This window comes from Streptomyces sp. (assembly GCF_035645055.1).
Lineage (GTDB): Bacteria > Actinomycetota > Actinomycetes > Streptomycetales > Streptomycetaceae > Streptomyces.
In genome coordinates this window covers 1-55,920 of the sequence record NZ_DASQNH010000058.1, presented here as the reverse complement: position 1 = coordinate 55,920, position 55,920 = coordinate 1, and the positions used below count along the sequence as shown (strand labels likewise).

Annotated in this window: 56 protein-coding genes, 2 tRNA genes and 1 other RNA gene (1 of these 59 only partly in view); 30 read left to right on the top strand and 29 right to left on the bottom strand. The window is 72.5% G+C overall.

Annotated features, from left to right (window positions below):
• A protein-coding gene (locus VE614_RS20115) for a DUF5926 family protein (RefSeq protein ID WP_324938671.1) crosses the window boundary here: on the top strand, window positions 1–268 show its 3' portion. 698 nt of this gene lie to the left of the window's left edge; only the last 268 of its 966 coding nucleotides appear in the window; its start codon lies beyond the left edge, outside the window; the stop codon is at window positions 266–268.
• 255 nt (window positions 269–523) lie between these two features.
• On the opposite strand, the gene VE614_RS20110 is transcribed toward VE614_RS20115, so the two are convergent.
• Together VE614_RS20110 and VE614_RS20105 are read right to left on the bottom strand one after the other, a co-directional pair.
• Window positions 524–1,033 carry a hypothetical protein gene (locus tag VE614_RS20110; RefSeq protein WP_414719614.1) on the bottom strand — a complete coding sequence of 170 codons (510 nt, stop codon included), beginning with the start codon at window positions 1,031–1,033 and terminating at the stop codon, window positions 524–526.
• Window positions 1,034–1,361: 328 nt separating this feature from the next.
• Window positions 1,362–2,027, bottom strand: coding sequence for a bifunctional DNA primase/polymerase (locus VE614_RS20105; RefSeq protein WP_324938668.1), 666 nt, complete (start codon window positions 2,025–2,027; stop codon window positions 1,362–1,364).
• A 553-nt stretch (window positions 2,028–2,580) separates the two neighbouring features.
• Between VE614_RS20105 and VE614_RS20100 the strand changes: the two genes are divergently transcribed.
• Window positions 2,581–4,032, top strand: a complete 1,452-nt coding sequence (locus VE614_RS20100; RefSeq protein ID WP_324938665.1) for a PP2C family protein-serine/threonine phosphatase — start codon at window positions 2,581–2,583, stop codon at window positions 4,030–4,032.
• 83 nt (window positions 4,033–4,115) lie between these two features.
• Window positions 4,116–5,579, top strand: coding sequence for an aminopeptidase P family protein (locus tag VE614_RS20095; protein ID WP_324938662.1), 1,464 nt, complete (start codon window positions 4,116–4,118; stop codon window positions 5,577–5,579).
• Window positions 5,580–5,704: 125 nt separating this feature from the next.
• On the opposite strand, the gene VE614_RS20090 is transcribed toward VE614_RS20095, so the two are convergent.
• Window positions 5,705–6,139 carry an ATP-binding protein gene (locus VE614_RS20090; RefSeq protein WP_324938659.1) on the bottom strand — a complete coding sequence of 145 codons (435 nt, stop codon included), beginning with the start codon at window positions 6,137–6,139 and terminating at the stop codon, window positions 5,705–5,707.
• A 219-nt stretch (window positions 6,140–6,358) separates the two neighbouring features.
• Between VE614_RS20090 and VE614_RS20085 the strand changes: the two genes are divergently transcribed.
• The 9 genes from VE614_RS20085 to VE614_RS20045 all read left to right on the top strand — a co-directional run bounded on the left by VE614_RS20085 (window position 6,359) and on the right by VE614_RS20045 (window position 16,330).
• Window positions 6,359–7,168, top strand: coding sequence for a hypothetical protein (locus tag VE614_RS20085; RefSeq protein ID WP_324938656.1), 810 nt, complete (start codon window positions 6,359–6,361; stop codon window positions 7,166–7,168).
• A 163-nt stretch (window positions 7,169–7,331) separates the two neighbouring features.
• Entirely contained in the window at window positions 7,332–8,075 is a 744-nt protein-coding gene (locus VE614_RS20080) for a YcnI family protein (RefSeq protein WP_324938653.1), read from the top strand.
• Between the two features lie 81 nt (window positions 8,076–8,156).
• Window positions 8,157–8,825, top strand: coding sequence for an SCO family protein (locus tag VE614_RS20075; protein ID WP_324938650.1), 669 nt, complete (start codon window positions 8,157–8,159; stop codon window positions 8,823–8,825).
• Window positions 8,826–8,875: 50 nt separating this feature from the next.
• Window positions 8,876–9,313 (top strand): copper chaperone PCu(A)C, encoded by a 438-nt coding sequence (locus VE614_RS20070; RefSeq protein WP_324938716.1) that lies wholly within the window; start codon window positions 8,876–8,878, stop codon window positions 9,311–9,313.
• A 13-nt stretch (window positions 9,314–9,326) separates the two neighbouring features.
• Window positions 9,327–11,327 carry a copper resistance CopC/CopD family protein gene (locus VE614_RS20065; RefSeq protein ID WP_324938643.1) on the top strand — a complete coding sequence of 667 codons (2,001 nt, stop codon included), beginning with the start codon at window positions 9,327–9,329 and terminating at the stop codon, window positions 11,325–11,327.
• A gap of 10 nt (window positions 11,328–11,337) precedes the next feature.
• A complete protein-coding gene (gene efeB / locus VE614_RS20060) occupies window positions 11,338–12,633 on the top strand; it encodes an iron uptake transporter deferrochelatase/peroxidase subunit (protein WP_324938640.1) in 1,296 nt (431 codons plus the stop codon).
• A 103-nt stretch (window positions 12,634–12,736) separates the two neighbouring features.
• Window positions 12,737–13,669 carry a prephenate dehydratase gene (gene pheA / locus VE614_RS20055; RefSeq protein ID WP_324938638.1) on the top strand — a complete coding sequence of 311 codons (933 nt, stop codon included), beginning with the start codon at window positions 12,737–12,739 and terminating at the stop codon, window positions 13,667–13,669.
• Between the two features lie 577 nt (window positions 13,670–14,246).
• A complete protein-coding gene (gene serS, locus VE614_RS20050) occupies window positions 14,247–15,524 on the top strand; it encodes a serine--tRNA ligase (RefSeq protein ID WP_324938636.1) in 1,278 nt (425 codons plus the stop codon).
• Window positions 15,521–16,330: an HAD family hydrolase gene (locus tag VE614_RS20045; protein ID WP_324938634.1), complete on the top strand. Its 810-nt coding sequence runs from the start codon at window positions 15,521–15,523 to the stop codon at window positions 16,328–16,330. Before serS ends, VE614_RS20045 begins: the two co-directional genes overlap by 4 nt.
• A gap of 280 nt (window positions 16,331–16,610) precedes the next feature.
• On the opposite strand, the gene VE614_RS20040 is transcribed toward VE614_RS20045, so the two are convergent.
• From VE614_RS20040 to VE614_RS20025, 4 genes are read right to left on the bottom strand one after another with little or no spacing between them, the layout of a single operon-like run.
• Window positions 16,611–17,330 (bottom strand): ABC transporter permease subunit, encoded by a 720-nt coding sequence (locus VE614_RS20040; protein WP_324938632.1) that lies wholly within the window; start codon window positions 17,328–17,330, stop codon window positions 16,611–16,613.
• A 10-nt stretch (window positions 17,331–17,340) separates the two neighbouring features.
• Entirely contained in the window at window positions 17,341–18,252 is a 912-nt protein-coding gene (locus VE614_RS20035; RefSeq protein WP_324938627.1) for an ABC transporter ATP-binding protein, read from the bottom strand.
• Complete coding sequence (locus tag VE614_RS20030) at window positions 18,249–19,151, bottom strand: ABC transporter permease (protein ID WP_324938624.1); 903 nt, start codon at window positions 19,149–19,151, stop codon at window positions 18,249–18,251. The genes VE614_RS20035 and VE614_RS20030 overlap by 4 nt, the downstream gene beginning before the upstream one ends.
• On the bottom strand, window positions 19,141–20,103 hold the full coding sequence (locus tag VE614_RS20025) for an ABC transporter ATP-binding protein (RefSeq protein WP_324938713.1): 963 nt from the start codon (window positions 20,101–20,103) through the stop codon (window positions 19,141–19,143). The genes VE614_RS20030 and VE614_RS20025 overlap by 11 nt, the downstream gene beginning before the upstream one ends.
• Before the next feature lie 204 nt (window positions 20,104–20,307).
• Here VE614_RS20025 and VE614_RS20020 point away from each other — a divergent pair, with 204 nt between their 5' ends.
• The 6 genes from VE614_RS20020 to VE614_RS19995 all read left to right on the top strand — a co-directional run bounded on the left by VE614_RS20020 (window position 20,308) and on the right by VE614_RS19995 (window position 27,241).
• Complete coding sequence (locus VE614_RS20020; RefSeq protein ID WP_324938620.1) at window positions 20,308–21,150, top strand: M24 family metallopeptidase; 843 nt, start codon at window positions 20,308–20,310, stop codon at window positions 21,148–21,150.
• Window positions 21,147–22,907, top strand: coding sequence for an SDR family oxidoreductase (locus VE614_RS20015; protein WP_324938617.1), 1,761 nt, complete (start codon window positions 21,147–21,149; stop codon window positions 22,905–22,907). Before VE614_RS20020 ends, VE614_RS20015 begins: the two co-directional genes overlap by 4 nt.
• Window positions 22,908–23,035: 128 nt before the next feature.
• Window positions 23,036–23,926, top strand: coding sequence for a DUF2797 domain-containing protein (locus VE614_RS20010; RefSeq protein WP_324938615.1), 891 nt, complete (start codon window positions 23,036–23,038; stop codon window positions 23,924–23,926).
• 103 nt (window positions 23,927–24,029) lie between these two features.
• Window positions 24,030–24,767, top strand: a complete 738-nt coding sequence (locus tag VE614_RS20005) for a response regulator transcription factor (RefSeq protein ID WP_324938612.1) — start codon at window positions 24,030–24,032, stop codon at window positions 24,765–24,767.
• 117 nt (window positions 24,768–24,884) lie between these two features.
• The gene (locus tag VE614_RS20000; protein ID WP_324938609.1) at window positions 24,885–26,357 is read left to right on the top strand and encodes an MFS transporter; all 1,473 of its coding nucleotides are present in this window, start codon (window positions 24,885–24,887) and stop codon (window positions 26,355–26,357) included.
• A 125-nt stretch (window positions 26,358–26,482) separates the two neighbouring features.
• Window positions 26,483–27,241: a TetR/AcrR family transcriptional regulator gene (locus VE614_RS19995; RefSeq protein ID WP_324938607.1), complete on the top strand. Its 759-nt coding sequence runs from the start codon at window positions 26,483–26,485 to the stop codon at window positions 27,239–27,241.
• A 3-nt stretch (window positions 27,242–27,244) separates the two neighbouring features.
• Here the strand turns inward: VE614_RS19995 and VE614_RS19990 are convergent, their stop codons facing one another.
• From VE614_RS19990 to VE614_RS19980, 3 genes are all read right to left on the bottom strand, one after another.
• Complete coding sequence (locus tag VE614_RS19990; RefSeq protein WP_324938604.1) at window positions 27,245–28,069, bottom strand: YceI family protein; 825 nt, start codon at window positions 28,067–28,069, stop codon at window positions 27,245–27,247.
• A gap of 98 nt (window positions 28,070–28,167) precedes the next feature.
• The gene (locus VE614_RS19985) at window positions 28,168–30,693 is read right to left on the bottom strand and encodes an MFS transporter (protein WP_324938601.1); all 2,526 of its coding nucleotides are present in this window, start codon (window positions 30,691–30,693) and stop codon (window positions 28,168–28,170) included.
• 13 nt (window positions 30,694–30,706) lie between these two features.
• Window positions 30,707–31,231: a MarR family transcriptional regulator gene (locus VE614_RS19980; RefSeq protein ID WP_324938599.1), complete on the bottom strand. Its 525-nt coding sequence runs from the start codon at window positions 31,229–31,231 to the stop codon at window positions 30,707–30,709.
• Window positions 31,232–31,455: 224 nt separating this feature from the next.
• On the opposite strand from VE614_RS19980, the gene VE614_RS19975 reads away from it, so the two are divergent.
• Window positions 31,456–31,650, top strand: coding sequence for a hypothetical protein (locus VE614_RS19975; RefSeq protein WP_324938596.1), 195 nt, complete (start codon window positions 31,456–31,458; stop codon window positions 31,648–31,650).
• Between the two features lie 31 nt (window positions 31,651–31,681).
• On the opposite strand, the gene VE614_RS19970 is transcribed toward VE614_RS19975, so the two are convergent.
• From VE614_RS19970 to VE614_RS19930, 9 genes are all read right to left on the bottom strand, one after another.
• Complete coding sequence (locus VE614_RS19970) at window positions 31,682–31,837, bottom strand: hypothetical protein (protein WP_324938592.1); 156 nt, start codon at window positions 31,835–31,837, stop codon at window positions 31,682–31,684.
• A 526-nt stretch (window positions 31,838–32,363) separates the two neighbouring features.
• Entirely contained in the window at window positions 32,364–33,305 is a 942-nt protein-coding gene (locus tag VE614_RS19965) for an RNA polymerase sigma factor SigF (protein WP_324938590.1), read from the bottom strand.
• A gap of 339 nt (window positions 33,306–33,644) precedes the next feature.
• The gene (locus VE614_RS19960) at window positions 33,645–34,505 is read right to left on the bottom strand and encodes an RNA polymerase sigma factor SigF (RefSeq protein ID WP_324938587.1); all 861 of its coding nucleotides are present in this window, start codon (window positions 34,503–34,505) and stop codon (window positions 33,645–33,647) included.
• Window positions 34,506–34,667: 162 nt separating this feature from the next.
• On the bottom strand, window positions 34,668–34,961 hold the full coding sequence (locus VE614_RS19955) for a Dabb family protein (protein WP_324938584.1): 294 nt from the start codon (window positions 34,959–34,961) through the stop codon (window positions 34,668–34,670).
• A complete protein-coding gene (locus tag VE614_RS19950; protein WP_324938581.1) occupies window positions 34,958–35,137 on the bottom strand; it encodes a hypothetical protein in 180 nt (59 codons plus the stop codon). Before VE614_RS19950 ends, VE614_RS19955 begins: the two co-directional genes overlap by 4 nt.
• Before the next feature lie 91 nt (window positions 35,138–35,228).
• Window positions 35,229–35,313: transfer RNA gene (locus tag VE614_RS19945), tRNA-Ser, on the bottom strand.
• A gap of 90 nt (window positions 35,314–35,403) precedes the next feature.
• Window positions 35,404–35,835 (bottom strand): tRNA adenosine(34) deaminase TadA, encoded by a 432-nt coding sequence (gene tadA, locus VE614_RS19940; RefSeq protein WP_086167762.1) that lies wholly within the window; start codon window positions 35,833–35,835, stop codon window positions 35,404–35,406.
• A 68-nt stretch (window positions 35,836–35,903) separates the two neighbouring features.
• Entirely contained in the window at window positions 35,904–36,443 is a 540-nt protein-coding gene (locus tag VE614_RS19935; RefSeq protein ID WP_324938709.1) for a hypothetical protein, read from the bottom strand.
• A 301-nt stretch (window positions 36,444–36,744) separates the two neighbouring features.
• Complete coding sequence (locus VE614_RS19930; protein WP_324938706.1) at window positions 36,745–36,939, bottom strand: hypothetical protein; 195 nt, start codon at window positions 36,937–36,939, stop codon at window positions 36,745–36,747.
• Between the two features lie 111 nt (window positions 36,940–37,050).
• Here VE614_RS19930 and upp point away from each other — a divergent pair, with 111 nt between their 5' ends.
• Complete coding sequence (upp, locus tag VE614_RS19925) at window positions 37,051–37,686, top strand: uracil phosphoribosyltransferase (RefSeq protein ID WP_086167719.1); 636 nt, start codon at window positions 37,051–37,053, stop codon at window positions 37,684–37,686.
• Between the two features lie 208 nt (window positions 37,687–37,894).
• On the opposite strand, the gene VE614_RS19920 is transcribed toward upp, so the two are convergent.
• Together VE614_RS19920 and VE614_RS19915 are read right to left on the bottom strand one after the other, a co-directional pair.
• Complete coding sequence (locus VE614_RS19920) at window positions 37,895–38,533, bottom strand: LytR C-terminal domain-containing protein (RefSeq protein ID WP_324938703.1); 639 nt, start codon at window positions 38,531–38,533, stop codon at window positions 37,895–37,897.
• Window positions 38,534–38,664: 131 nt separating this feature from the next.
• The gene (locus VE614_RS19915) at window positions 38,665–38,961 is read right to left on the bottom strand and encodes a type II toxin-antitoxin system VapB family antitoxin (RefSeq protein WP_004943146.1); all 297 of its coding nucleotides are present in this window, start codon (window positions 38,959–38,961) and stop codon (window positions 38,665–38,667) included.
• Window positions 38,962–39,079: 118 nt separating this feature from the next.
• On the opposite strand from VE614_RS19915, the gene VE614_RS19910 reads away from it, so the two are divergent.
• Entirely contained in the window at window positions 39,080–40,726 is a 1,647-nt protein-coding gene (locus VE614_RS19910; RefSeq protein WP_324938577.1) for a helicase HerA-like domain-containing protein, read from the top strand.
• A gap of 23 nt (window positions 40,727–40,749) precedes the next feature.
• On the opposite strand, the gene VE614_RS19905 is transcribed toward VE614_RS19910, so the two are convergent.
• The 5 genes from VE614_RS19905 to VE614_RS19885 form a co-directional block, all read right to left on the bottom strand.
• A complete protein-coding gene (locus VE614_RS19905) occupies window positions 40,750–40,875 on the bottom strand; it encodes a hypothetical protein (protein ID WP_324938574.1) in 126 nt (41 codons plus the stop codon).
• Window positions 40,876–40,923: 48 nt separating this feature from the next.
• Entirely contained in the window at window positions 40,924–41,256 is a 333-nt protein-coding gene (locus VE614_RS19900) for a hypothetical protein (protein WP_324938572.1), read from the bottom strand.
• Window positions 41,257–41,477: 221 nt separating this feature from the next.
• Window positions 41,478–42,143 (bottom strand): HdeD family acid-resistance protein, encoded by a 666-nt coding sequence (locus VE614_RS19895; RefSeq protein ID WP_324938569.1) that lies wholly within the window; start codon window positions 42,141–42,143, stop codon window positions 41,478–41,480.
• 61 nt (window positions 42,144–42,204) lie between these two features.
• Complete coding sequence (locus VE614_RS19890; RefSeq protein WP_324938566.1) at window positions 42,205–42,798, bottom strand: HhH-GPD-type base excision DNA repair protein; 594 nt, start codon at window positions 42,796–42,798, stop codon at window positions 42,205–42,207.
• Between the two features lie 78 nt (window positions 42,799–42,876).
• Entirely contained in the window at window positions 42,877–43,317 is a 441-nt protein-coding gene (locus VE614_RS19885; protein WP_324938563.1) for an SIP domain-containing protein, read from the bottom strand.
• 81 nt (window positions 43,318–43,398) lie between these two features.
• On the opposite strand from VE614_RS19885, the gene VE614_RS19880 reads away from it, so the two are divergent.
• The 4 genes from VE614_RS19880 to VE614_RS19865 all read left to right on the top strand — a co-directional run bounded on the left by VE614_RS19880 (window position 43,399) and on the right by VE614_RS19865 (window position 48,612).
• Complete coding sequence (locus VE614_RS19880) at window positions 43,399–45,489, top strand: penicillin acylase family protein (protein ID WP_324938560.1); 2,091 nt, start codon at window positions 43,399–43,401, stop codon at window positions 45,487–45,489.
• Window positions 45,482–46,108 (top strand): GNAT family N-acetyltransferase, encoded by a 627-nt coding sequence (locus tag VE614_RS19875; protein ID WP_324938557.1) that lies wholly within the window; start codon window positions 45,482–45,484, stop codon window positions 46,106–46,108. The genes VE614_RS19880 and VE614_RS19875 overlap by 8 nt, the downstream gene beginning before the upstream one ends.
• 58 nt (window positions 46,109–46,166) lie before the next feature.
• Window positions 46,167–46,640, top strand: a complete 474-nt coding sequence (locus tag VE614_RS19870; RefSeq protein WP_324938553.1) for a cupin domain-containing protein — start codon at window positions 46,167–46,169, stop codon at window positions 46,638–46,640.
• Window positions 46,641–46,800: 160 nt separating this feature from the next.
• Window positions 46,801–48,612: a copper resistance CopC/CopD family protein gene (locus tag VE614_RS19865; RefSeq protein WP_324938549.1), complete on the top strand. Its 1,812-nt coding sequence runs from the start codon at window positions 46,801–46,803 to the stop codon at window positions 48,610–48,612.
• Window positions 48,613–48,643: 31 nt separating this feature from the next.
• Here VE614_RS19865 and VE614_RS19860 read toward each other — a convergent pair whose 3' ends face one another.
• Window positions 48,644–49,216, bottom strand: coding sequence for a heme-binding protein (locus VE614_RS19860; RefSeq protein WP_324938700.1), 573 nt, complete (start codon window positions 49,214–49,216; stop codon window positions 48,644–48,646).
• Window positions 49,217–49,472: 256 nt separating this feature from the next.
• Between VE614_RS19860 and VE614_RS19855 the strand changes: the two genes are divergently transcribed.
• Window positions 49,473–50,789, top strand: a complete 1,317-nt coding sequence (locus tag VE614_RS19855) for a sensor histidine kinase (RefSeq protein ID WP_414719613.1) — start codon at window positions 49,473–49,475, stop codon at window positions 50,787–50,789.
• Window positions 50,786–51,430 (top strand): response regulator transcription factor, encoded by a 645-nt coding sequence (locus VE614_RS19850; protein ID WP_324938546.1) that lies wholly within the window; start codon window positions 50,786–50,788, stop codon window positions 51,428–51,430. The genes VE614_RS19855 and VE614_RS19850 overlap by 4 nt, the downstream gene beginning before the upstream one ends.
• 27 nt (window positions 51,431–51,457) lie before the next feature.
• Here the strand turns inward: VE614_RS19850 and VE614_RS19845 are convergent, their stop codons facing one another.
• Window positions 51,458–51,613 (bottom strand): hypothetical protein, encoded by a 156-nt coding sequence (locus VE614_RS19845; protein WP_324938543.1) that lies wholly within the window; start codon window positions 51,611–51,613, stop codon window positions 51,458–51,460.
• A 191-nt stretch (window positions 51,614–51,804) separates the two neighbouring features.
• Here VE614_RS19845 and VE614_RS19840 point away from each other — a divergent pair, with 191 nt between their 5' ends.
• A complete protein-coding gene (locus VE614_RS19840; RefSeq protein ID WP_324938540.1) occupies window positions 51,805–54,132 on the top strand; it encodes an ATP/GTP-binding protein in 2,328 nt (775 codons plus the stop codon).
• Window positions 54,133–54,219: 87 nt separating this feature from the next.
• Here the strand turns inward: VE614_RS19840 and VE614_RS19835 are convergent.
• Window positions 54,220–54,307: transfer RNA gene (locus VE614_RS19835), tRNA-Ser, on the bottom strand.
• Window positions 54,308–54,379: 72 nt separating this feature from the next.
• On the opposite strand from VE614_RS19835, the gene ffs reads away from it, so the two are divergent.
• Window positions 54,380–54,478, top strand: an RNA gene (gene ffs, locus VE614_RS19830) — signal recognition particle sRNA small type.
• A 148-nt stretch (window positions 54,479–54,626) separates the two neighbouring features.
• Window positions 54,627–55,920 (top strand): DNA polymerase III subunit gamma and tau (locus tag VE614_RS19825; RefSeq protein WP_324938536.1); only part of this gene is annotated, 1,294 nt, incomplete at its 3' end.

The following is a 55,920-nucleotide window of genomic DNA, read 5'->3' as shown; positions in this document are numbered from 1 at the left end:
GCAGCTTCTGGACGCCCTCGCGCGGCTGCACGCGGCGGGCCGCTCCAGCCTCGGCGAGGGAACCCGCCTGGTGGGCTCCTTCCGTGCTCACGGGCTCACGGTCCCGGTCTGGGACCTGCCCAGCGGGGTCTCCGCCGAGGACATCGAGAAGCCGGCGGCCGAGTTCGCCGAGCGTCTGTCCGCCGCGCTGGCCACGGACGCACCGCTCACGCCGGACGAGCGCCGCGCGCGCGGCGGACTGACCAACCGGCAGGTCACGCTGAGCTGACGCCCGCCCGGGACCCACGGTTCGGCTGATCGACCGGTCAGCCGAACCGGCCCTCGCGCGCACGGTGACCTGGATCACAACCCAGGTCCGGACAAGGCGAGTCGGGTGTCCGAATAGCCGAGGGAAACGGGAGATCGAATTTGCGAACAGCCGATCTCTTGTTACCGTTCCAGTAGCCCGGTTGCTGGTGCATCCCCCGTCGCCAGCAACCGGGTCTTTCTGTGTCCGGCCCCGCCTGCGGCCCGCCGCCGCGCGTCAACTCCCCGTGACGGTCCCCGAGTTGCTGCCGACCCGCAGAAGCAGCGGCCCCCGGCCGCCCCGCCCCGCGAACTCCGCGACCGCCGTGTACTCCGCCGCCGGGCCCCGTCCCGCCTCCCGTGGCGTCTCGCAGCTCGCCGGCTCGTCCCCGGCGCCGACCGCGCAGCGGATCCGTACGGTACGCCAGCCGGGCCCCATGAGCGTCAGCACGGCGTCCAGGGCGCGGCCGGTCGCGTTGCGGTAGTAGGCGCGGGCCCAGTTCTCCTCGCCCTGCGTCAGCACACAGGTCTGCGCCTCGATGCCGTCCGGCGCGGTGAGTTCCGGACCGCAGCGGGCGGCGGTGGACAGTCCGAGGCCGAGCGGGAAGGGGGAGCGCCGGGCGCCGGGTTCGGCGTCGTCGCCCGGGTCCGACGGTGCCTTGGCGTCCCCGGAACCGGGGAACGTCCCATGGTCCTCGGGCCCGCCCGCTGAGTTGTCGGAGCCCGCCGAGTCCCCGGAACCGGCCAAGCCGCCGGAGCCCCCCGAACGTGCCGAGTCCCCGGAACCGGCCAAGCCGCCGGAACCTCCCGAACGTGCCGAGTCCCCGGAACCCCCCGGCGCCGCCGAGTCCGCCGAACGCACCGCGTCCCGCGGCCCCGCCGACCCCACCGATCCCGCCGAGGCGACGGCCAGCGGCAACGCCACCGCGCACACCACCGCACCCACCAGCATGAGCAGACGGGTTCGGGAGCCGTGGCGCCCATGCGGTCGGGGTCCGTGGCCCCCGGAGTGACGCTGCATGGACGGGACGATAACGATCCCGGCCGCGCGCCCGGTTCCGCGCGCGCCCGACACCCTAGAACTCGGGCGCGCTCACACCCGTACGAGTGAGGGCCTCGACCACGGCGTCCACCACGGCCTCCACGTCCGGCACCCAGGGGGCGGCCGAGCCGGGCAGCGGGGCGCGTTCCCAGCGGATCTGCCCCTGGCCGGTCTCGGAGGGGGGCAGCGCGAGATAGCCGCCCTCGCCGTGGAAGCGCAGCGAACCGGGGACGAAGTCCTTGGCGTACAGCAGTTCGCCCAACTGCTCCATGGAGTACGGCCGGACGAGCACGGCCCAGCGGATGGGCGAGGCGAGGACCGGGCCGAGGCGCATGCCCTGGAGGTCCAGCGCGTGCAGGGCGCGGGCGGCGGCGGGGGCGGGGAGGCTGACCGCGCAGGGCGCCTTGCCTCCGGTGGCCAGGATGATCGGGGCCGTCGGCCGGTTGGCCCACCACCAGCGGATCATGCGTGCGTCGGTGGTGGCCGCGAGGAGGCCGGGGTCGAAGGGATGGGCGCCGGGCACCGTGCATTCGGGGTCCGGGCAGCCGCAGCGGGCGCGGCCCTGCGGATCGGCCGCCACACCCGGGAGTACGGGCCACTGCCATTCGGTCGCGAAGGTCAGGGCCGCGTCGATCAGCTCACGCCTCCCGTCGTTCCGCCTGAACAGGAGCCTGCGTCGCCTTCCGGGGATCTCGCGCATGAGCGCTCGTTCCTTTCCGTTGCACGCCTGGCAACACCGTGGTCCACATCACATCATGTGTCGATCGCTTCACTGTGCGTACCTACTGGCGCATCACACCCCGGCGTCGAAGCACGGGGACCCCTCTGGGCCGAGCGTTGGCTGCCGTCGCCCGCTGCGTCCTGCACAAGCATGGGCGTGGCGTGGGGTGGCGAAGTGTGGCGTTTCGCCGTCTCGCGTATTTCTCTCCACCGCCGCCACGGGAGGATGGGGCACGGTCGTCGGTGGATAGGACGCCCGGGTCCGTCACCAGGTTCCGGGCGGTTCCCAACCACCCCTGGCCTTCACCGAGTACGTACCCATCACGACCGCTGTGACGCTCCGTCGAGCAAGCCCAGTCGACCGCAATATGCGCTTACACGGAGCAGTTTTAAGCCAACTTTGCCTTTCTGTAAGAGAACCTACACCAGATCCCCGAAACCACACGGACACCAGGAATCCCACCAGGACAATGCTGGACATCCCCTCATGACTGCGTGTACATGTGGAGACATTGCCAGCGGCGCAGATTGACATGGGGGTTCGCGATGCTTTTGAGCAATACGCGCCGGTCGGAAAGCCGGACGCCATGAACGCCCCGCACCCTCCGAAAGTGGCTGGAATCGATTCAACGGTCCCAGCCCCCGCACACACTGTCGCGCCCGCGCCGCCGGCCACGGGCGTCCCCGCCGCCGGCACCGGACCGGGGGCCCTCCTCCAGGACCGGCTCGCCGGCTGGGTCTCCGATCTGACGACCCTGCACGAACTCACCGAACGCCTGGCCCGTACGGACTGTCTCCCGGACGCCCTCCAGGAACTGCTGCGCGCCGGGGCCGCCCTGGTGGGCGCCCGGCGCGGTCTCGTCGTCCTGGAACCCGCCGACGGCCTGGACCCCCGCAGCACCGTCGGCCTGGGCCTCGGCCCCGCGGATCTCGGCCATCTGGAGACCGTCCCGCGCGGCGCCCTGCCGTACGGCGACCTCCTCGACCCGCCCGCCGGCCCGCCCGGCGGTGTCACCGAGAGCCTCCATCCCGATCTGTTCGCCGAGGAGGCCCTCGACCCCCGCCACCGTGTGGTGGCCGCCCGCCTCGGCTACGCCGCCAGTTACGCCGTCCCCCTCTCCACCGAGGCCGCCGGCCGCTTCGGGGCCGCCGTATGGCTCTACGACGAGCCCGCCGAGCCCGTCGAACGCCAGCGCCACCTCGTCGGCCTGTACACCCGCTACGCCACCGAGCACCTCGCCCGGCTCCTCGAGGTCGAGCGCACGCGCGCGTGCATGACGACGATCGCCCAGGAACTGCTCCCCTCCCGGCTGCCCCGGGTCTCCGGTGTGCAGCTCGCCGCGCGGCACCGCACCGGTCCGCGCGGGGGCGGCGACTGGTACGACGCGCTGCCGCTGCCGGACGCGGCACTCGGCCTCGCCGTCGGCTCCGTCACCGGGTCGGGGCCGAGTGCGATCGCCGCGATGGGCCGGCTGCGGGCCTCGCTGCGGGCGTACGCCGTGATGGAGGGCGAGGACCCGGTCGCCGTCCTGTCCGACCTGGAACTGCTGCTCCGGCTGACCGAGCCGGCCCGCTCGGCGACCGCGCTGTTCGCGTTCTGCGAGCCCGCGCTGCGCAAGATCACGCTGGCCGGGGCCGGGCACACCCCGCCGCTGCTGATCGGTGAGCGGCGCACCGAGTTCGTGGAGACCTCCGTCTCGGCCCCGCTCGGGATGCTGGCCTGCTGGGAGGCGCCCGGCGTGGAGCTGTACGCCGAGCCCGGAGAGACGGTTCTGCTGTACACCGACGGGTTGCTGCACCGCACCGGTGATCCCGTCGACCGCGCCTTCGCCCGCCTGCACGCGGCCGCCGCGGGGCTGCCCCGCACCAAGCGGCGCGACCCCGAGGCGATCGTCGATCACGTGCTGCGCGCGGTCCTGCCCGACGGGCTGGACGAGGCCGGCAGCGAGGAGGACGTGGTGCTGCTCGCCGCCCGGTTCGAGTGAGCGATCGGTAACAGGTCCTTCGGCCCTGGGCCCCTTGCCGTACGGCCGTACGATGGGGGAGGTCCAGTGCCGTATCTAGGAGGATGACCGTGGCCGAGGAGCTCCCGGAGACCCCGGAGAACGCCGAGGATGAGCCGATCAAGCAGCGGAAGAACGGACTGTACCCGGGCGTGTCCGACGAGCTGGCGGAGAACATGCGGTCCGGCTGGGCCGACACCGAGCTGCACGACCTGGAGCCGGTCGCCCAGGCCGCCGAGACCGCCGCCCGCCGCGCCGCGCTGTCCGCCCGCTTCCCCGGCGAGCGCCTGGTGATCCCGGCCGGCAACCTCAAGACCCGCTCGAACGACACGGAGTACCCCTTCCGCGCGTCGGTCGAGTACGCGTACCTCACCGGCAACCAGACCGAGGACGGCGTCCTGGTGCTGGAGCCGACCGCCGAGGGCCACACGGCGACCATCTACCTGCTGCCCCGCTCCGACCGCGAGAACGGCGAGTTCTGGCTGGACGGCCAGGGCGAGCTGTGGGTCGGCCGCCGGCACTCCCTCACCGAGGCCGAGAAGCTGTACGGGATCCCCGCCTCCGACGTGCGCGAGCTGACCGGCAAGCTGCGCGAGGCCACCGGCCCGGTCCGTGTGGTGCGCGGCTACGACGCCGGTGTCGAGGCGGCCCTGACCGACAAGGTCACCGCCGAGCGCGACGAGGAGCTGCGCGTCTTCCTCTCCGAGATGCGGCTGGTCAAGGACGACTTCGAGGTCGGCGAGCTGCAGAAGGCCGTCGACTCGACCGTGCGCGGCTTCGAGGACGTGGTGAAGGTCCTCGACAAGGCCCAGGCGACCTCCGAGCGGTACATCGAGGGCACGTTCTTCCTCCGCGCGCGCGTGGAGGGCAACGACGTCGGCTACGGCACCATCGCCGCCGCCGGCCCGCACGCCTGCACGCTGCACTGGGTGCGCAACGACGGGCCCGTGCGCTCCGGTGACCTGCTGCTGCTCGACGCCGGTGTGGAGACGCACACGTACTACACCGCCGACGTCACGCGCACGCTGCCGGTCAGCGGCCGCTTCACCGAGATTCAGAAGAAGATCTACGACGCCGTGTACGAGGCCCAGGAGGCCGGTATCGCGGCGGTGCAGCCGGGCGCGAAGTACCGCGACTTCCATGACGCCGCCCAGCGCGTGCTCGCCGAGAAGCTGGTCGAGTGGGGCCTCGTCGAGGGTCCGGTCGAGCGGGTGCTGGAGCTGGGCCTCCAGCGCCGCTGGACGCTGCACGGCACCGGTCACATGCTCGGCATGGACGTCCACGACTGCGCCGCCGCGCGGACCGAGACGTACGTCGACGGCACGCTGGAGCCGGGCATGTGCCTGACCGTCGAGCCGGGGTTGTACTTCCAGGCCGACGACCTGACCGTGCCGGAGGAGTACCGCGGGATCGGTGTGCGGATCGAGGACGACATCCTCGTCACCGAGGACGGCAACCGGAATCTGAGCGCTGCGCTGCCTCGGCGGTCTGACGAGGTCGAGGAGTGGATGGCCTCGCTGAAGGGCTGAGGTCGCTGCGCGGGCCGGGCGCCGAGGGGGTGCCCGGCCGTCGTCGCGGGGTGCGGGGCGTCGGTGGCTTCCGCCGCGGTTCCCCGCGCCCCTGAGGCGAGTTCCCGCACCGGGTGACGGAGAGGCTAGGACGCCGTCATCAGAGGGGCGTTGTCGCGCCACTTGAGGATCTTGTCGAAGCTGACCACCGCGCCGCCCCGGCCGGGCCTGTTGGTGAAGTGGACGTGGTCGGCCAGTTCCTGGATGAGGAAGAGGCCGCGGCCGTGTTCGGCCTCCTCGGGGGGCTGCACATGGGCCGCGCGGGTGAATCCCGGGCCCGAGTCGGTCACCTCGATCCGGCACTTCTCACCGTCGAGGTAGGCGGTGACCCGGTACGCCCCGGAGGAGCGGCCGCCGCCGTGTTCGACGGCGTTCGCGCAGGCCTCGGTGAGGGCGACGGAGAGATCGTAGGAGACCTCGGGGTCGACGCCCGCCGTCTCCATGGTGCCGAGCAGCAGACGCCGGGCGAGGGGCACGCTCGCGGCATCACGCCGCAGTTGGAGTGACCACCAGATGCTCATGCTCCAGCCTCCTGGGCGTTGGCCTCCTGGCCGCGGCTCGACATACCGTTACGTATTACCGCGCGCACTCGTGTGTAAGCCCAGAGTCAGCGTGATCCCGCCCATATGGGGGATGTGCCGGGAGCGCCAATCGGTGTATGTGGGGCCGAATGCGTCAGCCGGTGACTTCGCGGACCTGCCGTACGGCGCCCATCGGGCCAGTGGGATGATGAGCCCGCCATGTCTGCCCCCCACCAGCGCTCGGCGCGCCCCGGAGGCGATCTCCGGTTGCTGCGGGCCGCGGTCTTCGCCGCGGTCTGCGTCGTGCTGGCCGCGGCCGGTCACGCGATCGCGTCCTGCGCCGCGGTGCCGCTGTGGACGCTGGGCGCGGGATTCCTCGGTGCGGTGCTGGTCGCCGCGCCGCTCGCCGGGCGCGAGCGGTCGCTGCCGGGGATCGCGGCCCTTCTGGTGGGCGGGCAAACGGTCCTGCACATGCTCTTCGGGCTGGGGCAGCACGGTACGGCGAGCACGGCGGCGTCGGCTTCGGCCGCGGCCGACGCCTCGCTGGTCGAGCAGGCCGCGCGGCTGCTGTGCGGCACCACCGCGGCGGCTCTGAGCCCCGCCCAGGCGCAGCGGATCCTCGCGGACGCCCGGATCGATCCGGGTACGCATCTTGCGCACCAGCCGGCGGACGCGCTGTCCACGGTGGCCGGTTCCCCGGCCTCGCTGCTGCCGTCCCTGCCGATGCTGCTCGGCCATCTGCTGGCGGGTCTCGCCGCCGGATGGCTGCTGCGGCGCGGGGACCTGGCACTGCTGCGGATCCTCGGGCTGTCGGCGGAAGTCCTCGCCGAGGGGGCGCTCGTACGGTCCCTGCGCGGTGCGCTCGCGCTGGTGCGCGCGCTGTGCGCCGGGCTTCCGGTCGCGCCGCACGCCGGTCCGCGCTGCCCGTGCGCGGATCCGCTCGCGTTCCCCGAGCCCCGCACTCTCGTACTCCAGCACACGGTGATCCGGCGCGGCCCGCCGGCCGGTGGGTTCCTTCTCGCCGCCTGACGCGACGCGACCGCCACTCCCCACTCCTGGTGGAGGGGCCGCCGTCGCGCGGCACGCGCGCGCGTGCGCACCCGTCCCGCACGGTGGCGCGCCGCCTTGCGCGCGTATCTCTCCTCAAGCAACGACCACTGGTCTTCTCACTCGGAGTGGAGTGCTCATCGCCATGAAGGCTTCCCGTATCGCCGCCGCCGGCGCCCTCGCCGCCTCGGCCGTCCTCGCCCTGTCCGTACCGGCCTTCGCGCACGTCACCGTGCAGCCGGAGGGAACGGCCGCCAAGGGCGGCTACGCGGTCGTGGACTTCCGGGTCCCCAACGAGCGTGACAACGCCTCGACCACCAAGCTGGAGGTCAGCTTCCCGGCCGAACACCCGCTGACCTCGGCGCTGCCGGTGCCGGTCGACGGCTGGAAGATCAAGGTGGACAAGGCCACGCTCGACAAGCCGATCGAGTCGCACGGCGAGAAGATCACCGAGGCCGTCTCCAAGATCACCTGGACGGCCGAGGGCAAGGGCATCGAGCCCGGCTACCTCCAGAAGTTCCCGGTCTCCATCGGCCAGCTCCCCGAGGACGCGGACGAGCTGGTCTTCAAGGCGATCCAGACGTACTCCAACAAGGAGGTCGTGCGCTGGATCGAGGTGCCGCAGAAGGGTCAGGAGGAGCCGGAGAGCCCGGCGCCCGTGCTGGCCCTGTCCGCCGCCGAGGACGACCACCACGGCGCCTCGGGCTCGACGGACGCCGCCGAGGATGCCTCCGGCGACGCCGAGGCGGCCGCGCAGAACACCGCCTCCGAGGACTCCGGCGACAGCTCCGACACCACCGCCCGGGTCCTCGGCATCGTCGGGATCGTCATCGGCGCCGCCGGTGTGGCGTACGGCGTGCTGGCCGGCCGCCGGCGCACCACCGCCTGACGCTCATCCGCTCGCGGTGGGCGCCGGGGCCGCGCACGGCCCCGGCGCCCACCGGGCCATTCACCCCTGGGACATCTCTCCATGCTCTCCACGCTCCCCCTCCGCAAGAAGACGCTCGCGGCGGCCGCGCTGCTCGCCGCCGCGTCCCTGACCCTCTCCGCCTGCGGCAGCGAGTCCGGCTCCGGCGCGCCGGTCACCGTGGTCTCCGAGGAGCCCGGTGCGGACCGGGCCGCCACCGTGCTCGACCAGCCGTTCGAGAAGCCGGACCTGGTGCTGACGGACACCCGCGGCAAGACGTACGACCTCCGCAAGGAGACCGCGGGCAGGCCCACGCTGATCTACTTCGGCTACACCAACTGCCCCGACGTGTGCCCGTCGACGATGAGCAACATCGCCGTCGCCAAGAAGCAGCTGCCCGAGGCGCAGCAGGACCAGCTGCGCATCGTGTTCGTCACCACCGACCCCGAGCGGGACACCCCGCGGGCGCTCGGCACCTGGCTCAAGGGCATCGACCCGCAGGCCGTCGGCCTCACCGGCGACTTCGCCACCATCCAGGCCGGCGCCCGCACCCTCGGCATCTCCATCGAGCCGCCGAAGAAGGAGAAGGGCAAGGTCGTCTCCATGCACGGCACCCAGGTCGTCGCCTTCTCGCCGAAGACCGACGCCGGGTACGTCCTCTACGGCGAGGACGCCACCGTGGACGACTACACCAAGGACCTGCCCAAGCTGGTCAAGGGGCAGAACCCGTGAGGCGGCCCGCGCACTCCGCGCGGCGGCGGGCGCCGGCCGTCGCCCTGCTCATGGCCGGGGCGCTCGCCCTCGCGGGCTGCGGCTCCGGCTCGGGCTCCGGTGACAGCGGCCCGGACCTCTCCGTCAGCGGCGCCTACATGCCGCAGCCCGTCTCCGCCTCCATGGCGGCCGGTTTCCTGACCATCACCAACGCGGGCGGTACGGCGGCCGAGCTGACCTCGGTCACCAGCGACCTCGGCGAGGTCACCCTGCACGAGACCGTCGACTCGGCGATGCGCGAGATGACGGACGCCGAGGTGCCCGCGCACGGGAAACTCGTGTTCGAGAGCGGTGCGAACCACCTGATGTTCGAGAAGCTGAAGCGCAAGCCGAAGCAGGGTGAGACGGTCGAGGTCGAACTGCACTTCGCCGGGGCCGACCCGGTCACGGTCGAGATGCCGGTGAAGGCGGCGACGTACCGCCCGGCGACCGGTCACTCGGGACACTGAGGGAGGGAACACCGTGACGCAGACCATCGCCCCGCGGGTCCGGAGCCTGGTGCTGCTGCTTCTGGCCGTCGCCGCCGCGCTCCTCGCCGGTGCCGCGCCGGCCTCCGCGCACGCCGCGCTCACCAGCAGCGACCCCCGGCAGGGTGCGGTGGTCGGCAAGGCGCCCGAGCAGGTCTCGCTCACCTTCTCCGAGACGGTCTCGCTGTCCGACGACGCGCTGCGGGTGCTCGACCCCAAGGGCGGGCGCGCGGACACCGGCGAAGCCCGCGGCACGGGCGCGACGTACACCGTGAAGCTGCGGCCGGGGCTGCCCGACGGCACCTACACGGTGTCCTACCAGGTGGTCTCGGCGGACAGCCATCCCGTCGTCGGGGCGTTCACCTTCTCCATCGGCGCGCCCTCCGCGACCACCGTCACGGTGCCGGAGGGAACGGCGGGCGGTGGAGCCGTCGGATTCCTGTACGGCGTCGGCCGTTACGCGTCGTACGCCGGGTTCATCGTGCTCGTCGGCGGCGCCGCGTTCGCGCTCGCGTGCTGGCCGCGCGGAACGGGCGTGCGGGCTGTGCAGCGGCTGGTCGTCTCCGGCTGGGTGACGCTCACCGCGGCCACGCTCGGCCTGCTGCTCCTGCGCGGCTCCTACACCACCTCCGGGAAGCTCGGGGACGTCTTCGACCTGGAGCTGCTGGGGCAGGTGCTCCAGACCAAGACCGGCGCGGCCCTGGTGTCCCGGCTCCTGCTGCTCGCCGCGGCGGCGCTGTTCATCGCGGTGCTCTTCGGGGCGTACGCCAAGCGGATCGAGGGCGAGGGCGGCGCCGGCGGAGAAGGCGAGGACGCCGACGAGGCCGCGAAGGAGGCCCGGGACCTGGCCTTCGGGCTGGCCGTCGGCGGGGTCGTCGTGGCCGCCGGGCTCGCGGCGAGCTGGGCCATGGCCGAGCACGCCTCCACCGGGATCCAGCCGGGGGTCGCCATGCCCGTCGACGTCCTCCATCTGCTGGCGGTCGCGGCCTGGCTCGGCGGGCTGGCCGCGCTGCTGGCCGCGCTCTACCGGGCCCCCGTCGAGGCACCGCTGGAGGCGACGGCCGTACGGCGGTTCTCGCGGGTCGCCTTCGGCAGTGTGCTGGTCCTGGTCGCGACCGGGCTCTACCAGTCCTGGCGGCAGGTCGGCTCCTGGTCGGCGCTCACCGGCACCCGGTACGGGCAGTTGCTGTGCCTGAAGGCCGGGCTCGTGGTGCTGCTCGTCGGCATCGCCTGGTTCTCCAGGCGGTGGACCGGGCAGCTGGCGGACACGGTGACGGCGGGGGCCGAGCGGGAGAAAGCGCCGGTCGCGGCCGGGGCCGGCGGCACGGTGGACGCCGACGGCGGCACGGTGGACGCCAGTGGGGGCATGGAGGACGGCAGGGGCGGCTCTGTGGATGCCGGGGAGCGCGACGGCGTCGACCCGGAGCGGGCCGCCCAGCTCGCCCGGCAGCGGGCCGCCGTCGACGCCGCGCGGCAGAAGCGGCTGCGGGACGCCGACCCCACCCGGTACGGCCTGCGCCGCTCGGTGCTCGCCGAGGCGGGGGTCGCGGTCGTCCTGCTGGCCGTCACGACCCTGCTGACGTCCACCGAGCCGGGCCGTACCGAGGAGGAGGCCGAGGCGGCCACGGCGGCTTCGGCGCAGACCTCCGCGACCGGGACCGTCACCCTGGACATGCCGTTCGACACCGGCGCCCGGGACGGCAGGGGCGTCGTGCGGATCGACCTCGATCCCGCCCGGACCGGCGCCAACGACCTGCATGTCTATGTGACGCGGCCCAACGGCCGGGCCTTCGACGTCCCCGAGGTGAAGGTCGCCTTCACCCTGGAGTCCCAGGACATCGGGCCGCTGCCCGTCGTCCCCGACCACATCACCACCGGACACTGGTCGGCGAGCGGAGTGCAGATCCCCATGGCGGGCGAATGGAAGATCGCCGTGACCGTGCGGACCTCCGACATCGACCAGGTGACCGTCGACAAGAACACGCAGATCGGCTGAACCGCACATCATGGCTGACCACACGGCTGACCCGTCCGTTCCGCAGGCCCGGACACCCGACGCGCCCTTCCCGAATGCCCCGTCGAGCTCCGGGGCGGGCATCTCGCGCCGCCGGCTGCTCGGCACCGCCGGTGCGACCGGACTGGTGCTCGGCGCGGCGGGCGCGGCCGTGGGCCACGCCGCGGCGCCGTCCGGGGCGACTCCGCTCACCTCGCTCGGCGCCGAGGAGGTGATGTTTCACGGGAAACATCAGCCCGGCATCACCACCCCCATGCAGTCCCGGGGCCATCTCGTCGCGTTCGACCTCGCTCCCGGCGCGGGCCGCAAGGAGGCTGCCGCGCTGCTGCGCCGCTGGTCGGACACGGCCCGGCGGCTGATGGCGGGCGAACCGGCCCGGCAGGACGACACGGACATCGCCCGCGACGCCGGCCCCTCGTCCCTCACGGTCACCTTCGGCTTCGGCCACGGTTTCTTCGGCCGTACGGGCCTGGAGAAGCAGCGCCCGGTCGCCCTGGACCCGCTGCCCGACTTCTCCTCCGACCGGCTGGACAAGGCCCGCAGCGACGGCGACCTGTGGGTGCAGATCGGCGCCGACGACGCGCTGGTCGCCTTCCACGCGCTGCGCGCCCTTCAGAAGGAGGCGGGCGGGGCGGCCCGGGTCCGCTGGCAGATGAACGGCTTCAACCGCTCGCCGGGCGCCACCGCGCACCCCATGACGGCCCGCAATCTGATGGGCCAGGTCGACGGCACCCGTAACCCCAAGCCGAGCGAGCCCGACTTCGAGAAGCGGATCTTTGTGCCGGAGGGCGCGGAGCCCGCCTGGATGGTCAACGGCTCCTACGCCGTCGTACGCCGGATCCGGATGCTCCTCGACGACTGGGAGAAGCTGTCGGTCAAGGCGCAGGAGGACGTGATCGGGCGCCGCAAGTCCGACGGGGCGCCGCTGTCCGGCGGGGACGAGACCACCGAGATGGACCTGGAGAAGACGGACGCCGAGGGCAGCCTGGTCGTGCCGATCAACGCGCACGCCCGGATCACCCGGCCCGACCAGAACGGCGGCGCGGCGATGCTCCGGCGCCCCTTCTCCTTCCACGACGGCATCGATCCCGACGGGGTGCCCGACGCGGGGCTGCTCTTCATCTGCTGGCAGGCGGACCCGCTGCGCGGCTTCGTGCCGGTGCAGCGCAAGCTCGACCGCGGCGACGCGCTGTCGCGGTTCGTCCGGCACGAGGCGAGCGGGCTGTTCGCGGTGCCGGGCGGGGCGGCGGAGGGGGAGTACGTGGGGCAGCGGCTGCTGGAGGGGTGACCAGGGCCGGAATCGGGGCCGGGACGGGGCTCGGGATCACTCCCCGGTGGGGTGTTGGTGAGACGTCCCGGCCGGGGACCGAGGGGCCCATTAGGGTGAGGACATGCCAGCCAGCTATGCGTATCTCGGCCCTGAAGGCACCTTCACCGAAGTCGCCCTGCGCACGCTCCCGGAGGCGGCGACCCGGGAACTGATCCCCTACGTGTCCGTGCAGTCCGCGCTGGACGCGGTGCGCAACGGCGAGGCCGAGGCGGCCTTCGTGCCGATCGAGAACTCGGTCGAGGGCGGCATCACCACGACCCTCGACGAGCTGGTCGCGGGCCGGCCGTTGATGATCTACCGCGAGGTGCTGCTGTCGATCACCTTCGCGCTGCTGGTCCGCCCGGGCACCAAACTGTCCGACATCAAGACGGTCACCGCCCACCCGGCCGCGCAGCCGCAGGTGCGCAACTGGCTCAAGACGCATCTCCCGGACGCCGCCTGGGAGTCGGCCGCCTCCAACGCGGACGGCGCCCGCCTGGTGCAGGAGGGCCGCTACGACGCCGCCTTCGCCGGGGAGTTCGCGGCGGCGCGGTACGGCCTGGAGGCCCTGGAGACCGAGATCCACGACGCGGAGAACGCCCAGACCCGCTTCGTCCTGGTGGGCCGCCCGGCCCGGCCCGCGGCGCCGACCGGTGCGGACAAGACGTCGGTGGTGCTGTGGCAGCGTGACGACCACCCGGGTGCGCTGCGCGATCTGCTGGGCGAGTTCGCCTCCCGGGGCATCAACCTGATGCTGCTCCAGTCCCGGCCGACCGGCGCGGGCATCGGCAACTACTGCTTCTGCATCGACGCCGAGGGCCACATCTCGGACCGCAGGGTCGCCGAGGCGCTGATGGGACTGAAGCGGATCTGCCTCCAGGTGCGCTTCCTCGGGTCGTACCCGCGCGCGGGGGTGGAGCCGGCGGAGGTCCTGCCGCCGCGGCAGGGCACCTCGGACGAGGCGTTCGCGGAGGCGTCGGACTGGGTGGCGCGCTGCCAGGACGGGCGCTTCTAGGCCTGCCGGAGCAGGCGCTTCCAGACCCGCTGGGGCGGGTGGTTTCAGCCAGTCCTACCTGCCGACTTTCCTTATCCACAGGAGTTATCCACAGGTCTGCTTCTCGACCTGGGGACAAGTCGACACGGAAGCGCCATTCGGTCGACAAATCGCCCTAGAGGCGGCAAGGCCGTCCACAGGGGCACAGGTCACCCTTCGTCCATCCGTTTCCTTCGATCAAGCCTTTGGGGTGGCCCATTTCCACTCGAAAGTGGTGCGGGGGTCGGTTTGGATCGGGAATTCACCGCCTCGATCGCCCGATTCGGAATGATCACTTCCGGTGTCCACAGATCTTTCGCACAGCCTGTGGATAACTCTTCGGGGCTGTGGATTCCTGTGGATGAAGGGCATCCAAGTCCCGTGCGCCACAAGGAAATCCGGTCAACGGGAGGCCCTGTGGCGTGCCCCGTTCCGGGGAGTGAGATCCTTTTTATTGACACCGTGGAACACAGCGGGCAATTGCCACGGAAGGGGTCGTAAGCCGCGCCGCGGAATAGCGAGTCGTGAGCCGTCACCCCGCACCGGTAGCCTGGAGCGCGTGATTGACCTTCGCCTGCTCCGTGAGGACCCCGACCGTGTGCGCGCCTCCCAGCGTGCCCGTGGAGAGGACGTCGCGCTCGTCGACGCTCTCCTGTCTGCCGACGAGCGGCGCAGGTCGTCCGGCGTCCGCTTCGACGAGCTGCGGTCCGAGCAGAAGTCGCTCGGCAAGCTGATCCCCAAGGCCTCGGCGGACGAGAAGGCCGAGCTGCTGAAGCGGGCCGAGCAGCTGAAGGCCGACGTCAAGGCCGCCGAAGCCGAGCGTGACGCCGCCGACGCCGAGACCCAGCAGCTGCTGCTGAAGCTGGGCAACCTCGTCCACCCCGGCGTGCCCGTCGGCGGCGAGGAGGACTTCGTCACGCTGGAGACGCACGGCACGATCCGCGACTTCGGCGCCGAGGGCTTCCAGCCCAAGGACCACCTGGAGCTGGGCCAGCTGCTCGGCGCCATCGACGTCGAGCGCGGCGCGAAGGTCTCCGGCTCCCGCTTCTACTTCCTCACCGGTGTCGGCGCGCTGCTGGAGCTGGCCCTGGTCAACGCCGCGATGGCGCAGGCCACGGCGGCCGGCTTCACGCCGATGCTGACGCCCGCGCTGGTGCGCCCGCAGTCGATGGCCGGCACCGGCTTCCTCGGCCAGGCCGCGCAGGACGTGTACCACCTCCAGAACGACGACCTGTACCTGGTCGGCACCTCCGAGGTGGCGCTCGCCGCGTACCACATGGACGAGATCATCGAGGCCGACCGCCTCCCGCTGCGCTACGCGGGCTTCTCGCCCTGCTTCCGCCGTGAGGCCGGTTCGCACGGCAAGGACACCCGCGGCATCTTCCGCGTGCACCAGTTCGACAAGGTCGAGATGTTCTCCTACGTCACCCCGGAGGAGTCGCAGGAGGAGCACCAGCGGCTGCTGGAGTGGGAGAAGCAGTGGCTGACCTCCCTTGAGCTGCCGTTCCGGGTGATCGACGTCGCCACGGGTGACCTCGGTTCCTCGGCCGCCCGCAAGTTCGACTGCGAGGCGTGGATCCCGACCCAGGGCAAGTACCGCGAGCTGACCTCGACCTCGGACTGCACCGAGTTCCAGTCCCGCCGCCTGTCGATCCGCGTCCGCGAGGGCAAGCAGGTCCGGCCGCTGGCCACGCTCAACGGCACCCTGTGCGCCGTACCGCGCACGATCGTGGCGATCCTGGAGAACCACCAGCAGGCCGACGGTTCGGTGCGCGTGCCCGAGGTGCTGCGTCCGTATCTGGGCGGCCGTGAGCTCCTGGAGCCGGTCGCCAAGTGAGCACGGTCCCCGGGTTTCCTTACCGGCTGATCGCGACCGATCTCGACGGAACGCTGCTGCGCTCCGACGAGACCATCTCGCGGCGCACCCGTGACGCGCTCGCCGCGGCCACCGCGGCGGGCGCCGCGCACATCGTCGTCACCGGGCGCGCGGTCCCGTGGACCCGGCACATCCTGAACGACCTGGGCTACCGGGGCCTCGCCGTGTGCGGCCAGGGCGCGCAGCTCTACCACGCCGGGGAGGGGCGGCTGCTGACCTCGGTGACGCTGGACCGGCAGCTGGCCGGGCTGGCGCTGGCCAAGATCGAGGCGGAGGTCGGCCCGCTGTATCTGGCCGCGAGCCGGGACGGCCTGGACGGCGATGTGCTGGTGGGGCCCGGCTACGCGGTGCAGGGCACCCTGCCGGCGACCCCGTTCACGGACGCGGCCGACCTGTGGACCGCCCCGCTGAACAAGCTCTACATCCAGCATCCGACGCTCGGCGACGACGAGCTGGCCGAGATCGCCACGCGTGCGGCCGGGGGCTTCGTCACCGTCGTGGTCGCGGGCGCGGGCATCGTGGAGCTGCTGCCGCTCGGGCTGTCCAAGGCGACGGGTCTGTCCCTGGCGGCCCGGCGGCTCGGGCTGAAGGCGGCGGACACGCTCGCCTTCGGTGACATGCCGAACGACATCCCGATGTTCGGCTGGGCGGCGCGCGGTGTGGCCATGGCCAACGCCCACGAGGAGCTGAAGGCGATCGCCGACGAGGTGACGTCCTCCAACGAGGAGGACGGGATCGCGGTGGTTCTGGAACGGTTGCTGCCGTAGAAGTCGGGAGGGGCGGCCCACGCGAGCGCCCTCGCTCGCGTGCTCGAAGCGGCCGCCCCGGGCAGCTCCCCGTGTCCGGCGGCTCCACGGAGTGGTAACGGCTACTCCGGAGCCCGCCGCCGGCTGCCCTGCCGGGAGTCCGGCGCTCTGCCGTGCATGGGCATCGCCGAACTCCTCTCCCGGCTCGTGGTGGACGGCAACCACTGTGCCGGTGCGGGGAGTTCGGCGCCACCGAATAAATGCGGCCGTACGTTCGATTCGCTACGGTCGCGCGGTCCTCCTACTCCTCGCCCGCCAGGGTCAGCGAGCGCAGCTTCTGGCCGGCGTACCAGGTGGCGAGCACGGTCACCGCGGCCAGCAGCACCGCCGCCGTGGTCAGGCCCACGTCGGAGGTGATCAGATCGCCGCCGGAGACCTTCTGGGCCACCGCGAGCGACCACTGCTGGACGCTGAGCGTGCGGGCGCCCGGCACCAGGGAGCCGAACAGCGCCTCCCAGACCAGGGCGTACACCAGGCCGAGCACCACGGCGTGCCGGGAGACCGTGCCGAGCAGCAGGAAGAGCGCGGCGTAGGCGATCGAGGCGACCAGCGCGGCGACCGTGTAGGCGACGGCGATCTGCTGGCCGTTGCCGTTGAGGATCAGGCCCGCGACGAGGGTCGGGACCGCGGAGAACACCATGGTGACGGCGATGGCGACGATCAGCTTGGTGTAGATGATCGTGGGCCGCTTCAGCGGCTTGGACAGCAGATACACCACGGAGCCGTCGTCGATCTCCGGGCCGATCGCTCCGGTGCCGGCGATGACGCCGATGATCGGCACCATGGTGGCGAGGGCGAAGCCGCCCAGCACGTTCACGGCCGTCTGGTCGTCGGCGCCGGACAGCAGGCGCACGGCGACCGCGATCACGATCAGCAGCAGGGGCAGCGCGCCGAGGATGAGGGCCCGGCGGCGGCCCAGCAGGGCTCGGTAGGTGAGCCGGGCGACAGTGGGGTCGTACATTTTCGGCCTCCTACGCCGCGACCAGATACGAGAACACGGACTCCAGGGACTCGTCCGACGGCGAGACGGTCAGCAGCCGGATGCCGTGGTCCCTGGCCACCCTGGGCAGCAGGGTGGTGAAGCGGCCGAAGTCGACGGCCTGCACGCGCAGGGCGCCCTCGGTGAGGTCCACCTCGATGCCGGAGGTCGACGGGTCGGCGATCAGCGCGGCGGCCAGGGCACGGTCGTCGCTGGAGCGCACGAGGTAGCGGTGCGGGCGGTCGGTCATCAGGCGGCGGATCTTGCGGAAGTCGCCGCTGGCGGCGTGCCGGCCCGCGACCACGACCTCGATGTGCCAGGCCAGCTGTTCGACCTCTTCGAGGATGTGGGAGGAGAACAGCACCGTGCGGCCCTCGTCGCCCATGCACCGCAGCAGGTCCATCAGCTGCATGCGCTGGCGCGGGTCCATGCCGTTGAACGGCTCGTCGAGCAGCAGCACGGAGGGCTCGTGGACGAGGGCGGAGGCCATCTTCACGCGCTGCCGCATGCCCTTGGAGTAGGTGGCGATCCTGCGGTCCTGCGCGTACTCCATCTCGACCGTGGCGAGCGCCTTGCGGGCCTCCTTGTCGCCCAGGCCGTGCAGTTCGGCGTTGGCGAGGACGAACTCGCGGCCGGTGAGGAAGTCGTACATCGCCTCCCGCTCGGGGACGATGCCGATGTGCCGGTAGATCTGCTCGTTGCGCCAGACCGGCTGCCCGTCGAGGGTGACCGAGCCGGTGGACGGGGCGAGGAAGCCGGCCATGAGGTTGATGAGGGTGGACTTTCCGGCGCCGTTGGGGCCGAGCAGGCCGGTGACGCCGGGGCCGATCGACATGGTGATGTCGTTGACGGCGACCACGTTGCCGAACCAGCGGGAGACGTGGTCGATGCTGAGCGTGGTCACAGGCCCACCTTCCGGTAGCGGCGCATCAGCAGGCCGTAGCAGCCGGCGATGAGGCCGAGGGCGACGATGACGTAGACGGCTCCCTGGCCGTCGGAGGGACCGACGCCGCCGGGGAAGGTGGAGTCGGCGCCGAGGAAGGCGGACTGCACGCCCTCGACCAGGGTGATCGGCGAGAACAGGCCGATCCAGCCGATGGCGTCGGTGGTGTCCTGTTCGAAGGCGATGGCCTGGAGGGTGGAGACGGCGCCGTAGGTGATGGTCAGGACGGCGATCACGGCGGCGATGCCGAAGCCGCGGCGCGGGGTGACGGCGGCGAGGACCAGGCCGAGGCCGGCGAAGAGCAGCGAGAGCAGTGCCACGGAGACGAGTCCCTGTGCGAATCCCTTGGTCTGGTCGGCGAAGTCGAGCTTGGCGAGCAGCGCGCCGAGGTAGAGCACGAGCAGCGGGGTGGCGGTGAGCAGGAACATCGCCGAGGCCAGCGCCGCGTACTTGGCGCGGACGTAGTCGGCGGTCTCCATGGGCCGCGAGAAGTACAGCGGGACGGTCTTGAAGCGCAGGTCGCGGGAGACCGACTGCGGTGCCTGGGAGGCGACGTACAGGCTGATCACGGCCTGCATCAGGATCGCGTAGCGGGTGTAGTCGACGGGGAGGTCGTTCGCCTTGGTGGCGACGGCGACCGCGACCATGATGCCCGCGGGCAGGCACATCACCGCGAACAGCAGCATCGGCAGCACCTTGGACTTGGCCGAGCGGCCGAGGCCGTAGGCGCCGCGCAGGGACTGCGAGTAGAGGGCGCGGCGGATGTAGGCGCGGCCCAGACGGGGGCCGTCGTAGCCGCGGTAGCCGATGTCGTGGATGCGGGTCTGGTCGCCCACGACGACGGGGTGGTCAGTTGCCATGGCCCACGGCCTCCTTCCGCTGGTCGCCGGTCTCCTGGAAGACCTCCGAGATGTGGTGGCGGCGCTGCTCCATGCGGACCAGGCCGAGTCCGAGGTCGGCGACGAGGTCGCGGACCACGTCGTAGGTCTCCTCGCCCTCGGCGGTGAGCAGCAGGACGTGGCCCGCGCCGGGCAGGCCGCCGCCGTGCTCGACGGTGATGCCGCGCGCGTGGAGCGCCTCGCGCATCGCGCGGGTGCCGTCGGGGTGCTCGTCGCTGTCGGTGACCTCGACGGCCAGGGTGGTCGTGGTCTGGGTGAAGTCGGTGGTGGAGCTGGAGCGCAGCAGCTTGCCGCCGTCGATGACGACGACGTGGTCGCAGGTGCGTTCCAGCTCGCCCAGCAGATGGGAGGTGACCAGCACCGAGATGCCGAAGTCGGTGTGGATGCGGCGGATCAGGGCGAGCATGTCGTCCCGGCCGACCGGGTCCAGGCCGTTGGTCGGCTCGTCCAGGAAGACCAGCTGGGGGTCGTGGACGAGGGCCTGGGCGAGCTTGACGCGCTGCTTCATGCCCGTGGAGTAGCCGCCGATCGGGCGGTACCGCTCCTCGTAGAGCCCCACGTGGCGCAGGGTGTCCGCGGTGCGCTCGCGGGCGGCGGCGGGCGGCAGGCCGGACATGCGGGCCATGTGCACGACGAACTCGGTGGCCGAGACGTCGGGCGGCAGGCAGTCGTGCTCCGGCATGTAGCCGACGCGCTCCCGGATGGCGGCGCCCTCGGTGGCGACATCGAGTCCGAGCACGCGGGCGTGGCCCTCGGTGGCCGGGGACAGACCCAGCAGGATCTTGATCAGTGTCGACTTGCCGGCGCCGTTGGCTCCGACGAGTCCGGTCACACCGGGCCCGACGTCCACGGAGAGCCGGTCAAGCGCGGTCACCCTCGGGTACCGCTTGCTCAGGCTTTCGGTCGCGATCACAGTCACGTTCACGAAGGTAGTGACCCGGGCCACGCCAGGTCGTCAGCCCGCAGAGCTGTCCTCGCGTCAGACTCCAGTCGTACGGGCCCGTAGGGGATGCCGTGCCTGAGAGCTACGGATCACGCCTATTGACGCGGACTCTAACAAGCTGCGAGATTCACTCCCGTCAAGTTACGGGTGCGTAGCGCAGTCGAAGGGGACCGCATGACGACGGCGGTGACGAGCGAACTGTCCGCGGAGCTGAGCGGATTCCGGCAGGTCCAGCGGCTGGCGTACGAATGCGCGGAAGCGGTCGCCGCGCGGCTGGCGCCGGGCGTGACCGAACGCGAGGCGGCGCGGATGCAGCGCGCGTGGCTGCGCGAGCGGGGCGTACGGGACTGGTTCCACCTCCCCTTCGCCTGGTTCGGCGACCGCACCGCGTTCGTGAACTTCCGCGTGCCCCTCCAGTTCTTCCCCACCAGCCGCCGGCTGGAGCCCGGGATGCCGTTCATCCTCGACATGGCTCCCGTGTACCGCGGCTACACCGCCGACATCGGCTACTCCGGCTCCCTCGGCGTCAACCCGGTGCAGCACAAGCTGATGGACGACCTGGCGGCGCACCGCGAGCTGATCCTGCGCGAGGTGCGCGAACGCCGCCCGCTCCGGGAGATCTACGAGGACGTCGACCGCCTCATGGTCCGCCAGGGCTACGCCAACCGGCACCGCGCGTATCCCTTCGGGGTGATCGCGCACAAGGTCGACCGGGTGCGGGAACGGCGCTTCTCGCCCCGGCTGTTCGGGTTCGGCACCCAGTCCCTGAAAGGGCTCGCGGCCGACGCGCTGCACGGCCACCGGGAGGGCTGGTCGCCGCTGTGGTCCCCGTACCGCTTCTCGGACCACCCGCCGCGGCCTGGCCTGTGGGCGGTCGAACCCCATCTCGGCTTCCGGGGGACCGGCGCGAAGTTCGAGGAGATCCTGGTCGTGACGGACTCGAAGGATCCCGCGGAGAGCGCCTTCTGGCTGGACGACGATCTGCCGCACGTGCGGCGCTGGACGGAGGAGAAGTGACGGTGCTCAAGGGGGCGCGCGAGCGCTGGGTGCGGACCGGGGGCGTCGAGCTGTGCGTGGCCGAGCTGGGCGACCCGGAACAGCCGACGGTGGTCCTGGTGCACGGCTACCCGGACAGCAAGGAGGTCTGGTCCGAGGTCGCCACCCGGCTCGCCGGCCGCTTCCACGTGGTGCTCTACGACGTACGCGGCCACGGCCGCTCCACCGCGCCGCAGCCGCTGCGGGGCGGCTTCACCCTGGAGAAACTGACCGACGACTTCCTCGCCGTCGTGGACGCGGTCAGCCCCGGCCGGCCGGTGCACCTGGTGGGGCACGACTGGGGCTCGGTGCAGTCCTGGGAGTTCGTCACCGTCCGGCGCACCGAGGGGCGGATCGCCTCCTTCACCTCGATGTCCGGGCCCTCCCTCGACCACTTCGGGCACTGGATCAACCGGCGTCTCAGGCGGCCCACCCCGCGCCGCGTCGGGCAGGTCCTCGGGCAGGGCGCCAAGTCCTGGTACGTCTACCTGCTGCACACGCCCGTACTCCCCGAACTGGCCTGGCGCGGGCCCCTCGGGAAGGCCTGGCCGCGGCTGCTCGCGCGGGCCGAGAGGATACCGCGCGGCGACTACCCCACCTCCTCGCTGCCCACCGACGCCGCCCACGGCGCCTGGCTGTACCGCGACAACATCCGGGCCCGGACGCGCCGCCCGCGCGCGGACGCGTACGCGCACGCGCCCGTGCAGCTCATCACGCCCCTCGGGGACGTGTTCCTCTCCGAGCGGCTGTACGACGACCTGGAGCAGTGGGTGCCGCAGCTGACCCGGCGCACGCTGCCCGCCAAGCACTGGGTGCCGCGGACCCGGCCCGACCAGCTCGCCGCGTGGATCGAGGAGTTCGTGACCGGCGTCGAGGGCGGGCGTACGGCCCCGGCGACCGGCAGCGGCCCGTACGCCGACCGGTTCGGCGGACAGCTGGTGCTGGTCACCGGCGCGGGCAGCGGCATCGGGCGGGCCACGGCGTACGCGTTCGCCGAGGCGGGCGCGCGGGTGGTCGCCGTGGACCGGGACGCGGAGGCCGCGGCCCGTACGGCCGAGATGGCGCGGTTGCTCGGGTCGCCCGCGGCGTGGGCGGAGACCGTGGACGTCTCCGACGAGCAGGGCATGGAGGAACTCGCCGAGAAGGTCGCCGCCGAGTACGGCGTGGTGGACGTCCTGGTCAACAACGCCGGGATCGGGCTGACCGGGTCCTTCTTCGACACCACACCCGAGGACTGGAAGAAGGTCCTCGACGTCAACCTGTGGGGCGTCATCCACGGCTGCCGGCTGTTCGGCGGGCAGATGGCCGCGCGGGGGCAGGGCGGGCACATCGTGAACGTGGCGTCCGCGGCGGCGTACCAGCCGTCCAGGGCACTGCCCGCCTACAGCACCTCCAAGGCCGCCGTGCTGATGCTGAGCGAATGCCTGCGCGCGGAGCTGGCCGGACAGGGGATCGGGGTCAGCGCGATCTGCCCCGGTCTGGTCAACACGAACATCACCGCCACGGCCCGTTTCGCGGGAGTCGACGCGGAGGAGGAGCGGCGGCGGCAGAAGCGGACGGCGAAGCTGTACGGGATGCGGAACTATCCGCCGGAGAAGGTCGCCGACGCGGTGCTGCGGGCCGTGGTGCGGAATGCGGCGGTGGTGCCGGTGACCCCCGAGGCGCGGGGTGCGCGTCTGCTGGCGCGGGTCGCTCCGCGGGTGTTGCGGGCGGTGGCGCGGGTTCGGCCGCCGGTGTGAGGTGTGCTCCGCGGGGTCGGCCGCCGGTGTCAGGTCTCGGCTGCCCCTGGGGGCTTGCAGGCTTGCCGGCTTGAGGGCTCGCGGGCTTGAGAGCGCGTTGTCAGTGCCTCGTTCTACGCTCGCGAGTGATGACACAGATGTGGAAGTGCGGCGGGCTGCGGTGGGTGGACGGTGGGCCCGTGCTGCGCTGGGACGGAGGGCGGAGCAGTGCGCTGACCTGGGGGAAGCGGGTGGCCTTCCGGGTGGTGGACAGGGTCGGGCGCGGCTGTGTGGGGGCGCGGGGGCACGCCTGCCCCGTGCGGGCCGTGATCGCGGGGCGGAGCCTCGGGGGCCGGTGCGAGGAGTGCGCGCGCCTGGACCGGGCGCACTCCGTGGCCGCCGACACCCTCGCGGACGATCCGCGTCCGTATCACGTCTACCTCGCCTGGTTCGGCCCCGGCCTCACCAAGGTCGGGATCACCGCCGTCGAGCGGGGCTCCGCGCGGCTCCTCGAGCAGGGCGCGGTCTGTTTCAGCTGGCTCGGTGCCGGGCCGCTGATGGCCGCGCGGCGCACGGAGGAGCTGCTGCGGGCCGCGCTGGGCGTGCCCGACCGTATCCCGTACGCCGAGAAGCGTGCCGTACGGGCCGCGCTCCCGCCGACGGCCGCGGAGCGCGCGGCGGAACCGGCCGAGCTGCACGCCCGCGCGGTCGGTCTGGACGGCTGGCCCGAGTCCCTGGTCCGGCGGCCCTTCCGGCCCGTGGACCACATGGACGCCTTCGGACTCGCCACCGCGCCCTCCGCCGTCGCGGAGGTGACCGAACTGGTGCCGGGCGGCGCGGTGAGCGGCGAACTGGTCGCGGCCGCCGGACCGGACCTGCATGTGAGTGCGGTGACGGGCGGCAACGGCGGAGTCGTCGTACTCGACACCCGGCTGATGACGGGGTGGGAACTGGTGTCCGCCGGGGACGGCGACGAACTGTCGGTGCCGGTGCGCGAACTGCGCGGCACGGCATCCCATGAGCAGGACGGGCTTTTCTGACCGGGGCGGGCTGAGCGTCGCCTGTCTCCGCCCTGTGTGTTTCTCAGGTAATTCACAGGTAGCCGCAAGAACGCTCTCAGAGGGCGCCGACAAGGTGTCCAGCATGACCACGACCTCGCCCCAGGGGCGCACCGAACTGCTGAGGCCGGACGGGAGCCCCGTCCGGGTGCTTGTGGTGGACGACGAGCTGTCGCTCACCGAGTTGCTGTCCATGGCCCTGCGCTACGAGGGGTGGCAGATCCGGACCGCGGGTGACGGCCAGGGTGCCGTGCGCACCGCGCGGGAGTTCCGCCCGGACGCCGTCGTCCTGGACATGATGCTGCCGGACATGGACGGCCTGGCCGTCCTCGGGCGGTTGCGCCGCGAACTGCCGGACGTGCCGGTGCTCTTCCTGACCGCCAAGGACGCCGTCGAGGACCGGATCGCGGGGCTGACCGCCGGCGGTGACGACTACGTCACCAAGCCGTTCTCGCTCGAAGAGGTCGTCGCGCGGCTGCGCGGGCTGATCCGCCGCTCCGGCGCCGCCGACCGCCGCTCCGGCTCCGTGCTGGTCGTCGGTGACCTCACGCTCGACGAGGACAGCCACGAGGTCACCCGCGGCGGCGACTCCATCCACCTCACCGCCACCGAGTTCGAGCTGCTGCGCTTCCTGATGCGCAACCCGCGCCGGGTGCTCAGCAAGGCGCAGATCCTGGACCGGGTCTGGTCGTACGACTTCGGCGGGCAGGCCAACGTCGTCGAGCTGTACATCTCCTATCTGCGGCGGAAGATCGACGCCGGGCGGGAGCCGATGATCCACACCCGGCGCGGCGCCGGTTATCTGATCAAGCCCGCCGCGTGATGACCGGGCGGCGACAGACGCGGACGCGGAGGCGGGTGCGGCGGTGACCCGGCCGCGCACCCCGCGCCCTCGCTTAACCGCTGTACACCGTATAGGAGGCCCTATACGGTGTACAGCATGTCCTCGACGTCCAAGGTGCGGTCTCCGCACGACACCCGGGGCGGCCACCCGCAGCGCTGGCTGATCCTCGGTGTCATCTGTCTCGCCCAGCTGACGGTCCTGCTCGACAACACCGTCCTGAACGTGGCGATCCCCTCCCTCACCGAGGAACTGGGCGCCACCACCTCCGACATCCAGTGGATGATCAACGCCTACTCGCTGGTCCAGTCCGGCCTGCTGCTCACCGCGGGCAGCGCGGCCGACCGCTACGGCCGCAAGAAGATGCTGATCACCGGTCTGGCCCTGTTCGGCATCGGCTCGCTGGTCGCCGGACTCGCCGACTCCACCGCCCAGCTGATCGCCGCTCGGGCCGGTATGGGCGTCGGCGGGGCGCTGCTGCTGACCACCACCCTCGCGGTGGCGATGCAGATCTTCGCGCCGGAGGAGCACCCGAAGGCCATCGGCATCTGGAGCGCGGTCAACGCGCTCGGCTTCGCGACCGGGCCGCTCATCGGCGGGTTCATGCTGGACCACTTCTGGTGGGGCGCGATCTTCCTGATCAACCTGCCGGTCGCCGCGCTCGGCCTGGCCGCCGTGGTGGCACTGGTCCCGGAGTCCAAGAACCCGCAGGGGGACCGGCCGGACCTGCTCGGCGCGGTGCTCTCCACCATCGGCATGTCGTCGCTCGTCCTCGCGATCATCTCCGGGCCGGAGCACGGCTGGTCGTCCGGGTGGGTGCTGGCCGGCGGCACGGCCGCGGTCACCGTCCTGGCGGTGTTCGCCTGGTGGGAGAGCCGGATCCCCTGTCCCATGCTCGACATGCACTTCTTCCGCGACCGCCGGTTCACCGGCGCGGTCGCCGGTGCCGTGCTGATCACCTTCGGGATGGGCGGGGCGCTGTTCCTGCTCACCCAGCACCTTCAGTTCGTCCTCGGCTACGGCCCCCTGGAGGCGGGCCTGCGCACGGCGCCGCTGGCGCTGGCGGTGGTGGCGCTGAACTTCTCCGGGCTGTCGGCGAAGTGGACCACGAGGCTCGGTACGCCGGTGTCCGTCGTGCTGGGCATGGTGCTGATGTCCGGCGGCCTGGTCTCGATCGCCACGCTCGGCACGGGCGGGTACACGGGGATGCTGCTCGGGCTGGTGCTGATCGGGGTGGGGTGCGCGGTCGCCAACCCCGCGATGGCGCACGCGATCATGAGCAGTATTCCTCCGGCGAAGGCGGGTGTCGGTGCGGGCGTCAACGGCACGCTCGCCGAGTTCGGCAACGGGCTGGGCGTGGCCGTGCTCGGGGCGGTGCTGAACGCGCGGTTCGCGGCGGTGTCCCTGCCGGTGGCCTTGGCGGCGGCCGGGTCCGCTGTGGAGCGCGAGCGCGTGATCGACGCGTACGCCGACGGGCTGTCGGTCAGTCAGCTGGTGGGGGCGGTGGCCGTGCTGCTGGGCGGGATCGTGGCGGCGGCGTTGTTGCGGCGGGCCGAGCGGGAAGAGGCCTGAGGAGGCGGGGGGTGCGGTGCGGTCCGCGGCCGCGGGTTCGTCGTGCCTGGTCGCGCGGTTCCCCGCGCCCCTGGGGCCTGTCCTAGGGTGACTGGCGTGACCTGCGGTGGAATGTGAGGAGAAGTATGGCCAAGGACGCTGGTGAACAGGCGGCGCGGGCCAGCGTCTGGCTGGAGGGGAAGGAACGGCGTCGGCGGGGCGGCGGGCAGCCGTCCGGGCTGGACCGGGAGCGGATCACCGAGGTGACCGTGCGGCTGCTGGACGCCGAGGGGCTGGACAAGTTCTCCATGCGGCGGCTGGCCGCCGAGCTGAACGTGACGGCCATGTCCGTCTACTGGTACGTCGACACCAAGGACGACCTGCTCGAACTCGCCCTGGACGCCGCCTTCTGCGAGCTGCGGCTGCCCGACCCGGAGTCCGGCGAGGACTGGCGGGAGCAGCTGCGGGCACTGGCGGCGGAGTACCGGGCGCTGCTGGTGCGCCACCCCTGGGCCTCCCCGCTGGTGGGCCGGTACCTCAACATCGGGCCGAACAACCTGGCGTTCGCGCGCGTGGTGCAGCAGATCATCCGCCGCAGCGGCATGCCCGCCTACCGCATCACGAGCGCGATCGTCGCCGTCTTCCAGTTCGTCTACGGCTACGGCACCATCGAGGGCCACTTCTACACCCGTGTCGCCGACACCGGCCAGACCCCGGACGGCTTCTACGAGCAGGCCCGGCGCACGGTGAGCGAGGCACCCCAGACGAGCGAGTTCCTGGAGGAGTCGAAGGACATCATGGCGGCCCGGCACGACGAGACCGTCGCGGAACTGCTGGACCGCGACTTCACCTACGCCCTCGATCTGCTGATCGCGGGCATCGAGGCGATGGTCGAACGGGGCTGACGCCTACGGCTGGGGAAGGCACTCCCCCTGCACCGCCTGGATGTCCAGCTCCACCCGCAGGGTCGTGCCGATGGCGGCGATGCCCGCCTGCACGACCTGGTTGTAGTGCATGGCGAAGTCGTCGCGGCGCAGCTCGGCCGTCGCCCGGAACGCGGCGCGGGTGCCGCCCCACGGGTCGGCGCCGGTGCCGAGGTAGGAGAGGTCGAGGTCGACGGGGCGTACGACACCGTGCAGTCCCAGCTCGCCGTGGACCGTCCAGCGTCCGGGGCCGGCCGCGGTGAGGCCGGCCGACCGGTAGGTGATCTCCGGGAACCGCTCGACGTCGAGGAAGTCGGCCGACTTCAGATGCGTATCGCGCATGCCGTTGCCGGTGTCGATCGACGCGGCCCGGATGACCGCCTCGACCCGGGACTTCATGACGTCGTCGGGCGCGATCTCGATCGATCCGCCGAACTCGGTGAACCGTCCGCGCACGCTGGAGATGCCCAGGTGCTGGGCGACGGCGGCCACGCTGGAATGTGCCGGGTCGATCGTCCAGGGCCCGGGCGGCGGCAGCTCGGAGCCGCCGCCCTGCCGGGCCAGCGTGACCGTGCCGGCGTCCAGCCGGCCGCTCGCGGTGACGATCGCGCCGACGGCGTGCGGCGCGTGGCCGACGGCGGTGACGATCACCGTGTACGCCCCGGGCGCGAGTCGGGCCGCGTCCCGGACGACGCCTTCCGGGTCCGCCTCGGCGCGCAGCACCTGCGCACCGGCCATGTCGGTCAGCGTGACGACCGCGTGCGACACGGCCCATCCGTCCCGGGTACGGATCCTCGCGGTCAGTCCCATGTCCTCGTCCTCAGTCCTTCGAAGCTCGTGCCGTGCATGAGAACCGGCCCGTGGCGCGCGCCTCCGCTCAGAGCGCGCGCCACGGGCCGGGGTCGGGGTCACTCGCCGGGGTGGGCGAGTTCGATGTCGTGGTCGTCGACGCCCGCGCCGCCGACCGTCAGGGCGGTCGCCACCGGCGGGTAACCGGTCGCGATGACCGTGTACTCGCCGCCGTCCAGGTCGGTGAAGGCGTACGCGCCGTCCGTCCCGGTGGTGGCCGTGCCGGCCACGTTGCCCGCCGCGTCCACGAGGGTCACGCGGGCGTCCGCGAGGGGACCGTGCGGGGCGCGCACCACGCCCTGCACCCGGGCGCCGACGTCGAGGTCGACCTCGACCCGGGTGACCCCGGTGCCGCCCACCTCGACGGGCAGGGCACGCGGCCGGAACCCGGCGGCGTTCACCGCGACGGTCACCGGGCCGGGCACCAGCTCGGCGAAGCCGAACTCGCCCTGCTCCCCGGTGGCCGCGCTCGCCAGCAGATCACCGCGCACATCGGTGACGACGACCATCGCGTCCTTCACCGGCAGCGCGCTCTCGGCGGCCCGTACGACACCGTTCAGCCCGCTGGTGCCGCTGAGCAGGACGTCGTACGACACCGGCTCGTCGTTCACCACGATCGTGGACGCCTGCGGCTGGAACCCGTCGGCGGAGGCGATCAGCACGTAGGAGCCCGCCCCCGGCGCGTCCAGCGCGTAGGAGCCGTCGGCCTGGGCGACCGACCGGCCCAGCTGCCGCCCGGACAGCGAGATCAGCGTGACCGCGGCCTGCGGGGCGGGCGCGCCCTCGGCGCCGCGGACCTGGCCGCGGACCGGGATGCCGTCGCCGGAGGTCCCGGCGGGCGCGGCCACGGTGGCGGCCGGGGCGAGCTTCTGCGTGCCCTCGGGACCGGCCTCGGCGGCGGACGCGGCGGTCGTGGCCCAGCTCGGGACCTTCTCCTCGGCGACCGCGGCCGCGGCCGGGGCCTCGGCCTTCACCGGGGTGTCCGTCTGCGCGGCCTGCGCGAGGGCGCCGGACGTCCGCAGCGGGACCTCCTTGATGAAGAGGGTGACGAGGAAGGCGAGGAAGGCGATCGGCGCGACGTAGAGGAAGATGTCGGCGATGCCGTGCCCGTAGGCGCTCTCCAGCCAGGTGCGGATGCCCTCGGGCAGCAGGTCCATGTCGGGGATGGCGCCGCTGCCGGAGGCCTTCGCGGCCGCCGCCCGCTCCTGCGGGCTGAGCTGCCCGATGGTGTCCGAGGCGTAGTGGCCGATCCGGGTCGACATCACGGAGCCGAGCACCGAGACGCCGACCGCGCCGCCGAGCGACCGGAAGAAGGTCACGACGGAGGAGGCGGCGCCCAGGTCGCTCGGGGCCACCTGGTTCTGGGTGCAGAGCACGAGGTTCTGCATCATCATGCCGACGCCGAGGCCCATCAGCGCCATGAAGACCGCGATGTGCCAGTAGGGGGTGTCGTAGCGCATGGTGCCGAGCAGGCCGAGGCCCGCCGTCAGCAGCACACCGCCCGCGAGCAGCCAGGCCTTCCACTTGCCGGTCTTGGTGATGATCTGGCCGGAGACCGTGGACGAGACGAACAGGCCGCCGATCATGGGGATCGTCATGACGCCGGACATCGTCGGGGACTTGTCCCGGGCCAGCTGGAAGTACTGGCTGAAGTAGACGGTGCCGGCGAACATCGCGATTCCGACGAACAGCGAGGCGACCGAGGCCAGCGTGATGGTGCGGTTCCTGAACAGGCGCAGCGGGATGATCGGCTCGCTCGCCTTGGCCTCGACGAGCAGGAAGACCAGGGTGAGGGCGATCGCGCCGCCCACCATGACGCCCGTCTGCCAGGACATCCAGTCGTACTTGTCGTCGGCGAAGGTCACCCAGACGAGCAGCAGCGACACGGCGGCGGTGATGAAGAAGGCACCGGCCCAGTCGACCTTCACCTGGCGCTTGACCACCGGCAGGTGCAGCGTCTTCTGGAGCACCACCAGCGCGATCAGCGCGAACGGCACACCGACGTAGAGGCACCAGCGCCAGCCGAGCCAGTCGGTGTCCGTGATGACACCGCCGAGCAGCGGCCCGCCGACCGTCGCGACCGCGAACGTGGCACCGAGGTAGCCGGAGTAGCGGCCGCGCTCACGGGGGGAGATCATCGCGGCCATGATGATCTGCGCCAGGGCGGACAGACCGCCGGCGCCCAGGCCCTGGATGGCCCGCGCGGTGATCAGCATCGCCGGGTTCTGCGACAGACCGGCCACGACCGAGCCGACGACGTACACCAGCAGGGCTATCTGGACCAGCGCCTTCTTGCTGACCAGGTCCGCGAGCTTGCCCCACAGCGGGGTGGAGGCCGTCATCGCCAGCAGCGAGGAGGTGACGACCCAGGTGTAGGCGCTCTGGCCGCCGCCGAGGTCGGAGACGATCTCGGGCAGCGCGTTGGTGACGATCGTCGAGGACAGGATGGCGGCGAACATGCCGAGCAGCAGCCCGGAGAGCGCCTCCATGATCTGCCGGTGGGACATGGATGCGCCACCGGTGGAGTGGGAGCCTCCCCCGTGCTTGGCGTGGGCCCGCACACCGGCTGGTGTGGTCGTTGCCATGGGCTTCCTTTTCTTACGTCGTTGATGCGGGTGTACGGGTGGTGGGAGCCGTGCGGTCGGCCGCGGCCCGAGGCGGTGCGGGGGGCCGCAGCGGGCGCTGCGGTGCGGCACGGCAGTCGTCGAAGCTCGCCCGCAGCCGGGCCATGAGCCGGGTGAGCTGGCCGACCTCGTCGTCGGTCCAGTCGCTCAGCCGCTCGGCGAGCAGCCGGGTGGTCCGCTCGGACAGCTCGTCCAGACGGGCCTCGCCGGCCGGGGTGAGGTGCAGGATGCGGGAGCGCTTGTCCGCCGGGTCGGGGGAGCGCTGGATCCAGCCCCGCTCGGCGAGGTGGGTGACATGGCGGCTGGTCACCGACATGTCCACGCTCAGCAGCTCGGCGAGCCGGCTCATCCGCATGTCGCCGTGCCGGCCGAGCAGCGTCAGCACGGCGGCGGAGCCGGCGGGGCAGTCGGCCGGCAGGATCCGTCCCATCTCCCGCTTCACGGCTCCGAAGGCACTGAACTGACGCACCAGCTCCGCGTACTGCGCCTGCTCGGCCATAAGGCATCTCCCGGATTCTTCGTTGCTTAGGGCAACCATAGAAATGGATGGTTGCCACAGGCAAATGAAAACGGGCATGCGGGGTATAAAAACTTGGCAAAGGCAAGTATTGGCGAGTGTAAAGGTGCAGGTGGGCGCGGATACGACGGCGATCCGGCGCACACCCTGGTCTTCGCCACCCCGGCCTTGGGCCGGACCCCGTCTCTTCGCTAGGGTCTCGGGGCATGGCCAACACCCAGAACCCCCAGGGCAACTACGACCCCGCGGGCAGCACTCAGATGTTCCGCGCGTTCGTCGACGAAGCGCCCCAGGCCCAGCGGCAGGCGTCCGCTCCGGCGGGCCCCCGCATCGGTCTGATCGTCGGTGTCGTCGTCGCGGTGGCGATCGTCGCCGCGGTCGCCTGGCTGGCGCTGAAGTAGCGTCCGGCGCCGGCGAAGCGCCTCGCTTCCCTTATTCGCCCTGGACGGACATCCCCTTCTCCACGCACACCGTCCAGTTCCGTTCCTCCCGCGCGCCGGCCGCGACCGGCGCCGGGAGGTCCACGGTGGACTCGACCGTCCCCCAGCCGACCCCCGGTGCGCCGATCAGGTGCGTCCCGAGGGTCACCGGGCCCCCGCGCACCGCGGTCCCACCGGTGTTCGGGACGGCGACCGTCACCTCCACGCATCAGCCGCGGCCGACCGGATCGTGGCGTCGTAGCACCGGGAGCCGGCGCCGGGCCCGGTGAACCGGGCGGTGCCGGACGGGTGCCCGCGAGGTCGTCGTCCGGGCTCTGTGCCGAGCCGCCGCCCGGGCGCCCAGCCGGGACCGGTCCCCACTGGGCGGGCTGCCGCGCGCAAGCGCCCCCTGTCGCCGACGGTTCGGCCCCGGTGCGGGAGCTGGGAGAACTCGCCGCAGCCGCGGGGGAGTCACCCGGCCCGCCCTCGCCGAGCGGCACCGGCCGTACGCCTCCCGTCGGCCGTACCGCCGTCTGCGCGCCCCGCGTCCGCCTCCCGCTCGCGACGCGTCCCCCGGATCCTCCGGATTCCCGCCGCCCGTGCCAGGACCACGCCCGGACGCAGGACGGCCGCCGACGCGCCGATCACGGCGCCTCGACGGCCACGCGTCCCTGCCTCGCCTCAGAAGAGGGGCATCAGTCGGAGATGAGTCCTTCGCGCAGCTGCGCCAGCGTCCGGGTGAGCAGCCGGGAGACATGCATCTGGGAGATGCCGACCTCCTCGCCGATCTGCGACTGGGTCATGTTGGCGAAGAAGCGGAGCATGATGATCCGGCGCTCGCGCGGGGGCAGCTTGGCGAGCAGCGGCTTCAGGGACTCGCGGTACTCGACGCCCTCCAGGGCACTGTCCTCGTAACCCAGCCGGTCGGCCAGTGAGCCCTCGCCGCCGTCGTCCTCGGGGGCCGGCGAGTCCAGTGAGGACGCCGTGTACGCGTTGCCGACCGCGAGGCCGTCGACCACGTCCTCCTCGGACACGCCCAGCACGGCGGCGAGTTCGCCGACCGTGGGCGAGCGGTCCAGCTTCTGGGAGAGTTCGTCGCTGGCCTTGGTCAGGGCCAGGCGCAGCTCCTGCAGCCGCCTGGGCACCCGCACCGACCACGAGGTGTCCCGGAAGAACCGCTTGATCTCGCCGACCACCGTCGGCATCGCGAACGTCGGGAACTCCACGCCGCGTTCGCAGTCGAACCGGTCGATGGCCTTGATCAGCCCGATGGTGCCGACCTGGACGATGTCCTCCATCGGCTCGTTGCGGGAGCGGAAGCGGGCCGCCGCGTACCGCACGAGGGGGAGGTTCAGCTCGATCAGCGTGTCCCGGACGTAGGCGCGCTCGGGACTGTTCTCGTCGAGCGCGGCGAGCCGCAGGAACAGGGAGCGGGACAGGGTGCGGGTGTCGATGTCTCCCGAGGCCGGCAGCACCGGGACGTCGGCCGGGACATCCGCCGGGGCGTCTGCCGTCGGGAGGGCCGGGGCCGGCACGGCCCCGAGGGCCGTAACGTCGTCGAGCACGTCGGGCTCGACGGTCGCTGCCTCGCTCTTCGTGAGCGTGAGCACCTTCGAGCTGCCCTGGTCTGCGGACATGCCACCCCCTTTGGGTCGCGGGACGGTCTGGCGGACGCTCCCACCGAGGAACGCAGCCTTCACCTGAATACCGGAGCCGAGGCACCGGCAAACGCGCTTCCGGCAGAATGTCACATGTCGGCAACACGCTGTAGTGACATGTCGACATGCAGGACGCGAATCCGCCCTGGAAACAAGCGGTCTGACGGCATTTCGGCACTTGGACGCCGGTGACAGCGCAGGTGAGCGATTCGCTCGCGACGGTGACCGGTGGATCAGGCTTTCGGTTGTGCGCCGGTTTGATTCACCCGGTGCGCAAACGGCCCCATACGGGCGTCCCGCACCGTCCGGCGCGGGGCGTCACGCCTCGATCCGGTTCGCCGACCGCAGCCGCTGGAAGCTGCGGGCGAGCAGCCGGGAGACATGCATCTGGGAAACGCCGAGCTCCGCGCTGATCTGTGACTGGGTCAGGTTGCTGTAATAGCGCAGCAGCAGGATCCGCTGTTCGCGTTCCGGCAGTTGCACCAGCAAGTGCCGGACGAGGTCGCGGTGCTCCACGCCGTCCAGTGCGGGATCCTCGTAGCCCAGCCGGTCGAGCAGGCCCGGCAGTCCGTCGCCCTCCTGGGCCGCCTCCAGCGAGGTGGCGTGGTACGACCGCCCGGCCTCGATGCAGGACAGCACCTCCTCCTCGGTGATCCGCAGCCGCTCGGCGATCTCGGCGGTCGTCGGGGAGCGCCCGAAGGCGGTGGTCAGGTCCTCGGTCGCGCTGTTGACCTGCACCCACAGTTCGTGCAGCCGGCGCGGTACGTGGACGGTGCGCACGTTGTCGCGGAAGTAGCGCTTGATCTCGCCGACCACGGTGGGCATCGCGAAGGTGGGGAACTGCACGCCCCGGTCCGGGTCGAAGCGGTCGATGGCGTTGATCAGCCCGATGGTGCCGACCTGGACGACGTCCTCCATCGGCTCGTTGCGGGAGCGGAACCGGGCCGCCGCGTACCGCACCAGCGGGAGGTTGGCCTCGATCAGCGCCCCGCGCACCCGGTCGTGCTCCGGTGTGCCCGGCTGGAGCTCCTTGAGCTGGGCGAAGAGCACCTGGGTGAGGGCCCGGGTGTCGGCACCGCGGCTGCGCGGTGCGGTTTCGCGCGATGCGGCTTCCTGGGGCGGCGCAGTACTGGCCGACACGGTCAACGCCACCTCTTCATCGATCAACTCATCCGTCAAAAGCGGTCATAGCATCACAAGACATGTGCACTGTGTGCAAGCACCCCATAACACCGTGTTGAGGGATGAGTTGAGATAAAAGCCATCGAAGAGGGCATGAAAAAGCCCCCCGCCGGACGGCGGAGGGCTCAGGCGCGGAGCGGCCGGGCGGCGTCCCGCGGCTCAGTACTCGTAGTCCGCGATCACCCAGGTGGCGAACTCCTTCCAGAGCGCCACCCCCGCCTGGTGCTCCGGATGCTCCACGTACCGGCGCAGCGCGTCGGCGTCCTCGAAGCCCGAGTTGATGGCGAAGTCATAGGCGACGGGCCGGTCGCTGAGGTTCCAGCCCAGCTCCCAGAAGCGGATCTCGGGGATCTTGCCGTCCAGCGCGCGGAACGCCTCGACGCCCTTCACCACGCGCGGGTCGTCGCGGTCGATGCCCGCGTCGAGCTTGAACAGGACCAAGTGGCGGATCATGACTTTCCTCCGTTGGCGACCCACGTCGCGAAGTCGCCCAGTGCCCCCGCGGCGTCCGATATGCCCTCGAAGCCTATCTGGACGTAGCCGGCGGCCCCCTCCGGGTCCGTGATGATCACGTAGAGCACGAAGACCACGACCAGATAGACGGCGATCTTCTTGGCGTTCACCGCCACCGCGGCCTCCCCTGTCACTCCTGTCACCGGTGTGCGTCGAGGGCTCATGATCGCACGAAGGGCCCCGTCTGACGACGGGGCCCTTCTCAAGCGGTAGCGGAGGGATTTGAACCCTCGGTGACTTGCGCCACACTCGCTTTCGAGGCGAGCTCCTTCGGCCGCTCGGACACGCTACCGAGGGAGACCTTACAGCACGCCGGGCCGTGGTCTGAAATCCGTTTCCCGGGGCATCCCGGCGCACGGGAGCCACCGGGGGCTCACGGGGCTCAGCGGGCGCGGAAGAAGTCCGTGAGCAGGCGTGCGCACTCCTCGGCGAGCACGCCTTCGATCACCTCGGGGCGGTGGTTGAGCCGGCGGTCGCGGACGACGTCCCACAGGGAGCCGGCCGCACCCGCCTTGTCGTCCCGGGCGCCGTAGACCACCCGGTCCACCCGGGACTGCACGAGGGCGCCCGCGCACATCGTGCAGGGCTCCAGCGTGACCACCAGGGTGCAGTCGGACAGCCGCCACTCGCCCAGCGCGGCGGCGGCCCGGCGGATCGCCAGGACCTCCGCGTGCGCGGTCGGGTCGCCGGTCGCCTCCCGCTCGTTGTGGCCGGCCGCCAGGACCGTCGTGCCGTCCGGGGCGAGCACGACCGCGCCGACCGGGACGTCCCCGCCCCGGGCGGCCAGTCGCGCCTCGTCCAGGGCGAGCCGCATGGCGGCCCGCCAGCGGTCGCGCACCGGGTCGACGGGACCCGGTGCGCCGCCGGTCACCGAAGGAGTGGTCAGCGGACCGCCTCCAGGACGTCCGCGGCCCCGAGGGCGTCGGCGATCGCGTTGACCGCGTCACCGTCCAGAGCCCGCAGCTCCTTCGCGTCGATGCCCAGGTCCTCCAGGAGGCCGGGGTCGCCGACCGGGCCGTGCGGCACCGACTCGGCGGAACCGACGGTCCCGGCGTCCTCGTCGGCGTCCGCGGGCTCCGGTTCGCCGTCCTCGGTGCCGTCGAGGTCGAGGGCGTCCAGGTCGGTCTGGTCGTCGCCGGGCTCCCGGCCGAGCAGTTCGTCGGTGAGCAGGATCTCGCCGTAGCTGCTGCGGGCAGCGGCGGCGGCTTCCGACACATAGATCCGAGGATCGTCCTCGCCGTCGACCCGGACGACGCCGAACCAGGCGCCCTCCTGCTCGATCAGGACGAGCACCGTGTCCTCGTCGGGAGAGGCTTCCCGGGCCAGGTCGGCCAGATCCGACAGGGTTTCCACATCGTCGAGCTCTGTGTCGCTCGCTTCCCACCCGTCTTCGGTGCGCGCGAGCAGTGCGGCGAAGTACACCGTGACTCTCCCACTGGTCATAGGCGTGCCGGTTGGGGGTCCCCCCGGCGGAGGTTACGGGCGGGGAGTTCAGGGCTCCGAGCCCCACCCACTCGGAATCGTGGCAGAAACAAAGCGTTCAGGGGACGTCTTCGGCCCCCTGTGTCCGGCTGTTTCGTCGCACGTCCGCGAACGACTCACCAGCAGACTCGTTGCCGCCACCTGCGGATCGTACGCGGCTTTCCGGTCCGTCCACGCACTCCCACCCCCACAACGTCCGTACGCGGCACGGATCTTCCCGCCGTCGCGCGCGCCGGCGCGGCTACCAGCGGAACGTTCGCATACGCATCGCGTGGCGCAGCCGGGCCACCTTGGCGCGGCGTGGCTGGACGCGGTCGCGGAGCTCCCGGGCCTCGGCGAGTTCCCGGAGGAACTGCGCCCGCCGGCGGCGGCGCTCCGCGTCGGTCTCCGGGCGGGACCCGTCGTCCGACGGATCGGGCGCGGGCAGGTCCGGCAGCTCGGGCACAGGCACACCTCCCAGTCCGTTCTCCACTTTCCCCCGGACGGCCGGTTTGACGCCACCGTGCGACGGGCGGAAGGGGACAGCGGGCGCGGTTACTGTTAGGGCATGCGTCTCCACGTCGTCGACCACCCCCTGGTCGCCCACAAGCTCACCACGCTGCGCGACCAGCGCACCGACTCCGCGACCTTCCGCCGTCTTGCCGACGAGCTGGTCACCCTGCTCGCCTACGAGGCGACGCGCGACGTGCGCACCGAGCAGGTCGACATCCAGACGCCGGTCGCCCGCACCACCGGCGTCAAGCTCTCCCACCCGCGCCCGCTGGTGGTGCCGATCCTGCGCGCCGGGCTCGGCATGCTGGAGGGCATGGTCCGGCTGCTGCCGACCGCCGAGGTCGGCTTCATGGGCATGATCCGCAACGAGGAGACGCTCCAGGCCTCGACCTACGCCACCCGGATGCCGGAGGACCTCTCCGGCCGCCAGGTCTACGTCCTCGACCCGATGCTGGCCACCGGCGGCACCCTGGTCGCGGCGATCCAGGAGCTGATCAAGCGCGGCGCGGACGATGTGACCGCCGTGGTGCTGCTGGCCTCCCCCGAGGGCGTGGAGGTCATGGAGCGGGAGCTGGCCGGAACGCCGGTCACGGTCGTGACCGCCTCCGTCGACGAGCGCCTGAACGAGCACGGCTACATCGTCCCGGGCCTCGGCGACGCCGGTGACCGGATGTACGGCTCGGCGGAGTAGCCCCTCCGGGGTTGGGCGGCACGTCGCCGGACGCGGCCGACACCGGCTCCCGGAGCGCGCCTCGCCGGCGTGGCCGCCACGGGCTTGTGGAGCGGCGCCTGGCCGGTGCGCGCGCCGCGAAGGGCGCGGGAGAGCGCCCGCCGGAACGCGGCGGCCCGGCCGGAAGCCCGCAAGGGGTTCACCTGCTCTTCCGCGCCGCCAGGAGGGTTCAGCAGGTCTTCTTCGCCGTCTTCGCCGTCGTCGTCGGCGTCGGCTCCGGGGCGGTCAGCGCGGCCAGGGCCTTGTCGGCGGCCGGTCTGGTGGCCAGGGACCGGTACGCGTCGCCGATGATCAGGTCGACGGCGCCGCCCGCCCGGGCGGCGTCGGTGCGGCGCTCGGCGGCCGGGAGCTGGGCGGCGAGTACCGGCAGCGAGGTGTTGAGGGCGGCTGCGGGACCGAGGAGGATCCCGGCGCCCTTGACCTTCTTGTCGTACTCCTTCGGCGCGTTCCCCACGTCCCCGATGCGGAAGCCGCGCTTCTTCAGCTCGTCGGCGGTCTTCTTGGCGAGGCCGGCGCGGGTGGTGGCGTTGAGCACGTTCACGGTGATCGCGCCCGGTTCGGGCAGCGCGGCGGTGGGTCGGCTCGCGCCGGGTGAAGGGCTGGCCTCGGTGCCGCAGTCGCTCTTTGTTCCGGCCGCGGCGGCCTTGTCGCCGTCGCCGGTGAAGACATCGATCAGCTGGAGGGTGCCCCAGCCGAGCATGCCGAGGACGGCGGCGGAGGCGGCGGCGAGGACCACGAGCCTGCCGCGCCTGCGGGGCCGGCGCATCCGCGGGTACTTGTCCCCCGTGATCCGGTATTGGCCGCCCATGCCGGGGGGAGTCAGCATGCTCATGGGCGCAGCGTAGTGCGCGCGGGCGGCGATGCCTATTAGATGATCACTCGACGTGGCGCGGGAATCGTGAAAGAACCCGAAAGGGCCAACCGGGGCCCGCGGACGGGTCAGTCCAGTTCGAGCACGCGTGCGTGCAGCACCTGGCGCTGCTGGAGGGCCGCGCGGACCGCGCGGTGCAGGCCGTCCTCCAGATAGAGGTCGCCCTGCCACTTCACGACGTGCGCGAAGAGGTCGCCGTAGAAGGTGGAGTCCTCGGCGAGCAGCGTCTCCAGATCGAGTTGCTGCTTGGTCGTCACGAGCTGATCGAGGCGGACCGGGCGCGGCGCCACGTCCGCCCACTGCCGGGTGCTTTCCCGGCCGTGGTCGGGGTACGGCCGGCCGTTTCCGATGCGCTTGAAGATCACACGGAAAGCCTACCGGTCCCGGCGTTCCGGGCGCAGCCATGAAGGGGGAGTGCGACGCTGGAAAAGATGCCGTGAACCGGGGCGAAACGGAAACGGGGGCCGATGTGAGAGGGCTGCCATGAGCGACCGCGAGATCCCGCCCGCCGCCCCCGCGCCCGAGGCGCCCACGCATGCTCCCGCGCTCCCCGCAAAGGCGCTGGAGATCGCCTCCGGATACGCGTTCACCGGGCCCGCCCTGGACCTGGGCGCGCTGCTCTGGGAGGGCCGGTGCCTGCCCGACGCGCAGGTACGCGTCCCGCTGCCGGTGCTCAACCGGCACGGTCTGGTCGCGGGCGCCACCGGCACCGGCAAGACCAAGACGCTCCAGCTGATCGCCGAGCAGCTGTCGGCGCAGGGCGTGCCGGTGTTCCTGGCCGACGTGAAGGGCGACGTCTCCGGCGTCTCCGCGCCGGGCGCGGACAACGACAAGATCCGCTCGCGTGCCGCCGAGGTCCGCCAGCGCTGGACGGCGACCGGTTTTCCCGCCGAGTTCTACGCCCTCGGCGGCCTCGGCCACGGCATCCCCGTACGGGCCACGGTCACCAGCTTCGGCCCGGTCCTGCTGTCCAAGGTCCTCGGGCTGAACCAGACGCAGGAGCAGTCCCTCGGCCTGATCTTCCACTACGCCGACGGCAAGGGCCTGGAACTGCTCGACCTGAAGGACCTGCGGGCCGTCGTCGCGTTCCTCACCTCCGACGAGGGCAAGGCCGAGCTGAAGGAACTCGGCGGGCTGTCGGCGGCCACGGCCGGGGTGATCCTGCGCTCGCTGACCGCGTTCGAGGCGCAGGGCATGGGCACGTTCTTCGGGGAGCCGGAGTTCGACACGGCGGAGCTGCTGCGGACGGCGCCGGACGGCCGGGGCGTCGTCTCCGTGCTGGAGCTGCCCGCCGTACAGGACAAGCCGCGGCTGTTCTCCACCTTCCTGATGTGGCTGCTGGCGGACCTCTTCCACGATCTGCCCGAGGTCGGGGACGTGGACAAGCCGAAGCTCGTCTTCTTCTTCGACGAGGCGCATCTGCTGTTCGGCGACGCGTCCAAGGCGTTCCTGGAGTCGATCACGCAGACCGTGCGGCTCATCCGGTCCAAGGGCGTCGGGGTCTTCTTCGTCACCCAGACCCCGAAGGACGTCCCCGCCGACGTCCTCGCCCAGCTCGGCAACCGGATCCAGCACGCGCTGCGCGCCTTCACCCCGGACGACCAGAAGGCGCTGAAGGCGACGGTGCGGACCTTCCCGGACTCCGCCTACGACCTGGAGGAGCTGCTGACCGGTCTGGGCACCGGGGAGGCGGTGGTGACGGTGCTGAGCGAGAAGGGGGCGCCGACACCGGTCGCCGCGACCCGGCTGCGGGCGCCCGAGTCGCTGATGGGCCCGGTCGAGCCGGCCGCGCTGGACCGGGCGGTGACGGGCTCCCCGCTGTTCGAGCGGTATGCACAGCCTGTGGACAGGGAGTCGGCCTACGAGAAGCTGCGACGGCGCGAGGAGCCGGAGCCGGAGCGGCAGCCGGAGCCGAAGCGGCGGCCGAAGGACGACAGGGGCGCCGGGGGCGACAAGGGCGAGAGGGGCGAGAGGGGCCAGAGGGGCCAGAGGGAACGGAGGGGTGACGCCTCCGTCGTCGAACAGGTCGTCGGCAGCGGCATGTTCAAGTCCCTGGCCCGCTCGATCGGCACCCAGATCGGCCGCGAGATCACCCGCTCCGTCTTCGGTACGGCCCGGCGCAGGCGCTGACCCGGCCGGGCCGTACCGGTTGCTCAGCGGCCCCGTTCCGGCACCGAGGGCTGCTGCGGGCGCGGCTTGTGCGCTTCCGGCTTCTCGGCGCTGCGCGCCGCCTCGGCGCGGACCAGGGCGCGCAGCACCGCGTACGGATCCATGGGCATGGTTGTGCTCCTTGTGTCGTGGTGATACCTGACCGGGGCGGGGCCCGATCAGCAGCGCAGCACCACGGAACGCAGGACACGGACGCGGTACGGAGGTACGGCCACCGCGGGGCGGCCCGCGGGGACGGCGGACGGGGCCGGACGGAGGGGATGAGCCGCGGGGGCCGGCAAGGGCCGCCGCGGCACGACGGGACGTCCGGTGCCCCGCGCGACCGGCCGCGGCGCCGCCTCGGTGAGATCGGCCTCGGCCACCTCGCCCGCCACCGCCGTGACCGGAATCCCGGTGGCGGCCACCGGCGCAGCCGGCATCAGCAACGCGAGCAGCAGCACGAGCAGCCGCAGCGGGATCCGGCCGCGCGCACGACTCGCCGCGATGCTCACGGAAGCCGTCTCCCCGGCGGACCCACGGCGCGCATGGCGCCACCCCCGAGATCCGCTCGCTCGGCGTACGCGGCGGGGGCGCGGCCGGTCCCGGGCGTACGGTGCGCCGGCCTGCCCGGACGCGGCTGCCCGGCGGGTCCGCGCGGGCGCGGCCATGTGGCCCGGGCGGGCCGGGGGTGACGCCGTGCCGCCGCTCGCGGACCCCGGCGTACCGGCGGCGCTCACCGTTCGTGCGGGACCTGCCGGGCCCGCGCCCGGATGCGGACGGCGGTGAGGATCTCGACGACACCGACCGCGATCAGCCAGCAGCCGCCGACCACGGTGAGGACGGCGAGCGACTCGAACGGGGAGACGATCAGAACGGCTCCGGCGAGGAAGGTGACGACGCCGAGCAGCGTCTGCCAGCCGCGCGCGGGCACACCGGGGTCGGAGGCGGCGGCGAGGGTCTGGGTGATGCCGCGGAACAGCCAGCCGATCCCGATCCACAGGGCGAGCAGCAGGATCGACTGCAGGGGGCCGCGGAAGCAGAGCAGGCCCAGCAGGAGCGACAGCGCGCCGCTGATGAACCCCAGGACGCGCAGCGCGGTCGTCTTGTGCGTGCCGAACGCGGAGACCAGCTGCAGGAGGCCGCTGAGGAGGAGGTAGAGGCCGAAGAGGACCCCGGCGGCGCGCAGCGACGCGCCCGGCCGGACGAGGACGAGGACGCCCAGGACCAGGGAGGCCACACCGGTGAGCAGCACGATCTGCCAGGCGGCGCGGGACAGCGCGTGCAGGGGGCCCTCGAACGGGGGCTCGGGTGCGTGACCGGCGGGTGCCGGTCCGGTGTGGTGGGTCCTGCGGTCGTCGTACTCGGGTTCCCACGGGGAGCCCGTCGGTGCCTCGGCCATGGTTCATGCTCGGACCGCGCGTACGCCCCCCGCCACCCGGGACGGGCCAGCCGAATGACCGCTACTTCTTCGCCGCCTTGGCGGCCTTCGCCGCCGCCTTCATCTCCTGTTTGTGCGCGCGCACCTTGGCCAGCGACTCCGGCCCGGTGATGTCGGCGACGGACCGGAAGGCCCCCGGCTGCCCGTAGTCGCCGGCCGCCTCCTGCCACCCCTCGGGCCGGACCCCGAGCTGCTTGCCGAGCAGGGCGAGGAAGATCTGCGCCTTCTGCCTGCCGAAGCCGGGCAGTTCCTGGAGCCGCTTCAGCAGCTCGCGTCCGCTGCCCGCGTCCCGCCACACGGCCGCGGCGTCACCGTCGTAGTGCTCCACGAGGTACTGGCACAGCTGCTGGATCCGCTGGGCCATCGAGCCCGGGTAGCGGTGCACGGCCGGCTTGTCGCTGAGCAGCGCGGCGAACGCCTCCGGGTCGTACGCGGCGATCTCGTGCGCGTCGAGGTCGTCGGCGCCGAGCCGCCGGGCGATCGTCGACGGCCCCTTGAACGCCCACTCCATCGGGATCTGCTGGTCGAGCAGCATGCCGACCAGCGCGGCGAGCGGGCTGCGGCCGAGGAGCGCGTCGGCGTCGGGGTCCTGGGCGAGTCGGAGGGTGACGTCCATGGAGCGATGATCTCGCGTCCGGCGACGGGCCGCGCGCCCGGCGGGGGCCGTCCGATGCCGCGCGCACGGCGGGAGCCCTCAGGCCGCGCGCCAGTACCCCAGCGCGTGCGTCCGCTCCTTCGGCACGGACAGCTCCTTGCGGACGTACGCCGCGAGGGTGCGGGTGGTCGCGGTGTCGCAGGCGATCCAGACGTACGGGTGCGGGGTGGCCCGCAGCAGCGCGGGCAGCTCGGCCCTGACCCGCTCGGCGAGCCGGGCGCCGCCGTCCTCGCGCGGCACGGTCCGGATCTCGTGCCGCCCGGCGTCCGCGCGGCTCGGCAGTCCGTCCGCCGGCCCTTCGAACCAGAGCCGGACCCACAGGGTCGGGTGGACGCCGGTGGCCGCGAGCAGCCCGCCGTCGGTGAGGTGCACCCGCCGGTAGTCCTCGGTGACGGCCTCGGCGCCCGTCACGGTGAGGACGTAGTCCTTTCCGCGCATCAGCCTGAGGACCGCGCCCTGCCAACCGTGCCCCTGCCCCATGGCGCCCCTTCACGCTTCGCGTACGATTCCGCCACGCAATGACTTAGGCAAGCCTAACCTAAAGCAAAGAGGGGTCACAGGGTGACGACAGAAAGATCCGGGACCCACGGGATCTACCGGGACAGCTGGGGTATCCCGCACCTACGGGCCGGCGGCGCAGCCGAACTCGCCCGCCTCCAGGGCCGGGTCACCGCCCTCGACCGCGCCTGGCAGCTGGAGATCGAACGCCACCGCGCCCAGGGCACCTCGGCGGCCTTCCTCGGCACCGACGCCCTCTCCTGGGACCTCCTCGCCCGCCGCGCCCGGCTCGCCGACACCGCCCGCCGCTGCTTCGACGCCCTCGCCGAACGCGACCCCGAGTCGGCGGACTTCGTCCGGGCCTATGTCGACGGCGTCAACGAGGGCCTCGCGGAAGGCGCCCGCCGCGCCCCCGAGTTCGCCGAGACCGGCCTGGCGCCCGGCCGCTGGGAGCCCTGGACCCCGTTCGCCGTCTGGCTGTCCACCCACCTCCTCTTCGCCGGCTTCCCCGCCAAGCTCTGGCGCGCCCACGCCGTACGGCACCTGGGGCCCGAGGCCGTCGGGCTGTTCGCCACCGACGGGCCCGGCACCTCCGGCAGCAACGGCTGGCTGGTGTCCGGCGAGCGCACCGTGACCGGACACGCCGTCATCGCCGGCGACCCGCACCGCTGGATCGAGGACCCCGGCGTCTACCAGCAGATCCGTCTGTCCTGCCCGGAGTTCGACGTCGTCGGCCTCGCTGTGCCCGGCGTCCCCGGCATCGCCCACTTCGGCCACACCGGCGCTGTCGCCTGGGCCATCACCAACGCGATGGCCGACTACCAGGACCTGTACGAGGAACGGCTGCGCCGCACCGGGGCCGGGGTGGAGGCACTCGGACCCGACGGCGGCTGGCACCGCGCGGCCCTGCACACCGAGTACGTGGAGGTGCGCGGTGAGGAGCGGGTGCCCGTCGAGGTGATCGAGACCGACCGGGGTCCGGTCGTCGCGGGCGGCCCCGAGGGCCTCGACGACGGCACCCCGCTCGCCCTCAGCCTGCGCTGTCCGCCCCGCGTCACCGCCGACCTCGGCTTCGGCGCCCTGCTCCCGCTGCTGCGGGCCCGCACGGTGGCCGACGTCGACCGGGCCTTCGACCGATGGGCCGAGCCGGTCAACGTGGTGCAGGCCGCCGACACCGAGGGCGGCACCCTGCACCGGGTCGCGGGCCGCGTGCCGGAACGGCCCTTCGCCAACCGTGTCCGGCCCGTCCCCGCCTGGGAGCCCGGCCATGAGTGGACCGGCTGGCAGCAGACGCCCCGCGCGGGCCTCACCGACGGCGTCGCCGTCATGGCCAACCAGCGCGGCCCCGCCGCCCCTCTCGGCGTCGAGTTCGCCCCGCCGCACCGCGCCGAACGCATCGCCGCCCTGCTCGCGCAGAAGGAGCGCTGGGCGCCCGGCGACATGCCCGCACTCCACATGGACACCCACCTCGCCTCCGCCACGCCCCTCCTCGACCGGCTCGCCGCCCTCGACGGCCTCACCCCCGAGGCGGAGCGGCTGCGCGACCGGCTGCTGCGCTGGGACCGCCGCATGGACGCCGGCAGCACCGACGCCGCCGCCTACGCGGCCGTGCGCAGCGCACTCGTCCGCCGCCTCGCCGCGCACCCGGCGTTCGCGCCGCTCAGCGAGGTGCCCGCCTACCCCGATGCCCTGCTGCCCTGGCTCAACCCCACCGTGCGCATCGGCTACGCCCTCGAACACCTCCTCCGCGCGGAGGAGCTGTACGGCATCGACCGCCCCGCCCTGGTCCGCGAAGCGCTGGAGGAGGTCGCGGGGGAGCCGCCGCGGGGCACGTGGGGCGACACCCACCGCCTCGCCCCCTGGCGGGCCCTGACCGGCACGTCGTACGACGAACCCGGCCTCTCCGGCGACCACGACTGTGTGCTGTGCACCTCCGCCGTCCCCGGCCTCACCGACCTGGCCGCCCGCGGACCGGCCGCCCGCTATGTGTGGGACCTGGCCCGTCGTGAGGACAGCCGGTGGGTCGTGCCGTTCGGCGCGTCCGGCGTGCCCGGCTCGCCGCACCACCGTGACCAGCTCCCCCTGTGGACCGGGGGAGAACTCGTCCCGGTCGTCACCGACTGGGACCAGCTCATGAAGGAGACCGATGTCTGAGAAGCCGTTGTCCGATCCCTATGTTTCACGTGAAACCGTCCACGAGGAGGTGATCGACGGCTTCGGCACCGTCCGCATCCTTCCCCTCGACGCCAAGGGTGACGCCGAGGTCGTCCATGGCTGGGTCAGCGAGGAACGGGCCTCCTTCTGGGGCATGAACGACCTGACCCGGGACCAGGTCGCCGACGTGTACCTGCACATGGACACCCTCGACACCCACCACGCCTTCCTCCTCGTGAAGGACGGCACTCCGGCCGCCCTGCTCCAGACCTACGAGCCGGAGGCCGACCGGGTGAGCGAGTGCTACGAGGTCGAGCCGGGCGACATCGGCGTCCACCTGCTCCTCGCCCCCACCACGGCGACGGGCGGCGCGCGTCCCGGCTGGACGGCCGGACTGGTGGCCGCCATCACCGCGTACGTCTTCCGCACCCTCGACCGGCGCCGGATCGTCGTCGACCCGGACGTGCGCAACGAGAAGGCCATCGCCCGGTTCGCGAAGCAGGGATTCCAGACGGGCCCGGCGGTGGTGCTTCCGGAGGTCGACCTGCCGGAGGTGTACCTGCCGGAGAAGCGGGCCCGACTCGCCTTCCTGCGCCGGGAGGCCGTCTCCCCCGCGTGATCCCGGGGAGACCGTCCGGATCGCCCGGGGGGACGGCCGTCGGAGTAGCCTTCTGGGGGTGACGCCCGAAGACCTGATCGCGCACTACGGACTCGAACCGATCCCGCGCGAGGGCGGCCTGTTCCGGCGCACCTGGGCCGGTCCCGAACGCCCCGACGGCCGCCCCGAGGGCAGCGCCATCGTCGCCCTGCTCACCCGGGACGACCACTCGGCGCTGCACCGCCTCCCCACCGACGAGATCTGGCACTTCTACCTCGGCGACCCCCTGGAACTCCTGCTGCTAGCCCCCGACGGCACCACCCGCACCGCCGTGCTCGGCCCGGACGTCCTCGGCGGCCAGCGGGTCCAGCTGATCGTGCCCGCCGGTACCTGGATGGGCGGCCGGGTCGCCGAGGGCGGCTCCTGGACGCTCTTCGGCTGCACCATGGCACCCGGCTTCACCTACGCCGACTACGAGCACGGCGACCCCGCCGACCTGACGGCGCGCTATCCGTCCGAGGCCGCGCGGATCACGGAACTCTGCCGTCCATGAGAAGGCTGGAAGGGCTGCTGGAGGGGCAGACCGCCCTGACGGCGGGGTGACGGCGCGGCCGACCTGGTGAGCGGCTGAACGCCCGGGCCGGGACAGCCGTATGACTCCTGAGGACTCCCGAGGAGTCCTGAGCGGCTCTCCCCGGAGGTGTACGGACCTGATGCACGAGGGCGGACGACTGCGCGGCTCCGCGCTCCTGACAGCGCTGCCGATAGCGCTTCTGACCCTGCTCGTCCTCCTGGGCTCCGCCGCCCCCGCCTCCGCGCACGCCGCGCTCTCCGGCACCGACCCCCGCGACGGCACCGTCCTGAAGACCGCGCCCCGGCAGCTCACCCTCTCCTTCACCGAGTCCGTCGGCCTGCTCGACGGCTCCGTGCGGCTGCTCGGCCCCGACAATCGTCGGGTCCGCCTCGGCGAGACGCAGCACGCGCCCGACGGCGACGACACGGTCCGCGTCACCCTGCCCGACGGCCTGCGCACCGGCACCTACACGGTGGCCTGGCGGGTCGTCTCCGCCGACAGCCACCCCGTCTCCGGTGCCTTCACCTTCTCCATCGGCGAACGCAGCCGTACGACGGCCCTGCCGGACACCGGCCCGCCCGAACACCCGGCGACCAAGGCCCTGCACACCCTCGCCCGCCACCTCGCCTACCTCGCCGTGGCCCTCCTCCTCGGCACCGCAGCCTTCGCCACCGTCTGCCGCCCGCCCGACCCCCGCCCGCTGCGCGGACTGCTCGCCACGGGCTGGTGGACCCTGCTCGCGACCACCCTCGCCCTGCTCCTCCTGCGCGCCCCGTACGAGACGGGCACGGCCCCCTGGACGGCCCTCGACCCGGACGGCCTGCGACGGACCGTGACCGGCCGCCCCGGGATCGCCCTGCTGTGCCGTCTGGCGCTCCTCCTGCTGCTCGTACGGCTGCCCAGGCGCCGTATGCCCTGGATCCACGCGGTGTTCGCCGTGGGCCTCGCCCTCACCTGGGCCGCCGCCGAGCACGCCTCCGCCGGGATCCAGGTACCGGTGGCGATGACCTCCTCGGTGCTGCACCTGCTGGCCATGGCGGCCTGGCTCGGCGGACTCGCCGCGCTGCTGGCCTGCCTGCGCCGCGACACCCTCCCCGCCGCGACCGTGCACCGCTACTCCCGTCTCGCCTTCACCTCCGTGACCGTCCTCGCGGCCACCGGCGTCTACCAGTCCTGGCGCGGCCTGGGCTCGCTCGACGCGCTCGGCCGGACCGCGTACGGCCGCCTGCTGCTGCTCAAACTCGCGGCGGTCGTGGTGCTGCTGGGCGCGGCGGCGGTGTCCCGGCGGCTGGTGCGGGAGCCGACGCGGACCAGGGACGTGACGGTCGTACGGGAGAAGGCGCCGGAGCCGGTGGGCGCGGCGGCGGCGGTCGCCCCAAAGGCAGCGGGGGGCCCGGTCGCCGACGCGCGCCGGGAGCCGCTCCCGGCCCCCGAACCGCGAGAGCCCGGCCCGCTGGACGCCCGCCCGGACCGGCGACGCCTGCGCCGCTCGGTCCTCGCCGAACTCGTCGTCGGCGCGGTGGTGCTGGCGCTCACGACCCTGCTGACCGGCACCCTGCCGGGCCGCGCCGCGGCCGAGGCGGCGGCGGCCGGACCGGTGACCGGGCTGCCGCCCACGACCACCACCAGCGTGCCCTTCGACGTCGGCACCCCCGGCGGCAGCGGCACGGTACAGATCACCCTCGACCCGGCCCGCACCGGCGAGAACTCCGTCCAGGCCGTCGTCTTCGCCCCCGACGGCGGCCTCGCCACCGTCCCCGAACTCCGGCTCGCCTTCACCCTCCCCGCCCAGGACATCGGCCCGATCGACGCGGAACTCGCCGACCGCGGCGGCTACTGGGCCACCGACACCCTCGACCTGCCGGTGCCGGGCAGCTGGCGGATGAAGGTGACGGTGCGGGTGTCGGAGTTCGACCAGGTGACGGTGGCGCGCACGGTGCGGATCGAGTGAACCCCGCGGTCTCCGTGGCACTCCGTGGCACTCAGCGGGCCAGCGCCGCCACGCCGGCCCGGGCGTACTTCTCGTCGAGGTCGCCGGAGGGTGCCCCGGCGACGCCGATGCCGGCGACGGGAGCGCCCTTGGCGGTGACGGGGGCGCCGCCCGCGAGGAAGAGCGTGCCGGGGATGTCCTTCAGGTTGGGCGTCTGCGCCAGGCGCTCGGCGAGTTCGGAGGTGGGGGCGTTCCAGGCGACGGCGGTGTACGCCTTCTTCTCGGCGGACTCGTAGGACTGGGGTCCGGCGCCGTCGCCGCGGAGGGTGACGAGCGTGTTGCCGTTGCGGTCGACGACGGCGACGGTGACGCGCCGGCCGTCCTTCTCGGCGGCGTCCAGCGCGGCCCGGGCGCCCTCGACGGCGGCGTCGATCGTCAGATGGGTGCTGTGCGTGAGGTTGTCCTGCGCGGCGCCCGACGCGGTGGCCGGGGCGCTCGCGGGAGCGGCGGCGCCGGTGGAGTCGGCGGCGTGCGCGGCGACCGTGCCGGTGGCGGCGACGGCGGCGAGCAGGGCGGCACCGGTCAGGACGCGGGCGCGGCGGGACAGCTTCTCGCTGTGCTTCATCGTGTTCTTGCTGTGCTTCATCGGGGGTGACCTTTCGTCGGTCGGCTCGTCGTTCGCTCGTGGAGCGGAACCGACCTCGATCCTCCGGCCGTATCCGGGCCCGTCCGGTCGTCGTAGGGGCTCGGCCGAGCGACCGGACCGGACGACCCGGGGGTCATCCGAACGGCTGACCCCGGATGGCCCGCCGGGGCCGACAATGGAGATGTTTGCCCAGTTCAGCCCCGTTCAGCGCGGAAGAGGAAGGAGGGAGAACCGGATGAGGCACCCGCCGGACGACGCGGTACGGGACACCGGACCGAACGCGGAGGACGCCGAGGCCGCCGAGGACGCGCAGGCCGAGGAGGCCGCGGAGGACGTCGGACAGGACGCCCGCACCGCCCTCACCGCCGTCATGCACACCGCATTCTTCGTGCTGCTCGGCGCCTCCCTCGCCCGCTACCTCGCCCGGCACGGCCCCGAACCCCGCACCCCCTGGGTCATCGCCCTCTCGGTCCTGCTGGCGGCGCTGTACGTGCTCGGCCCGGCGCTCGGCGCCCGCCTCACCGCGCGGCGGATGATCTGGCTGGGAGCGGTGGTGGCCACCTGGGCGACCCTGGTGGCCCTCGCCCCGAGCTTCGCGTGGTGCGCCGTCCCGCTCTTCTACACCGGCCTGCGCACACTGCCGCCGCGGGCCGCCGTCACCCTGGTCGCGCTGCTCACCGGCCTGGTGGTGGCCGCCCAGCTGGAACTGGCGGGCTGGGCCGACCCGAACGTCCTCCTCGCGCCCCCGGCGGTGGCCGCGATCGCCACGGCCGTCTTCGTCACCATGGAACGCCAGTCGGCCCGCCAGCGCGTCCTCATCGACGACCTGGTCCGCACCCGCCGCGTCCTCGCCGCCACCGAGCGCCGCGAAGGCATGCTGGCCGAGCGGGAACGCCTGGCCCGGGAGATCCACGACACCGTCGCCCAGGGCCTGTCCAGCCAGCGGATGCTGCTCCAGGCGGCGGACCTCCTCTGGGAGACCGACCCGGACACGGCCCGCTCCCACATCCGTACGGCCGCCTCGGTCGCCGAACACAACCTCGCCGAGGCCCGCCGCTTCGTCCACGACCTCACCCCGGCCGACCTGGCGAGCGGGGCGGGCCTGCGGGACGCCCTGGCCGCGCTGGCGGAACGGGAGACCGACGCCGCCCTCACGGTCCGCCTGTACACGGAGGGCACTCCCGCCGCCCCCCTCCCCGCCCTGGTCGAGTCGGCCCTGCTGCGCATCGCGCAGGGCGCCCTGGCCAACGTCCGCGAACACGCGGCGGCCACCACCGCGACGATCACCCTGACCTGCCTGGACGACCAGATCGTCCTGGACGTCGCGGACGACGGCCGCGGCTTCGTCCCCGGGACGGCGGGGGCATCCGGGACACCCGGTGCGCCCGGCGCACCGGTCCGCGGCCGCGACATCCGCGGTCACGGCCTCCCCGCGATCCGCGCCCGCCTGCGCCAGCTGGGCGGCACCCTGACGATCGAGTCGGCCCCCGGCGAAGGCACGGTCCTGTCGGCGGCGATCCCCCTGACCAGCCCACCCCCGGAGCCGGAATGACCGTACGGATCCTCCTCTGCGACGACCACGCCGTGGTCCGCGCGGGCCTGCGCGCCCTGCTGTCGAGCGCCCCGGACATCGAGGTCGCCGGCGAGGCGGCCACGGGCGAGGAGGCCATCGCCCTGACCCGCAGACTCCGCCCCGACGTGGTCCTCATGGACCTCCAGCTGGGGGAGGGCATGGACGGCGTCGAAACGACCCGCCGCATCCTGGCGGCGGAGGAACCGGACGGCGGGACCGGGACGACCCCGCACATCCTGGTCCTCACCACCTACGACACCGACGCGGACATCACCCGCGCCATCGAGGCGGGCGCCACCGGCTACCTCCTCAAGGCCGAGCGCCCCGAGGAACTCTTCGCCGCGATCCAGGCCGCCGCCGAGGGCCGCACGGCCCTCTCACCCCCCGTCGCCAGCCGCGTGATGTCCCAGCTCCGCACCCCCCGCCCCACCCTCACCCCCCGCGAACGCGACATCCTCGGCCACCTCGTCCAGGGCCTGACGAATCGCGACATCGCCCGCAGCCTCTACATCAGCGAGGCCACCGTCAAAACCCACCTCCGCCGCATCTACGACAAACTCGGCGTCACCACGAGAGCGGCAGCGGTGGCAGCGGCGAAGGAACAACGCCTGATCCCCTGATGCCCTGATCCCGGCAGACGGCGCGGGTCAGCCGCCGCGCAGCCACCACACCAGCAGGCTCACCATCCCCGAACCGGCCGCACCGGCCGCGCCGAGGGCCGCTTGACGGGCGAGACGGTGCCAGAAGGCCGCCCGGGCGGTCCGGGGCCGTGCGGCGTGGCCGGGCTTGGCATCGTCGGTCATGGTCATGGTCTTCCTCTCGCTCACGATCGGCGCGTGTCGGCTCCGATCGTGGTTCATCGCGGCGGGTCGGAGGGCCCCGAAAGCCGCTGCCGGTGTTGCCATCCGGGATGGCAGCACGCGCGGGTGTTGCCATCCGGGATGGCAACACCACTTCGGTACAAGGCGAGTTGGAGCGCCGCGATACTGGCGGGATGTACGACGGACAGGTGCGCACCCCTGCCGAGGTGGCCGTGGCCATCCCGGTCCGACCGGTCAATCTGGCCCCGCTGAAGGACGGTTTGCCCCCGGAGCGGCAAGCGCTGGCAGAGAACCTGCGCCAGATCTTCCTCGTGCTCGGAATCAGCGTGCGGCGCTACGCGGCACGCCGGTTCCTCAACGCGAGCTCCGTGACCCGCTACCTCAACGGTGAGCGGGTCCCGCCGTGGGACTTCGTCGCGGGCGTCATCGCGGATGTCCAGGAGGTCCAGGCCCCCCTCACCCCCGAGGCGGAGGCGGCCCTGCGGAATCTGCACCGGGCGGCGCTGAAGAGCAACCAGCACAGCAGCGAGGTGCAGGCCCTCCAGGACAAGCTGGCCGATGCCGACGAGGAGACCCGGCGGATCACGACTCGGCAGCGCGCCCTGGAGGAGGCGCTGCTGGACCGGGAGGCCCGCCTGGCGAGCGTGCGGGGCCGGTGCCGGAATCTGGAGACGCAACTGGAGGAACAGCGCCTCGCGCACCGGGGCGAGGTGGAGCTGTGGCAGGGCGAGTACGCACGGCTCCAGGAGGAGAGCGGTGACCTTCAGGAACAGGTCATCTACCTGCAGGAGGCCCTGGCGGTCACCCGCGCCGAACTGATCGCCGCCGAGGACCGGTGCCACCGGCTGGAGGCCAGGCTCGAAACCCTTCAGGAGCTGGGCGGGGACGAGCGGGAGGACGACGGTCTCCCCTCCATCATGGTGATGCTGGAGGAGGCGGACCGCAGGTCCTCGGTGCCCGAGCTGGTGCGGGCCGTGGGGGACCTGGAGCTGCGTACCCGGAAGGCCATGGCGAGCGAGCTGGTGAGATCGGCCAGCCAGTCGCGCACCATCGAGGAGGTGGCGGGCCTCCTCTCCGCCCTGCGGCAGGCGGGGTTCGACGCGCACGCGCAGACCGCGCTGCCCGCCATGGTGATGGTCCGCTCGGTCGACGACACCAGCTCCCTGGCCCGGGAGCTGTTCCGGGAGGGCCTCGAGGAGTACGTACTGATCCTGGTGCAGGCGTCGGTGAAGTTCCACCAGCCCGAGGACGCCGCCGACTTCGCCCTCGCGCTGCACCGGGCGGGACTTCCCCAGCATGCCGAGGGCCTGTTGGGGGCGGCGGCCGTGGTCCGCCCGGTCCCCGACGTGGTGTCCGTGGCGCTCACTCTGGCGGGTGGCGAGCTCGACGACGCGGTGGTCGCCTCGCTGTCCGCGGCTGCCGCCCAGCGGCCGGTGTCGGACCTGGTGACGCTGAGCATCGGACTGCGCGAGGTGTGCCTGGCCCGGTACGCCGACGCCCTGCAGCGGGCGGCGGCGGCCGGCCGGTCCGCGGCGGACGTGGCCGAGTTCCTGCGCTCGCTGGCCCACCACGGTCTGGAGCGGGATGCCGAGTCCGTCTTCGACCGGACCCAGAACCGCAGCGTCGGGCATCTGATCCCGCTCGTCCTGGCGCTGCGGGACGGCCGGGCCTGGTCGGTGCTGGCGCGGGCCGGGGAAAGCCGTCCCGTCGATGACGTCGCCGTCCTGATCAGTGAACTCTATATGACCGGGCGCCATCAGTTCGCGGCGAACCTGCTGGTCCTGACGGTGCGGACGAGAGCGGTGAGCGAGATCGTCCAGCTGCTGGAGCTGCTGGGCCGTATGGCTCCGGGGCTGGAGTCGATCATGCGGACGGCGGCCCGGGTCCTCACGCCCGCCGAAGCCGCCGCACTGCTCACCTGGCTGGAGCGCCACGGACTGGACGAGCCTGCCGAGGCCGTCTTCCGCTGCACGGTGCACGACGAGCTGGTCGGCCAGGCGGGCCTCTTCCTCGCGGCCCTCGCCGAGGCCGGATCGGCCTACGCCAGCCGGCACGTCCTGTGCCGCCACGCCGGCACCATGGACCCGGCGACCCTGGCTCCCCTGCTGCTGGCCCTCGAAGCGGCCTCGCTCACCGCACATCTCGACGCGATCATCCACGACCGGTACGTCCACTGCCCGATCGTCGACGTCGCCCTGCTGGCCAGGCGGCTCGACTCGGCCGGCGGCGTCCGCCCGCGCGTCGAACGCGTGCTGGAACGGCTCGTGCACCACACGGTACGGACGCGCTCGCTCACCGATCAGGCGGTCCTCGTCGACACCCTCCAGTCGGCCGGACTCGGCACCCTCGCCGAACGGCTCACCACCGTGGCCCTGAGGGCACACGGACGCCGCTTCAAGGAACAGCTGACCCGGGAGCAGACCAAGCACGAGCAGAGGGTCATGTCCCGCGCCTTCTGGCTCCCCGACCGCCCTCGCCGGCACCGGAACGAGGGCGCCTAGAGCTTTACGGGACGGCGCCCCGACGGACATGTCGAAGGGCCCCACCGCAAGCGGTGGGGCCCTTCGACATCGTGCCCGGTGAGGCACTGGCGGAGGATACGAGATTCGAACTCGTGAGGGGTTGCCCCCAACACGCTTTCCAAGCGTGCGCCCTAGGCCTCTAGGCGAATCCTCCGTCGAGAACATTACATGACCCGAGGGAGTGCTCGCGAACTCGTTCTCGCAGGCCGCCATCGGGTAGGCTGTGCGCAGCCCCTCACGCGGCGCTATCTGACTGAACTCCCCCAGGGCCGGAAGGCAGCAAGGGTAGGTCGGCTCTGGCGGGTGCGTGGGGGGCGCTTGCGTTGCCGGGGGCGGATCTTCCCGGTGACTGAGTGCGGATCTTCCCGGCGACCGAGATGGATCTCCTCTCTGACCGAGGTGGATCTCTCCCGCGGCCGCGGTGGATCTTCGGGCGGGTCCGGTTGTCAGCGGGCGCCTATAACCTCGTATGCGTGTCGTCTCTCGCGCTGTACCGCCGCTATCGCCCGGAGTCGTTCGCCGAGGTCATCGGGCAGGAGCATGTCACCGACCCGTTGCAGCAGGCGCTGCGGAACAACCGGGTCAATCACGCGTACCTGTTCAGTGGTCCGCGCGGGTGCGGCAAGACGACCAGCGCCCGGATCCTGGCCCGCTGTCTGAACTGTGAGCAAGGTCCCACCCCGACGCCCTGCGGGGAGTGCCAGTCGTGCCGGGACCTCGCCCGCAACGGCCCCGGGTCGATCGACGTCATCGAGATCGACGCCGCGTCCCACGGTGGTGTGGACGACGCCCGTGAGCTGCGCGAGAAGGCCTTCTTCGGCCCCGCCTCCAGCCGGTACAAGATCTACATCATCGACGAGGCCCACATGGTCACGTCGGCCGGTTTCAACGCGCTCCTCAAGGTCGTCGAGGAGCCCCCGGAGCATCTGAAGTTCATCTTCGCGACCACCGAGCCGGAGAAGGTCATCGGGACCATCCGGTCCCGGACCCATCACTACCCGTTCCGGCTCGTGCCGCCGGGCACCCTCCGGGAGTACCTCGCCCAGGTGTGCCAGAAGGAGGACATCCCCGTCGAGGAGGGCGTCCTGCCGCTCGTCGTGCGGGCCGGCGGCGGTTCCGTGCGTGACTCCATGTCCGTCATGGACCAGCTGCTCGCCGGTGCGCGGGAGGAGGGTGTGACGTATGCCATGGCCACCTCCCTCCTCGGCTACACCGACGGCTCGCTGCTGGACTCCGTCGTCGAGGCCTTCGCCACCGGTGACGGCGCCGCCGCCTTCGAGGTCGTGGACCGGGTCATCGAGGGCGGAAACGACCCGCGCCGGTTCGTCGCCGACCTGCTGGAGCGGCTGCGCGACCTCGTGATCCTCGCCGCCGTGCCGGACGCCGTCGAGAAGGGGCTCATCGACGCCCCCGCCGACGTCCTGGAGCGGATGCAGGCCCAGGCCGGTGTCTTCGGCGCCGCCGAGCTGAGCCGCGCCGCGGACCTCGTCAACGAGGGTCTGACCGAGATGCGAGGCGCCACGTCCCCGCGCCTCCAGCTGGAACTGATCTGCGCCCGTGTGCTGCTGCCCGCCGCGTACGGCGACGAGCGGTCCCTGATGGCCCGCCTCGACCGCATCGAACGCGGGGTGAACTTCTCGGCGGGCGGCGGCGCGCCCGCCATGGGATACGCACCGGTGCCGGACGCCCACGCGGGCCCCGCCGTGCCCGTCCCGCCGTACGGCGGCGCCGCCGCGGCCCGCGCCGCCGTACGGGGCTCCGGGGCAC

Coding starts and splice junctions, on each gene's coding strand:
- VE614_RS19845 (WP_324938543.1), bottom strand. CDS start 51,613: ATGACCGACGATGCCAAGCCCGGCCACGCCGCACGGCCCCGGACCGCC.
- VE614_RS19995 (WP_324938607.1), top strand. CDS start 26,483: ATGGCCAAGGACGCTGGTGAACAGGCGGCGCGGGCCAGCGTCTGGCTG.
- VE614_RS19850 (WP_324938546.1), top strand. CDS start 50,786: ATGACCGTACGGATCCTCCTCTGCGACGACCACGCCGTGGTCCGCGCG.
- VE614_RS20040 (WP_324938632.1), bottom strand. CDS start 17,330: ATGTACGACCCCACTGTCGCCCGGCTCACCTACCGAGCCCTGCTGGGC.
- VE614_RS20105 (WP_324938668.1), bottom strand. CDS start 2,027: ATGCGCGAGATCCCCGGAAGGCGACGCAGGCTCCTGTTCAGGCGGAAC.
- VE614_RS20000 (WP_324938609.1), top strand. CDS start 24,885: ATGTCCTCGACGTCCAAGGTGCGGTCTCCGCACGACACCCGGGGCGGC.
- VE614_RS19955 (WP_324938584.1), bottom strand. CDS start 34,961: ATGATCCGCCACTTGGTCCTGTTCAAGCTCGACGCGGGCATCGACCGC.
- VE614_RS19860 (WP_324938700.1), bottom strand. CDS start 49,216: ATGAAGCACAGCGAGAAGCTGTCCCGCCGCGCCCGCGTCCTGACCGGT.
- VE614_RS19890 (WP_324938566.1), bottom strand. CDS start 42,798: ATGGACGTCACCCTCCGACTCGCCCAGGACCCCGACGCCGACGCGCTC.
- VE614_RS19875 (WP_324938557.1), top strand. CDS start 45,482: ATGTCTGAGAAGCCGTTGTCCGATCCCTATGTTTCACGTGAAACCGTC.
- VE614_RS19905 (WP_324938574.1), bottom strand. CDS start 40,875: ATGCCCATGGATCCGTACGCGGTGCTGCGCGCCCTGGTCCGCGCCGAG.
- VE614_RS20095 (WP_324938662.1), top strand. CDS start 4,116: ATGACCGTGGCCGAGGAGCTCCCGGAGACCCCGGAGAACGCCGAGGAT.
- VE614_RS19985 (WP_324938601.1), bottom strand. CDS start 30,693: ATGGCAACGACCACACCAGCCGGTGTGCGGGCCCACGCCAAGCACGGG.
- VE614_RS19910 (WP_324938577.1), top strand. CDS start 39,080: ATGAGCGACCGCGAGATCCCGCCCGCCGCCCCCGCGCCCGAGGCGCCC.
- VE614_RS20030 (WP_324938624.1), bottom strand. CDS start 19,151: ATGGCAACTGACCACCCCGTCGTCGTGGGCGACCAGACCCGCATCCAC.
- VE614_RS19965 (WP_324938590.1), bottom strand. CDS start 33,305: ATGTCCGCAGACCAGGGCAGCTCGAAGGTGCTCACGCTCACGAAGAGC.
- VE614_RS20005 (WP_324938612.1), top strand. CDS start 24,030: ATGACCACGACCTCGCCCCAGGGGCGCACCGAACTGCTGAGGCCGGAC.
- VE614_RS19895 (WP_324938569.1), bottom strand. CDS start 42,143: ATGGCCGAGGCACCGACGGGCTCCCCGTGGGAACCCGAGTACGACGAC.
- VE614_RS19990 (WP_324938604.1), bottom strand. CDS start 28,069: ATGGGACTGACCGCGAGGATCCGTACCCGGGACGGATGGGCCGTGTCG.
- VE614_RS19975 (WP_324938596.1), top strand. CDS start 31,456: ATGGCCAACACCCAGAACCCCCAGGGCAACTACGACCCCGCGGGCAGC.
- tadA (WP_086167762.1), bottom strand. CDS start 35,835: ATGCGGCTCGCCCTGGACGAGGCGCGACTGGCCGCCCGGGGCGGGGAC.
- VE614_RS20100 (WP_324938665.1), top strand. CDS start 2,581: ATGGGGGTTCGCGATGCTTTTGAGCAATACGCGCCGGTCGGAAAGCCG.
- VE614_RS20070 (WP_324938716.1), top strand. CDS start 8,876: ATGGCCGGGGCGCTCGCCCTCGCGGGCTGCGGCTCCGGCTCGGGCTCC.
- efeB (WP_324938640.1), top strand. CDS start 11,338: ATGGCTGACCACACGGCTGACCCGTCCGTTCCGCAGGCCCGGACACCC.
- VE614_RS20075 (WP_324938650.1), top strand. CDS start 8,157: ATGCTCTCCACGCTCCCCCTCCGCAAGAAGACGCTCGCGGCGGCCGCG.
- pheA (WP_324938638.1), top strand. CDS start 12,737: ATGCCAGCCAGCTATGCGTATCTCGGCCCTGAAGGCACCTTCACCGAA.
- VE614_RS19855 (WP_414719613.1), top strand. CDS start 49,473: ATGAGGCACCCGCCGGACGACGCGGTACGGGACACCGGACCGAACGCG.
- VE614_RS20080 (WP_324938653.1), top strand. CDS start 7,332: ATGAAGGCTTCCCGTATCGCCGCCGCCGGCGCCCTCGCCGCCTCGGCC.
- VE614_RS19980 (WP_324938599.1), bottom strand. CDS start 31,231: ATGGCCGAGCAGGCGCAGTACGCGGAGCTGGTGCGTCAGTTCAGTGCC.
- VE614_RS20090 (WP_324938659.1), bottom strand. CDS start 6,139: ATGAGCATCTGGTGGTCACTCCAACTGCGGCGTGATGCCGCGAGCGTG.
- upp (WP_086167719.1), top strand. CDS start 37,051: ATGCGTCTCCACGTCGTCGACCACCCCCTGGTCGCCCACAAGCTCACC.
- VE614_RS19840 (WP_324938540.1), top strand. CDS start 51,805: ATGTACGACGGACAGGTGCGCACCCCTGCCGAGGTGGCCGTGGCCATC.
- VE614_RS20010 (WP_324938615.1), top strand. CDS start 23,036: ATGACACAGATGTGGAAGTGCGGCGGGCTGCGGTGGGTGGACGGTGGG.
- VE614_RS19920 (WP_324938703.1), bottom strand. CDS start 38,533: ATGGGCGGCCAATACCGGATCACGGGGGACAAGTACCCGCGGATGCGC.
- VE614_RS19865 (WP_324938549.1), top strand. CDS start 46,801: ATGCACGAGGGCGGACGACTGCGCGGCTCCGCGCTCCTGACAGCGCTG.
- VE614_RS20085 (WP_324938656.1), top strand. CDS start 6,359: ATGTCTGCCCCCCACCAGCGCTCGGCGCGCCCCGGAGGCGATCTCCGG.
- VE614_RS19885 (WP_324938563.1), bottom strand. CDS start 43,317: ATGGGGCAGGGGCACGGTTGGCAGGGCGCGGTCCTCAGGCTGATGCGC.
- VE614_RS20020 (WP_324938620.1), top strand. CDS start 20,308: ATGACGACGGCGGTGACGAGCGAACTGTCCGCGGAGCTGAGCGGATTC.